This is a genomic window from Sorangiineae bacterium MSr11367 (genome assembly GCA_037157805.1).
In the GTDB taxonomy this organism is placed as follows: domain Bacteria; phylum Myxococcota_A; class Polyangia; order Polyangiales; family Polyangiaceae; genus Pendulispora; species Pendulispora rubella.
In genome coordinates this window covers 10,605,415-10,663,085 of sequence record CP089983.1, presented here as the reverse complement: position 1 = coordinate 10,663,085, position 57,671 = coordinate 10,605,415, and the positions used below count along the sequence as shown (strand labels likewise).

Annotated in this window: 49 protein-coding genes and 1 tRNA gene (2 of these 50 only partly in view); 20 read left to right on the top strand and 30 right to left on the bottom strand. The window is 63.8% G+C overall.

Annotated features, from left to right (window positions below; genetic code table 11):
- The 3 genes in view from LVJ94_41190 to LVJ94_41180 are tightly spaced (at most 29 nt apart) and all read left to right on the top strand, a layout consistent with a single transcriptional unit that may run on beyond the window.
- A protein-coding gene (locus tag LVJ94_41190) for a sigma-70 family RNA polymerase sigma factor (GenBank protein ID WXB03306.1) crosses the window boundary here: on the top strand, positions 1–353 show its 3' portion. Its footprint begins 169 nt before the window's first position; only the last 353 of its 522 coding nucleotides appear in the window; its start codon lies beyond the left edge, outside the window; its stop codon occupies positions 351–353.
- On the top strand, positions 340–885 hold the full coding sequence (locus LVJ94_41185) for a hypothetical protein (GenBank protein WXB03305.1): 546 nt from the start codon (positions 340–342) through the stop codon (positions 883–885). The genes LVJ94_41190 and LVJ94_41185 overlap by 14 nt, the downstream gene beginning before the upstream one ends.
- 29 nt (positions 886–914) lie before the next feature.
- Positions 915–1,562 carry a pentapeptide repeat-containing protein gene (locus tag LVJ94_41180; protein ID WXB03304.1) on the top strand — a complete coding sequence of 216 codons (648 nt, stop codon included), beginning with the start codon at positions 915–917 and terminating at the stop codon, positions 1,560–1,562.
- Between the two features lie 10 nt (positions 1,563–1,572).
- On the opposite strand, the gene LVJ94_41175 is transcribed toward LVJ94_41180, so the two are convergent.
- The 6 genes from LVJ94_41175 to LVJ94_41150 all read right to left on the bottom strand — a co-directional run bounded on the left by LVJ94_41175 (position 1,573) and on the right by LVJ94_41150 (position 9,786).
- Positions 1,573–1,914, bottom strand: coding sequence for a nuclear transport factor 2 family protein (locus LVJ94_41175; GenBank protein WXB03303.1), 342 nt, complete (start codon positions 1,912–1,914; stop codon positions 1,573–1,575).
- Positions 1,915–2,120: 206 nt separating this feature from the next.
- Positions 2,121–3,101, bottom strand: a complete 981-nt coding sequence (locus LVJ94_41170; GenBank protein ID WXB03302.1) for a hypothetical protein — start codon at positions 3,099–3,101, stop codon at positions 2,121–2,123.
- A 10-nt stretch (positions 3,102–3,111) separates the two neighbouring features.
- Positions 3,112–3,294: a hypothetical protein gene (locus tag LVJ94_41165; GenBank protein WXB03301.1), complete on the bottom strand. Its 183-nt coding sequence runs from the start codon at positions 3,292–3,294 to the stop codon at positions 3,112–3,114.
- Complete coding sequence (locus tag LVJ94_41160) at positions 3,291–4,481, bottom strand: MBOAT family protein (protein WXB03300.1); 1,191 nt, start codon at positions 4,479–4,481, stop codon at positions 3,291–3,293. Before LVJ94_41160 ends, LVJ94_41165 begins: the two co-directional genes overlap by 4 nt.
- Positions 4,482–5,269: 788 nt before the next feature.
- A complete protein-coding gene (locus LVJ94_41155; protein WXB03299.1) occupies positions 5,270–5,566 on the bottom strand; it encodes a helicase RepA family protein in 297 nt (98 codons plus the stop codon).
- Positions 5,567–5,616: 50 nt separating this feature from the next.
- A complete protein-coding gene (locus tag LVJ94_41150) occupies positions 5,617–9,786 on the bottom strand; it encodes a DUF6531 domain-containing protein (protein ID WXB03298.1) in 4,170 nt (1,389 codons plus the stop codon).
- A gap of 1,005 nt (positions 9,787–10,791) precedes the next feature.
- Between LVJ94_41150 and LVJ94_41145 the strand changes: the two genes are divergently transcribed.
- The 4 genes from LVJ94_41145 to LVJ94_41130 all read left to right on the top strand — a co-directional run bounded on the left by LVJ94_41145 (position 10,792) and on the right by LVJ94_41130 (position 14,951).
- On the top strand, positions 10,792–11,673 hold the full coding sequence (locus LVJ94_41145; GenBank protein WXB03297.1) for an ester cyclase: 882 nt from the start codon (positions 10,792–10,794) through the stop codon (positions 11,671–11,673).
- 200 nt (positions 11,674–11,873) lie between these two features.
- Complete coding sequence (locus LVJ94_41140) at positions 11,874–12,338, top strand: hypothetical protein (protein WXB03296.1); 465 nt, start codon at positions 11,874–11,876, stop codon at positions 12,336–12,338.
- 16 nt (positions 12,339–12,354) lie between these two features.
- Entirely contained in the window at positions 12,355–14,307 is a 1,953-nt protein-coding gene (locus tag LVJ94_41135) for a thioredoxin domain-containing protein (protein ID WXB03295.1), read from the top strand.
- Complete coding sequence (locus LVJ94_41130) at positions 14,304–14,951, top strand: hypothetical protein (protein WXB03294.1); 648 nt, start codon at positions 14,304–14,306, stop codon at positions 14,949–14,951. Before LVJ94_41135 ends, LVJ94_41130 begins: the two co-directional genes overlap by 4 nt.
- Before the next feature lie 122 nt (positions 14,952–15,073).
- Here the strand turns inward: LVJ94_41130 and LVJ94_41125 are convergent.
- The 3 genes from LVJ94_41125 to LVJ94_41115 all read right to left on the bottom strand — a co-directional run bounded on the left by LVJ94_41125 (position 15,074) and on the right by LVJ94_41115 (position 16,289).
- Positions 15,074–15,146, bottom strand: a tRNA-Ala gene (locus tag LVJ94_41125).
- Between the two features lie 100 nt (positions 15,147–15,246).
- Positions 15,247–15,927 carry a type III secretion system export apparatus subunit SctR gene (sctR, locus tag LVJ94_41120; protein ID WXB03293.1) on the bottom strand — a complete coding sequence of 227 codons (681 nt, stop codon included), beginning with the start codon at positions 15,925–15,927 and terminating at the stop codon, positions 15,247–15,249.
- Positions 15,924–16,289 (bottom strand): flagellar biosynthetic protein FliO, encoded by a 366-nt coding sequence (locus LVJ94_41115; GenBank protein WXB03292.1) that lies wholly within the window; start codon positions 16,287–16,289, stop codon positions 15,924–15,926. The genes sctR and LVJ94_41115 overlap by 4 nt, the downstream gene beginning before the upstream one ends.
- Before the next feature lie 128 nt (positions 16,290–16,417).
- On the opposite strand from LVJ94_41115, the gene LVJ94_41110 reads away from it, so the two are divergent.
- Positions 16,418–17,650: an aspartate kinase gene (locus LVJ94_41110; GenBank protein WXB03291.1), complete on the top strand. Its 1,233-nt coding sequence runs from the start codon at positions 16,418–16,420 to the stop codon at positions 17,648–17,650.
- A 19-nt stretch (positions 17,651–17,669) separates the two neighbouring features.
- On the opposite strand, the gene LVJ94_41105 is transcribed toward LVJ94_41110, so the two are convergent.
- The 8 genes from LVJ94_41105 to LVJ94_41070 all read right to left on the bottom strand — a co-directional run bounded on the left by LVJ94_41105 (position 17,670) and on the right by LVJ94_41070 (position 26,812).
- A complete protein-coding gene (locus tag LVJ94_41105) occupies positions 17,670–18,722 on the bottom strand; it encodes an AraC family transcriptional regulator (GenBank protein ID WXB03290.1) in 1,053 nt (350 codons plus the stop codon).
- A gap of 61 nt (positions 18,723–18,783) precedes the next feature.
- The gene (locus LVJ94_41100) at positions 18,784–19,806 is read right to left on the bottom strand and encodes an AraC family transcriptional regulator (protein ID WXB03289.1); all 1,023 of its coding nucleotides are present in this window, start codon (positions 19,804–19,806) and stop codon (positions 18,784–18,786) included.
- A 505-nt stretch (positions 19,807–20,311) separates the two neighbouring features.
- On the bottom strand, positions 20,312–20,869 hold the full coding sequence (locus tag LVJ94_41095) for a hypothetical protein (GenBank protein WXB03288.1): 558 nt from the start codon (positions 20,867–20,869) through the stop codon (positions 20,312–20,314).
- The gene (locus LVJ94_41090; protein WXB03287.1) at positions 20,866–21,426 is read right to left on the bottom strand and encodes a porin family protein; all 561 of its coding nucleotides are present in this window, start codon (positions 21,424–21,426) and stop codon (positions 20,866–20,868) included. The genes LVJ94_41095 and LVJ94_41090 overlap by 4 nt, the downstream gene beginning before the upstream one ends.
- A complete protein-coding gene (locus LVJ94_41085; protein WXB03286.1) occupies positions 21,423–23,402 on the bottom strand; it encodes a thioredoxin domain-containing protein in 1,980 nt (659 codons plus the stop codon). The genes LVJ94_41090 and LVJ94_41085 overlap by 4 nt, the downstream gene beginning before the upstream one ends.
- Before the next feature lie 118 nt (positions 23,403–23,520).
- A complete protein-coding gene (locus tag LVJ94_41080; GenBank protein ID WXB03285.1) occupies positions 23,521–25,536 on the bottom strand; it encodes a DsbA family protein in 2,016 nt (671 codons plus the stop codon).
- Between the two features lie 253 nt (positions 25,537–25,789).
- Positions 25,790–26,197, bottom strand: a complete 408-nt coding sequence (locus tag LVJ94_41075) for a hypothetical protein (GenBank protein ID WXB03284.1) — start codon at positions 26,195–26,197, stop codon at positions 25,790–25,792.
- A 30-nt stretch (positions 26,198–26,227) separates the two neighbouring features.
- Entirely contained in the window at positions 26,228–26,812 is a 585-nt protein-coding gene (locus LVJ94_41070) for a phosphatase PAP2 family protein (GenBank protein WXB03283.1), read from the bottom strand.
- A gap of 555 nt (positions 26,813–27,367) precedes the next feature.
- Between LVJ94_41070 and LVJ94_41065 the strand changes: the two genes are divergently transcribed.
- From LVJ94_41065 to LVJ94_41040, 6 genes are all read left to right on the top strand, one after another.
- A complete protein-coding gene (locus LVJ94_41065) occupies positions 27,368–27,658 on the top strand; it encodes a hypothetical protein (protein ID WXB03282.1) in 291 nt (96 codons plus the stop codon).
- 360 nt (positions 27,659–28,018) lie between these two features.
- Positions 28,019–29,413, top strand: a complete 1,395-nt coding sequence (gene fumC / locus LVJ94_41060; protein WXB03281.1) for a class II fumarate hydratase — start codon at positions 28,019–28,021, stop codon at positions 29,411–29,413.
- 121 nt (positions 29,414–29,534) lie between these two features.
- Complete coding sequence (acnA, locus tag LVJ94_41055) at positions 29,535–32,345, top strand: aconitate hydratase AcnA (GenBank protein WXB03280.1); 2,811 nt, start codon at positions 29,535–29,537, stop codon at positions 32,343–32,345.
- Positions 32,346–32,425: 80 nt separating this feature from the next.
- Positions 32,426–33,040 (top strand): hypothetical protein, encoded by a 615-nt coding sequence (locus tag LVJ94_41050; protein ID WXB03279.1) that lies wholly within the window; start codon positions 32,426–32,428, stop codon positions 33,038–33,040.
- A 138-nt stretch (positions 33,041–33,178) separates the two neighbouring features.
- Positions 33,179–33,562, top strand: coding sequence for a hypothetical protein (locus LVJ94_41045; protein WXB03278.1), 384 nt, complete (start codon positions 33,179–33,181; stop codon positions 33,560–33,562).
- Positions 33,563–33,671: 109 nt separating this feature from the next.
- Complete coding sequence (locus tag LVJ94_41040) at positions 33,672–34,157, top strand: hypothetical protein (protein WXB03277.1); 486 nt, start codon at positions 33,672–33,674, stop codon at positions 34,155–34,157.
- 175 nt (positions 34,158–34,332) lie between these two features.
- On the opposite strand, the gene LVJ94_41035 is transcribed toward LVJ94_41040, so the two are convergent.
- Entirely contained in the window at positions 34,333–35,187 is an 855-nt protein-coding gene (locus LVJ94_41035; GenBank protein WXB03276.1) for a sulfurtransferase, read from the bottom strand.
- A 66-nt stretch (positions 35,188–35,253) separates the two neighbouring features.
- On the opposite strand from LVJ94_41035, the gene LVJ94_41030 reads away from it, so the two are divergent.
- From LVJ94_41030 to LVJ94_41020, 3 genes are all read left to right on the top strand, one after another.
- Positions 35,254–36,507 (top strand): hypothetical protein, encoded by a 1,254-nt coding sequence (locus LVJ94_41030; GenBank protein ID WXB03275.1) that lies wholly within the window; start codon positions 35,254–35,256, stop codon positions 36,505–36,507.
- 111 nt (positions 36,508–36,618) lie between these two features.
- Positions 36,619–37,590, top strand: coding sequence for a fatty acid desaturase (locus LVJ94_41025; GenBank protein WXB03274.1), 972 nt, complete (start codon positions 36,619–36,621; stop codon positions 37,588–37,590).
- A gap of 67 nt (positions 37,591–37,657) precedes the next feature.
- Entirely contained in the window at positions 37,658–38,131 is a 474-nt protein-coding gene (locus LVJ94_41020) for a PA2169 family four-helix-bundle protein (GenBank protein ID WXB03273.1), read from the top strand.
- On the opposite strand, the gene LVJ94_41015 is transcribed toward LVJ94_41020, so the two are convergent.
- From LVJ94_41015 to LVJ94_40995, 5 genes are all read right to left on the bottom strand, one after another.
- The gene (locus tag LVJ94_41015) at positions 38,128–38,691 is read right to left on the bottom strand and encodes a Uma2 family endonuclease (GenBank protein ID WXB03272.1); all 564 of its coding nucleotides are present in this window, start codon (positions 38,689–38,691) and stop codon (positions 38,128–38,130) included. The two genes, LVJ94_41020 and LVJ94_41015, sit on opposite strands and share 4 nt — an antisense overlap.
- Before the next feature lie 22 nt (positions 38,692–38,713).
- Complete coding sequence (locus tag LVJ94_41010; protein ID WXB03271.1) at positions 38,714–39,997, bottom strand: MYXO-CTERM sorting domain-containing protein; 1,284 nt, start codon at positions 39,995–39,997, stop codon at positions 38,714–38,716.
- 129 nt (positions 39,998–40,126) lie between these two features.
- On the bottom strand, positions 40,127–41,977 hold the full coding sequence (locus LVJ94_41005) for an OmpA family protein (protein ID WXB03270.1): 1,851 nt from the start codon (positions 41,975–41,977) through the stop codon (positions 40,127–40,129).
- Between the two features lie 160 nt (positions 41,978–42,137).
- A complete protein-coding gene (locus LVJ94_41000; GenBank protein WXB03269.1) occupies positions 42,138–43,004 on the bottom strand; it encodes a hypothetical protein in 867 nt (288 codons plus the stop codon).
- 3 nt (positions 43,005–43,007) lie between these two features.
- The gene (locus LVJ94_40995) at positions 43,008–44,531 is read right to left on the bottom strand and encodes a VWA domain-containing protein (GenBank protein ID WXB03268.1); all 1,524 of its coding nucleotides are present in this window, start codon (positions 44,529–44,531) and stop codon (positions 43,008–43,010) included.
- 370 nt (positions 44,532–44,901) lie between these two features.
- On the opposite strand from LVJ94_40995, the gene LVJ94_40990 reads away from it, so the two are divergent.
- Both LVJ94_40990 and LVJ94_40985 read left to right on the top strand, forming a co-directional pair.
- Entirely contained in the window at positions 44,902–46,770 is a 1,869-nt protein-coding gene (locus LVJ94_40990) for a hypothetical protein (GenBank protein ID WXB03267.1), read from the top strand.
- Between the two features lie 265 nt (positions 46,771–47,035).
- On the top strand, positions 47,036–48,046 hold the full coding sequence (locus LVJ94_40985; GenBank protein WXB03266.1) for a diguanylate cyclase: 1,011 nt from the start codon (positions 47,036–47,038) through the stop codon (positions 48,044–48,046).
- Between the two features lie 7 nt (positions 48,047–48,053).
- Here the strand turns inward: LVJ94_40985 and pepQ are convergent, their stop codons facing one another.
- The 3 genes from pepQ to LVJ94_40970 all read right to left on the bottom strand — a co-directional run bounded on the left by pepQ (position 48,054) and on the right by LVJ94_40970 (position 52,218).
- The gene (gene pepQ / locus LVJ94_40980) at positions 48,054–49,418 is read right to left on the bottom strand and encodes a Xaa-Pro dipeptidase (GenBank protein WXB03265.1); all 1,365 of its coding nucleotides are present in this window, start codon (positions 49,416–49,418) and stop codon (positions 48,054–48,056) included.
- Between the two features lie 1,483 nt (positions 49,419–50,901).
- Positions 50,902–51,636: an aquaporin Z gene (gene aqpZ, locus LVJ94_40975; protein ID WXB03264.1), complete on the bottom strand. Its 735-nt coding sequence runs from the start codon at positions 51,634–51,636 to the stop codon at positions 50,902–50,904.
- Positions 51,637–51,678: 42 nt separating this feature from the next.
- The gene (locus LVJ94_40970) at positions 51,679–52,218 is read right to left on the bottom strand and encodes an AgmX/PglI C-terminal domain-containing protein (GenBank protein WXB03263.1); all 540 of its coding nucleotides are present in this window, start codon (positions 52,216–52,218) and stop codon (positions 51,679–51,681) included.
- Here LVJ94_40970 and LVJ94_40965 point away from each other — a divergent pair.
- Positions 52,217–52,936 (top strand): phospholipase, encoded by a 720-nt coding sequence (locus tag LVJ94_40965; GenBank protein ID WXB03262.1) that lies wholly within the window; start codon positions 52,217–52,219, stop codon positions 52,934–52,936. The genes LVJ94_40970 and LVJ94_40965 overlap by 2 nt on opposite strands.
- Here LVJ94_40965 and LVJ94_40960 read toward each other — a convergent pair.
- The 4 genes from LVJ94_40960 to LVJ94_40945 form a co-directional block, all read right to left on the bottom strand.
- Entirely contained in the window at positions 52,898–53,623 is a 726-nt protein-coding gene (locus tag LVJ94_40960; GenBank protein WXB03261.1) for a hypothetical protein, read from the bottom strand. The genes LVJ94_40965 and LVJ94_40960 overlap by 39 nt on opposite strands.
- A 7-nt stretch (positions 53,624–53,630) precedes the next feature.
- On the bottom strand, positions 53,631–54,656 hold the full coding sequence (locus tag LVJ94_40955; GenBank protein WXB03260.1) for a hypothetical protein: 1,026 nt from the start codon (positions 54,654–54,656) through the stop codon (positions 53,631–53,633).
- Between the two features lie 44 nt (positions 54,657–54,700).
- Positions 54,701–56,182 carry a serine/threonine protein kinase gene (locus LVJ94_40950; GenBank protein ID WXB03259.1) on the bottom strand — a complete coding sequence of 494 codons (1,482 nt, stop codon included), beginning with the start codon at positions 56,180–56,182 and terminating at the stop codon, positions 54,701–54,703.
- A gap of 168 nt (positions 56,183–56,350) precedes the next feature.
- Positions 56,351–57,671, bottom strand: partial view of an oligosaccharide flippase family protein gene (locus LVJ94_40945; protein ID WXB03258.1) — the 3' portion only. It continues 155 nt past the right edge of the window; only the last 1,321 of its 1,476 coding nucleotides appear in the window; its start codon lies off the right edge, out of view; it ends in the stop codon at positions 56,351–56,353.

Here is a 57,671-nt window from a genome sequence, read left to right as displayed (position 1 = left end):
TCCTCGAGCGCGCATCGGATTACGATCCGCACCGTCGCGCCATGACCTGGGCTTTTGCGATTGCCGCGTGGGAGTGCAGGACATTGCAACGCCGGCATTTCCGTCGCAAAGAAGTGCCGGACGTCGAGCCGGAGGTGGCGGGCGCCCACGCGGAAGAGGCGTTCGTCCAACGCGACTTGGAGCAAGCCGCCGTGGCGGCACTGGGCGAATTGTCCGACATGGATCGCGACGCCCTGGCAGCGACCTTTTGGGACGAGGCACCGGCGGTCGGGGGAAGCACGCTTCGCAAGCGACGCGAGCGCGCGCTCGACCGCCTTCGAGGCGCATTTAGGAGGCTCTATGGACTCGATTGATCTCGATCGCATTGAGCGGCGTGCCCGCATGCGCTACGAATGGGCACGCGCATGGCGCGCCATCCTCGGCTTTGCGCCCGTGTGGCTCGTCGTTGGGCTGGCGTGCGCCTTCACGCATCGGCCCTCGTGGGCGGCCGCGTTCGGCGTGGGCGCCTTCGTCATGGGGGCGGTCATGCTCTGGTACGGTCGCGACGTGAAGCGTGCCGTGCTTCCCGGGCTTGCCGCCGGCCTGGTGCCCATGCTCTTCGCGCTCTGCGCGAACCACGTGCAGCACGTATGCACCGGCGGTGCGTGCATGACCCTGTGCATGCCCGCCTGCGTCGTGGGCGGCATCGTCGCGGGCGTGGCCATCGCGGGCATCGGGCACCGGCGCCGCGCCGGCCTCGGTTTCTGGCTCGGAGCCTCGGCGATGACCGTTTTGGTCGGCGCCATGGGTTGCAGCTGCATCGGCTACTCGGGCGTCATCGGCCTCGCGCTGGGCTACACCGCGGGGATCGTGCCCGGTTCATTGCGAAGAATGTTCAGCGCCTGAGTGGACCCGCCGTGCGAAACTCGGCACCGATGGCTGCCAAAAAGAAGACGCTTCGTTCGCCCATTTTGCCGAAAGATCTCGCGTCCCAATCGCCGGACCGGCTCGACACGCTCGATCTCGATGGCTCCCTTCTCGAGAGTTGCGACCTCGCAAATCAGCGAGGTGACTACATTCGCTTCGACGGTGTTCGCGTCGTCGGCGGTGCGATGAACGACACGAAGCTCACCCGCGTCTCGTGGCTGGACGTCGTGTGCGAGCGGTGCACGCTCTCCATGATCGACTGGCCGGCGGCCAAGCTCACCCGCGTTGAATTCCAAGGATGCCGAATGACGGGCGGAAAGCTCGGCGAGGGAGAGCTCGACGACGTTCGCTTCGCCGAGTGCCATCTCGACTTTGCGTCCTTCGCGCGAGCGCGCTTTCGTCAGGTCGTCTTCGAACGGTGCCGCATCGCGGAGGCCGACTTCAACCAGGCAGACCTCACGGGCACGACGTTCATCGATTGCGAGCTGCACGGCGCGGATTTCACGCGCGCCAAGCTCGATGGCGCGGACGTGAGCCGCTCGACGCTCGGCGAACTTCGTGTCGACGCCAGGGACCTTCGCGGCCTCGTGGTGAGCCGCGAGCAAGCCGCGGCTCTTTCCCGGTCGCTTTTGGGCCTGGTCATCCAAGACGCATAACCGTCCGCGCCTACTCTGCGGAGAATCCCCAGATCGTCCGAATGGCACCGTCCTGGACCTCGAAGACGGCCATCATTTCGAACGCCGTTTCTCGGACACCCCAAATCCGCTCGTGATCGAACACCTTGTTCCCGAGCACGGTGCGGCTTATCAACTCCGCCTTCAGCGCCGGGCGGTTGAAGCGCTCGCTCGCGTAGAAGTCTGCAAGTTGGCATTTGCCGACGATCGCTGGATCGGGCGAGGGCGGACGGAAGACTTTGACGTCTTCGTGGAAATTGGCGAGAAAGTCGTCGAGGTTGCGGCGATTGTAAGCATCGAATTGTCGTTGGACGACTTCCAGGGGCGAAAGCATGGGAATGGACCTTTCTCGTGCGTCCTTCGTGTAAAGCGATTGTTTGCCAATGGCCACGGACCTTTTGGTGCCCATTGTCGGCTTGGCAAGGCAGGCAATGGCCGAGAGCATTGCGTCGGCCACTCGCGGCGACAGTTGCTTGGAAATCTTAGAAAAAAAACGCTCGCGCGGGTCGAATCTCGTACCGCTACAACGGGCGGCGAATTTTACTTGGAATCATCCGGCGGAGCGAGTTGATCGTCGAGCCATTGTGTAAAGACGCGGGCCCCTCGTTCATTCAGGTGGAGACCGTCGGCAAAGGAGCCGTCGTCGATCCCGGCGAGCTCCGAAGCATCGAGGAAGCGGTCTCCCGGAGCCGAGGCGAGTTCACGATGCGCCGCCTCGACGTAGCTTTGGTACGTGGCACTGGCTGACGCGGTGGCCCGCGCCCGGGATGCGAGCGGCATGGCCACCCAGACGATTTTCGCGCCGCGCGAATGGGCGTTATCGCGCATCGCGACGACGAAGCGCGAGAACGAGAAGGTCGATCCAGTGCGGCGTTTCTCCAGCCGAGAATCGATATCGTTCCACGAGGCATCGGCCATGCGCCGGAAATCGGCGTCGGCGCCGAAGGGATTCGCGGAGGCGGCATTCTTGTCCGCGGCCAACCCACGCCGGGATATCTCCAAGCGACCTTGAACCAACGGTGCATATGCCGCGAGGGGAACGTGCTTCATCAGGAGAAAGCGCGCCACGTCGATGGGCTGCTCCTGGGGGCGCGGAAAGAAGAACGACAGATCGCTGGTGTTCGCCCATAGAACCGACACCAAGCGATTTCCCTGGATATCGTCGATCTTCACGGCATCGTCGACGAGCTGGGTCGAATACCAGCCGTAAACCACCGTCTTCGGTTCCGTCTGCGCGAGGACGCGCCGAAGCGTCACGAAATTTTCCAGAGGCGTCGTGGCGCCAATCGCAGCGTTGAAAACGGAAGGTCGTGACCGCGTTCGAACGCCGTTCCGATACCCGGCCGCGAGAAGGGAATTGCCAATCAGCACGACCTCGGGCCGAGCCGCCCCGAGCGAATGCATCATCTGTTCCGGAATGAAGTGACTCCGGGCGTAGCGAGGAACGGTCACATCGAGCGCAAGCAACCCGAACGCAAAGATGGCGTAGGGAGCGAATCGGGCGAGTGTGGGAGGAGCCATGTCGACCTTGCTAGAAATCGATGTAGATGAATTTCGCGTTGCTGCCGCCGAACAAGTAAATCAGCCCGAACAAGAAGGCCCATAGAAGGCCGAGTGCGATTCCGCCAGGCGCAGTGGCGGCGTTGGGCGCAGCAGGTGCAGCGCCGAAAAGTACGTCCAATCGCTCTTTGGCCGCAGTGAGGATGTTCGTCATTTCAACCCCGTAATGCGCCCCAGCGCAAAGAAGGCCCGGGAGGAGTCCATGCAGAAGAATGCCCACCCTAGATTGACGAGAACGAAGGTCAGCGCCCAGCTAAACAACGTCCAGCCGGTATTCCCTTCCAGCTCCGCAGGCCGGACCTTCCGCCAAAATCGATGACCGACGAGAAGCACGCCGTGCCAGAGGCCCCATAGGAGAAAATTGAGGCCGGCGCCGTGCCATAGGCCGGAAACGGCAAACGCGATCAGCGTATTGACCGCGGTGCGCCTTTCCGTCCCCCGTGAACCGCCGAGCGGGATGAAGATGTAGTCGACGATCCAACGGTACAAAGATATGTGCCAGTGACGCCAAAAAGAGGTTATCGACGTTCGGAAATAGGGGTAGTCGAAATTCTCCGGAACCTCGATACCGAAGATGTAGCTCGAGCCAATGGCCACGTCGGAATATCCGCTGAAGTCGAAATATATCTTGCCGCCATAGCAAAATATCCACGCGGCAATCTGCCAGGGCGGTGCGCTGAACAACGCTTCGGTGTTGAGTTTCGACGAAAAGACCGAAAAAGTGTCGGCGACCGCGTGCTTCTTGGCGAGACCGACCAGAATGCGGGTCACGCCACGGGCCATGAGGTCGGGATCGAATCGGGCGGTTTCGATCTTTCGTCCGAAATCTTGATAGCGCTTGATGGGCCCGGCCACCATCGTCGGAAAAAAGAGGATGAATGCGGCATACCGCGAGGCGCGCGCCGGCTGCAGTTTGCCCGTATGGATATCGGCCGCGTAGTGAATGAACTCGAACGTGAAGAAGCTGATGCCTAGCGGAAGAAACAATCCCTTCACCGGTGACCACGGCGATTCCCCGAATGGTCCGGCCAAGGTGTTCCGCACGCTGATGAAGAAATTCGTATATTTGAAAACGAATAGAATGATGATGGCTTGGGCGATCCCCCAAATGCACCACCACGACCGCGCGCGATAGAATCGCGACGTCACCATCTCCAGGGCGAACAAGCCGAGGCACGCGGCGGGAATCCAGCCACCGAAGTACTGATACGAATAATAAATGAAGAACGAAGCTCCCGCGAAGGCGATGGCCCATTCGCGGACCACCCCCGATGCGCGGTGAAAGACGAGCGCGGCCGGCAAAAGGAAGAGAATGAAGTAACTGAGGTCGTTGTAAATCACGCTATCTCGTCTGCATGGCGGGCCGCGGTGTCGCGTCCGTCATCTTGCGTTCCGTAACTCCAACCCGGCGCGAAGTACAGGACTAACTGGCACGGCTCTTTCCCCAGCCCGTGCGCTCGACGTGCGCACATTCAGGCGCTGGATGCTGCGCGGTGCACAGGATGCCATTTCGGAAACATGTCGGTCATGTGTGGTCAGATCCTTGAGCTCGCGGGTTGGTGGTCCACTTCGCTCCTACCACGGGTCGTGAAGCGCCGCATCACCGTGGGAGGTGGCGAGGTCGTTCTGCGCGACGCATGAGGCCTCGCCATCGACCTCGACGCGCGTCTGGAACCGGGAACTTGAATGCAGCGGACCCCCGGATCAACGAAAGCGCCTTCGACCCTCCATGACCACCCGAGGGCACCACCCGCTTGGCGCGCTCAGGACGCGCGGCCGGCCCCTTCGGGAGTGCGATGCGTGTGGAGTGCATCGAATTTGGCGTCGAGGCGATGCCAGAGGAGCATAGCCACTACGAGCTGGACGCACGATGTCGAGAGTGCGATGCCTTCGCGGCCAATCGTCTCGAGAATCGACGTGATGCGCGCACCGCGTAAAGAAGCGCACTGAGGGCCGCCAGTAGCGTGCAAACGGCCCCGAGCGGACCACGGTGCGTCTCGCCGTCTTCGACGAGCGACCACCCGCGTCGCGCTGGGCTCGTCGGTTGGAGATGCGGGTACCAACTCAGGCAACCGCGATTCGGGCCAATGACGGTCGTCTCGTGTACTGCCGATGTCGTTTCCGAATTTCTACGACTTGCCTTCGAGCTCCTGCTCCTTGGCGAGAAAATCGTCCTGCAAATTGCCGTTGAGTTTCTCGCCTTCGTACATGACGGAGAATTCTTCTCCGAAGTCTCTCATCCGTGATGAGCCATCGAGGATACCGAATAGACTCGAGATCGTGTCCACGAGAACCAGTCTGGCGAAAGCGTGCATGGCAGCCTGCTGCTCCGCGTTCATTTGCTGGAACGCGGTCACGATCGGACGATAGATCGGATCGCGGACGCGCTCGAGCGGCATGTTGAGGTTCTCGGCGTAGTCCTTCAAGTTGAGCTCGAGTACTTCTTCTCGGATACCATCGACGAATTGTTCATCCTTCATGATCCACCCGTTGCGCAGCCACTACCTTGGGGTTTCTCTTCCGAGTTGGGCGGTGGCTTCATGTGAGCAGGGTACATCCTCTCGTTCATCTCGATCAACTCTTGGATCTTTGCTTCCGGTATCTCCGGATAGACACGACGCAATTCCGCGATATCTCTGTCGAGCAGCTCACGCGCGGAACTCACTCCCGGATTTTTTCGGGTGGTACGCTTGACGATGCCAACATCCGGAGCGCGCGTCCTGTGTCCCCGAACCGGCACCAGAATCGATGGTGCTGTCGCGGGATCATATCCCGGTATGAACTCTTTCATCAGTACTTGTTGACCGACGTGGTGCGCATCGAGCCCGGTCCCCTTGGCAGCCTTTGCCATCGGCTCGTACGGCCCCACGTCCCCGATCGCCACGAGGCCGAATGGGTCGAGCCAGACCAGCGGATCAATTGGATATCCATAGGCGCGAAGCCCTCCGGCGAGACCGATCGGGTCTTGAGATATGTAATCGCCGCGAGAAGGGTCATAATATCGAAACCGATTGTAGTAGAGGCCGGTCTCCGTATCTTCATATTGTCCGCCACGTCGCCAAGGACACCTACCTCTTTCCTCCTCGATGGCTCGCGACAACCCATAAATGTCGAGTTGCGCCTGCCATGCAATCTGGCCTGCTTCGTCGATCATCTCCTCGGGCGTTCCCAGATAGTCCGAGATAATCCCGAATTTTTTCGTTTGTTCTCCGCGAGCCCGCTCCACCTTGGCCACGGGGGTGAAGGTTTGAGGCTCGAATATCCACGTGGTCATCCCTTCGACGCCATCGCGTGCCTGCTTCCACTCATGGATGGGCACGTTGCCATCCCAACGCCACTCGGTCGTTGATTCGTGGCTCTCCGCGCGCACGGTCTTCTTTATTCGCCGTCCTAGAGCGTCGTACGCGAAATGCACGTCGACCCCCGCGGGCGTCTTGACCGCAATGAGCCTATTTGCGCCGTCCCATGTGTAATTCCATTCGTCACCGTCGGCCTCGCGCCTTACGGTGAGATTCCCGTTTTGGTCGTAATAAAATTGCGCGCCATCCGCCGTATGCAGAACCCCTCCGGGTAGATATTGGCGATCCTTGCGATCTGGATCCTTGTGCAGGTCCCCCGAGGGCGTGGGGGCACGATACTGGATGGTTCCGTCCGGATATCGTGCGGCGGAAAGTCGTCCACGCCCGTCGTGCGCATAATCCGTTACGCCGACGCCGTGATCAACGCGACGGCGAAGCCGATCGTCCCCCTCCCAGGCGTATTCGGTTCGCGCGCGCAGCTCCGCACCGCGTGCGATCTCGCGCAGCACGGGCAAACCCCGCTCGTCATAGTCGCGTCTTGCGACCACCCCCCCGGACATGGCTCGTTTGGTTTCCCGACCTAGAGCGTCTCGCTCGAAGGTGATACCCCACGTCGCTTTTGCTACCCCCTGCGGGTCCCTTTCGAAGATGCCGATGCTCTGCACGCTGCCCATCGGCATGTGCGTCATTTTCTCGCGCATCCCCCGGGAGCTGGCTACCTCGAGGCGTTGGCCGAGAAGGTCGTAACGACTTGCGACCCAGTCATCGTCGAAGGACTCTTTGATGCAGCGGCCGCGCGCATCTCGTTCCAGTGTAACCGTTCCAATGGAATTGGTCGCCCGAAGCATATTGCCGATGTCATCGTACGAAAAAAGCGCCTCTTCTCCGTCGGGGTACTTGACCGACACCACATTGCCCATGACGTCGTAGGCAAATGTCTCCATCTGCCCATCGGGCCGAAACTTGGCAGAGACGCGCCCCATCGGATCGCGCAAGAACGTTCGTGTCCGGCCGTCGAACCCTTTCTCTTCGATGACGCGACCGCACGGATCTCGGATCAGCGAATGAGCCTCACCGGCCTCGTTGATCACGGAAATGAGCTGTCCTTCCGAGGAGTAGCCGTACTCTGTTCTCTCGCCCGATTCCGATCCCCACGCGAGCCAATGATATCCCGAATATCCAAATATGGATTGGCTCATATTGTCTCGATATTCGAGAACGTCCCCTTCGGGCGAGTAGCTCACCTGGCGCCAGAGCCCGCCCGTCTCCTCGATACGGAAAAGGCGTGACTCCCAATCGTAGAAGCGGCGCCGCACACGACCCGCCGCGTCTCGGGTCTTGATGACGTTCCCTTGCCGATCGTAGCAGAATTCGTGTGTCGTTCCGTCGGGGAAGGTGATGCGCGAGAGATTCTCCGACGCATCGTAGTCGAAGAGATAGCGGCCGCCGTCGGCACGGACCACGCTGCGCAGAACCCGCCCCTCGTACTCACGTGCAAAACCTTCACCGAGATTGTTCCAACGACCGAGCAGCCGCCCCCATCGATCATACTGCCAGCGCCATTCGACACCGAGGGGATCCATCGTTCGCACCGGCTGATCGAGGTGGTCGTATTCTACGCGAAGCTGGGCGCCGTTCGGCAACACGCGGCTGATTTCGTTTCCCCTGGCATCATATTCATAGCGCGTCGTATTGCCCAATGCATCGATCTGCGCCGTCTTCCAGAGAAACTCGTTGTATTCGAACTTCGTCGCTGCCCCGTGAGGGTCGATGACTTCCTCGACTCCGTTGAGCACGTTCATCTTGTACGCGGTCACATGGCCTAGCGAATCCTCGACGAGGGTGACCATGTTTTTCTTGTCGTAGTTGAGCTCTCGAAAAAATAGTCGATCTTGTCCCTTTCCGTCGTTTCCCCACGTGCGAACGCAATTGGCGTGGGCATCACGGCCATCGTATTCGAACCAGAACGTGACCCCGTCGCGGTCGGTCTCTTGAATGAGTAAATGGTTCTCGTAGCGATAGACCCTTGCGTTACTTTGTGAGTCGAACGCCTTGACGAGATCGCCGTCAGCCGAATATTCGAAACTAACCTGATTGTACCAGCCGTCGTCTCGTTCGGCGATGGGCACCGCAATCCGGCGCAACAGGCCATCGCGGTGCTCGAGACGAATCCATCGACCTTCGCTTGTGGTCACCGTCTCCAGGAGACAATCGCGATCGTAGGCCAGATTGACGAAGTGACCGATACCATCGCGGATTTTCGTGAGAAAGGAGACTCGCGTGTTGCCCGGAAGGACCGAGAATTCGCGGACCAACCCGTCCACCGTCCGTACTTCGTAATACCCCTCCGCATGACGGCGGAGGGTGAGCCGCTCGAGAGGATTGAAGATTTCGCCACCATCGGGCAAGTAGCGACCGGGCAAATGCCGGCATTGAAATTCGACTTCGCGCCCGTCGCCCATTTTGTAGACGACCTTGCCGCGCTCGAGCCAAATCGCTTCGTGCAGGGTGTGGCTCCAACCGTAGCCAAGCGGCGACGCACGTTCACTCCACGCCGACGAATAGTTGCGCTCGAACTGAATCGGGATGGGGCCGCGCAGGACGAAGTCTTCCGCGCTCGTGAGAAGACGCCCCGTTGCGATGTCTACGGGGTGGCCGGTAAGCCAGCAGGCAGCCTTCGATGCCAGATTGCGAAGCCGCTGTGTCGGAAACAGACTAGCCACCTGCTGCAGCAGGCCCGCGGTCCATTTGTTTCGAAGAAAGAAGGACTTTGCGGCGGCCGCGAGATCGAGTGCGGGCGGCCCCATGGCAAGAACGGGCAAACCTTTGGGTATCGCGAGCAATACGGAACTCGGCAAGCGCACCGGATCGCTGCAGCTCATCGCGAGATCGGGCAAGCGGCACGCGTTAGAGCCTTCGAAGTATACCGTCTTCGAGCCGGTAATCAGAACGGCGTCACCCGGTGGGGCCGCCGGCGGATCAGGCCCTGGTGGCGGTGGCCTTATCTTGAGCTTCAGCGGCTTGGGGAGCGGAGTCCACATGAAGCCTGGTGGAATGACGACGTGGGGCATCGTCATCTTGTTCGTCGCGTCGTCCCCCGTTTTGGCGGCTTGAAAGATGCCATTGATGACGACGGGGCCCTGGATGGGCCCTCCGAAGATCGCCGCCATGCCGAGACCCATTCCCATTCCCAAAAGAAGCCCGCCGGGGCTGAACTCGATCATGCCGATGAAGGGCATGGGGAAAGGCGTCGGTATTCCGGCCGGCGGCGGCGCCGGCGGCGCCGGGACCATCTCCATGTGGATGTCCAAGCCGACGACGAGATCCGTCTGCTTACCCGCGAACATCGGTTATCCTACTGGCTGGCAAAAAAGCGCCGGCCCACGCGGCTATCTCTCCGCACGAGAGGCCGCTCGTTTCGTGGGCAGCTCCGAAAAGCGAGTCCGCAACGTCGAGTATGGACGTCATGTGCTCCGCGTATGCTCATCGCTTTCGGGGAGGCTGGCAACTGTTCGGCGCGGGTGCGACATGGCACCCTTCGCGGTCTCGTATCAAGAGAAACGGCTTCTTCCAAACGGTTGAGCCAACGCATGTCTTGTTCCTACTCACTGGGACATCGTGGCACCAGCTCGCGCGTTAGCTCGGGGCGCGAAGGTCGGCGGGTACTGAGATGTTGCTGCGGTTGCAAGCGATAACGAACTTGCGGAACGATGGGCAGGTACGAGAAACGGATCGCCGTCGATTCTCTCCACGTCGCGAAATTCTTACCCGACGTCCGCTTCCGTTGGAATTCGGGTGCCACCGCGGTTGCTCGATGTTGAATGATGTTGACTCGGACGACCCTCCTTCGGCAGACCTCTTGAGAAGTGACCGGATATTTGCATATCTCGACGACAACGATTTGACGTTAATATAGTCGATGTGTTGCCCATGTTCGATGCCGTTCTATCGATTCGATACGCAATGTCATCGCACCGATATGTTCATTGCTCGGAGCACGATGACGGAGTCTTTCAAAGACGCAGGCGCAGCCTGTGCTCATGATTCGTGCCCTCCGTGAAGCGATGAGCTCGTCGCCCCGAGCGCAAAGCACGAGCTTATGCAGCATAGCGCGCCATTTATGATGCGTGCGATGTGGCGGCCCGGACACAATCTGCAGTTGCATATCGGGGGCGCGATGCATTTGGCGACCGATGGAACTCGCCGTTCCCTTGTGCAAGGCGGAGAACAATGTCAATCCATGGCGCGTTCGAGACGTTTCGATGCGTCTCTATCCGTGCGAGCGCGTGCACTGCGAATCCGCTGCGGTAGCGCTGAGTGTTGGGGTTACGGGAGTGAGTGAAGAGGAGTCCTTGTCACCGAAGCATGTCCACAGGCGACTCGTAGCTCGATATTTCGAAGACGTTTGGAATCAAGGTCGCGTCGAACTTCTCGACGAGCTCGTCCACTCGGACCACGTCAGCTACCAGGCGGGACGCACCGGCCAGCGTCTTGGACCCAGCGCCTTGGCGCGCGTCGTGCGCGCGACGCGGAGCGTCTTTCCGGATTTGCGTTATGAGATCTCGGACGAGGTTCACGATGTCGATCGCGCGGCCATTCGCTGCACGAAGCACGTAAAGTCCGTAGGGCTGCTCGATGGCAGCGCCTTCGACGATGGGCGCATCGAGATCGAGCAGATGCTGCTCATCCGTTTTCACGATGAGCGAATCATCGAGCAGTGGTCGACCGTGTTCTTCTCGAGTTACGAAGGAGAGCTTGCGCTTACACGAATGGTCGAACGGGTACTCGAGCGGTCCGAGCCGGACTCTTCGCGCGACGACGAATGTCCGCAGGTGCCGGTGCCGGCGACGTTTCTGTCCTCGCTCCGAAGGTCCATTCGCGAGGCATTCGAATGCCAGCTGGCGGGCGGGCCGGAGATAAAAGACGTGGCGCGAAGAATGGGCGTGAGCCGGCGCACCCTTCAGCGACGGCTGCAGCAAACGGGAACCACCTTCAAGCAAGAGGTCGACGGCATCCGTCAGGCGCTGGCCTGCGAGTACCTCACGAACACCGCGCGCCCGCTGAAGGAGATTGCGCTTCAACTCGGCTTCGAGTCGACCTCGTTCTTTCGTTCGTTCCGTCGCTGGACTCGGATGTCGCCACTCCAATTTCGTCTCGCGCGACCAAGTAGTCATGCCGCTCGCCACGCGTGCCTGTCTCCGCGTGCCAATGGAATGACGGGGCGCGCCACATAGGCATGAAGCCACGGCACGAGGTTGATTAACTCCAAACCTTGAGCCATTCCTCTTCGCTCTCGAGAGAGTGTGTTGGATGGCGACGAGCACGAAGTTGGTGTCTCGGTTCGAATCATTCAGCGTGTGTGTAGCTTTGGTATGCACGTTTCAAATGTGCAAAAGGAGATCACGAGATGACTGGGTACAGTAGATCCTTGGCGATGGCGATTGCCGCGGTGTGTCTTGGACTAACGGGTTGCGCAGCGGACGGCGGCGCGGTGGACGAGAACGAAAGCGAACCGAACGAAGGCGAGAATGCCGCGGCCTTGGCCGCACCGGCCGCCGCGGCGGTGGCGAAGACACTTTATTACGAGGGTTCCTGCGCGTGGCTCAAATGCGCCAATGGTAACGATGCACGGGGCGCCTGCGGGATGGGTTGCAGCGATTCGGCATCGCGATTCGCCCGGGACGTGGCGTCACGCGCGAGCTGTGGGGCCACCGTGAAAGTGACAAGGGGCAACAAGAGCTCGAACGCCAAAGTGTGGGACCAGTCGTGCTGCGGGCGAATGGAAGGTACCAAAGGCCTGCTGGATGCACTCGGAATCGGGCATTCCGATGGCACGTGCAGGCGGCGGGGCGACTTCACCTACGGGTCGGGGCAGGGAACGGCAACCTTTCACTTCTAATAACGGCTGATCCCACATGACCATCGCACGGTTCGCGCGAGTCGCGTCGCTTGCGCTTCTTTTCGGAATTCTCGGATGCAAATCGAAGCCGCCCATGGGCGCCTCCGCGCCTGCGCACGCAGGTGAAGTCGGTGAAGCCGCTGGAGCGGCCGAGGCTCGTATCTGGATTCCGCTCGACGAGACGACGCCACTCCGCGGACCGGCGACGGCGGCGGTCACCTTGGTGGTTTTTTGCGACTTTCAATCTCCCTATTGCGCACGCATCACCGAGCATCTTCAGGGGCTGCGCCGTGAGTATGGGGCCGCGCTTCGCATTCAGTATCGACACAACCCGTTGCCGATTTATCCTGATTCACAACTCGCCGGCGAGGCCTCGGCGGCCGCGGCCGAACAGGGTAAATTCTGGGCATATCACGATACCCTGTTCAAACACCAAAATGCGTTGGATCGCGCATCGCTCGAGCGATATGGCCAAGAGCTCGGGCTCGACATGGATCGCTTTCGCGACGCCATTGCGTCTGAGCGAGCTCGATTGAAGGTCGACGGCGATTCGATTTTGGCTGCCAATATTCAAGTTCGAGGCGCCCCGGTCCTGTTCGTCAATGGTCGCCCGGTTCGCGGGCTGCGGGACCACGCGACGTACAAGAGAGTCATCGACGAAGAGCTCGTCGTTGCGAATGCCCTTCTGAAGGAGGGCACGCCTCCGAAGTCGCTCTATCAGCGGATTGCGCACGTGCCTCCGTCCGATTCGACGCTGCAGCACGACAAGCACGAGGGCATACCGCCCGCGAATCCGAACACCGTTTACAAAGTCGATCTTGGCGAATCGCCCACACGAGGGCCCGCCGACGCCAAAGTGACCGTCGTTCTCTGGTCCGACTTCGAGTGCGAGCGGTGCGGATCCTTCGAGAAGGAGCTCGACGCCGTCGCTGCCGCATATCCTCGTGACGTTCGCATCGTGTGGAAGTTCCGCCCGATCCCCGACCATCCGGCGGTCATGCTCGCTTCCGAAGCCGCATTGGCCGCCGGCCGCGAGGGAAAATTCTGGCCGATGCACGATTTGCTGTTCGCGAACCCGGCGTTCGACCGCGATCGGCTCGAGGGGTACGCGCGAAAGCTGAAACTCGACATGGCCCGTTTTCGAGAGGCACTCGATGACCGACCCTATACCGAACACGTGAGTCGCGATCTCGAGCTTTCGGAGAATCTCGCGATTCGCAATCTTCCGGCACTCTTCATCAATGGTCGGCGTCTGGCGCACGGAGAGGGAAAGTTCACGGCGGCCGAAGTCCGAATCCTGGTCGCGGAAGAGATGAAGCACGCCGAGCGGCTCCTCGATCAGGGGATTTCCTCGGCCCGGCTCTACGAGCATATCATCGCGGGCGGCGATCCCGGGGCGGGGTTTCGGCCCGAAGAGCGCCCGCCCTTGCCGAAAGGAAGCTATCCGGTGGACGTTGGCTCATCGCCGATTCGCGGTCCGCAGAACGCACCGGTCACCATCGTGACGTTTTCGGATTTCCAATGTCCGTATTGTTCGAGGCTTGAACGAACGCTCGACCAATTGCGCAATCAATACGGCGATGCGATTCGCGTCGTGTGGAAGGACGCACCGAGCACGGATATCCACCCCGACGCCATGGGCGCGCACGTGGCGGCTCGCGCCGCGGCCGAGCAGGGGCGCTTTTGGGAAATGCACGACAAGATCTTCAGCCGGCCTTACGTGCTTGGTCGTGGGATGCTCGAGCGCCACGCTGCGAGCCTCGGTCTCGATATGGACCGATTTCGCAGCGCATTGGACAGCGGGAAATTCGAGCCGGCGGTCCGCGAGGATACGGACTACGGCGTCAGCTTGGCGGGGCCGGTCGGTACGCCCGCGGTCTTCGTCAACGGGCAATTGGTCCCAGGCGCTTTGCCAATTGAGACATTTCGTCGCGTGATCGACGAAGCGCTGCAGCGTGAGGCGCGATGAACGGGACGAATCGATGGCGGACCCTTCTTTGCGTGGCGGCCGCCCTTTCCGCGCTCGCGGCCGTTGGATCATGGTTGGTCGCCCGGCCGGGCCCTTCGCATGCATCGCGGCACGTGAGCTCGGAGCCCAGCGCACTGCACGAAGAGGACTCGTGGCCACCGGTGCCGAGGTTACGCGAACCCGAGCCCGCTCCGCAGCCAGCTCCGCAAACCGCGCCGCGGTCGAGACTCGCAGGGCGGCCCGCACCAGCGGCACCGCACGCGTCGCCCCCGTCCGAGGTCGCGGAGCCGGCACCGTTCCCTCGCGGCGAAACGGCGTCGGAGTTGGACGACCCCCCGATCCGCGATTTGGTCACGGTGGGCGATATCGCACTCGGAGTACGCGACGACCCGCGGCGGTTGGTGATTCACGACGAGCCCAAGTTGAAAGAGGCTCTCACTCGAATCGGGCACGAACTCGAGGAGCGCGCGCGCCAGCACCCGGAGGAGGGCGCCGCCGAGTTGGTGGAACGACTTGCCGACTACCGCGACGAACTCGGCGACTGCATGAGCGGCGACGTCCAAATTCGCGGTCCCCATTGGACGATCGAGACCGAGGCCGGCCCGGCACTCCCTCCGGAAAAATGGTGGAGGCCGAAACCGTAAAAGACGGCCCACGGCCGCTCAAGGTCCTGTTTCCCATCGCGGCGCCCACCCCGATGCGCCAGGAGAGTAGACCCATGGTCTCGAGCCCGCTTCTACCTGCCCGAAACCATTCCACTAAACAGTGGAGCAAAGGGGGATCGAACCCCTGACCTCCGCATTGCGAACGCGGCGCTCTCCCAGCTGAGCTATTGCCCCAACAACTGCGACGGGCGCGGACTCTACGCGCGGCGGTTTAGAAGTCAAGCACCTCGTTGTTTAGCTGCGCGAGATCCGTCGCTTTCCCGGTCTCTCGCCCTTACCGGTACCCCGCGACGAGCGACTGCGCCAGCAGCCCCCAGCCGTCGATGGCCACGAAGAGCAGCAGCTTGAACGGCAGGCTCACCTGCGTCGGACTCAACATTTGCATGCCCAACGCCAGGAGCACGTTGGAGACGACCAGGTCGATGACCAGAAAGGGCAAGAACAAGAGGAAGCCGATGGCGAAGGCCTCGGTCAGCTCCGTCACCACGAACGCCGGAATCAGAATCGGCAGGTCCTTGTCCGTCACCGCGGCCCGATCCGGCTCGGGCCGCGTCTTGCGGGCGACGTCCAGGAAGCGCGCCTTCTCACGTTCCGAGGCGTTCGCCGCCAAAAAATCGCGCATCGGCTCCCGCACGGCCTCGAGGCCCTGGGAAACCAAGGACATCGTGTCCTTCGGCCCCTTGCCCGACCAGAGAGGCTCGGCGCGGTCCAAAATCCGCTGCCCCACCGGGGCCATGGCCAGCAACGTCAGCGCGCTCGCCAGCGCCAGGATGACCGTGTTCGACGGCACCGAGGCGGCGCCGATGGCGCTTCGCACGATCTGCAGCACCGTGGAGATCTTCACGAACGCGGTCACGCTCATGAAGGCGAACGGGATCAACGATACGAGCGCGAGCGCCACGACCAACGCGAGCGGCCGGCCAAGCGTATCGTCTACCCCAACGGCGGGATTCACGACCCCTCCTCCTTCTTCGCGCCGCCGTCGTTGGGGCGGCGCGCCAGCCGAGCTAGTACGTCCGCAAAGCCGCCGGGCGCCGCCGCCCCCGCTTCGGGCAAGTCGGGGAACGCGCTTTCAGGCATCTCGGCCAGCTTGGTGAATCCGCCTTCGCCCACACCGACCACGAGCACCTGCCCGCCGACCTTCACCAGGTAAATGCAGCGCCGGGCGTCGAGTGGAAGTTGCCCCACGAGCTGGATGGCGCCGCTGGACCTCCCCATGCCCAACCGCTTGGCTCCGTAGAGGACGACGAAGGCAATGGCGCACACGGCCACCAATGTGACGAACGTTTCGACGATGTAGCTGCCATAAGCGCTCAATGTCTTGTCATCCGTCCGTTGCCTGTTTGCGTCATTTAACCTAAACAAGGTGCCGCTTTCCAAGGGTCGCGGCCCCGCGAGAGTACCTGTTTTTCAACCTACATGTGACACTCAAGTAAGGGGACAACGTGGCGCTCATCGTGCAGAAGTTCGGTGGCACTTCGGTCGGCTCGATCGACCGGATTCGCAACGTGGCCCGGCGCTGTTTGGCAACCGCTGCCCAGGGCCATCAGGTCGTGGTCATCGTGAGTGCGATGAGTGGCGAAACCAATCGCCTGCTCAAGCTCGCCCACGAAGTGACCGAAATTCCCGATGCGCGCGAGATGGACGTCATCGCGGCCACCGGCGAGCAGGTCTCGGCGGCGCTCACCGCGCTGGCCATCCAGCAGGAGGGCGGCAAGGCCCGTTCGCTGCTCGGCCACCAGGTGAAGATCCTGACGGACGGCGCCTACAGCAAGGCGCGCATCAAGGCCATCGAAGGCTCGAAGATCTTCTCCACCCATAAAAAGGGTGCCATCGCGGTCGTGGCCGGCTTCCAGGGTGTCGACGAGAACGGCGACATCACCACGTTGGGACGCGGCGGTTCGGACACCACCGCCGTCGCCGTGGCCGCGGCCATCGGGGCCGACGTCTGCGAGATCTACACGGACGTCGACGGCGTCTACACGACGGATCCGAGCGTGTGCCCCGAGGCCCGCAAAATCCCGAAAATCTCGTTCGAAGAAATGCTGGAGCTGGCCTCGCTCGGCGCCAAAGTTCTCCAGATCCGGAGCGTGGAAATCGCCATGAAGTATGGCGTACCGATCCACGTTCGAAGTTCGTTTTCCGACGCGGAGGGTACCTGGGTGACCAAAGAAGACAAATCGCTGGAAGAGGTGGTCGTCACCGGCGTGGCGTACGACAAGAACGAAGCGCGCGTGGTGGTTGCGGGCGTCGAAGACAAGCCGGGCGTCGTGGCCGAGCTTTTCGGCACCATCGCGGAGAAGAACATCTCCGTCGACATGATCATCCAGAGCCCCGCCGTCGGAAACAACGGCGAGAGCCGCACGGACGTGGCCTTCACCGTCCTCAAGACCGACTTGCCCCGCGCGAAGCCGTTCATCGAGGAAGTCGCCAAGTCACTGAAGGCCCAGTCGGTTCGCTACGACGAGGGCATCGTCAAGGTCTCCATCGTCGGCTTGGGCATGCGCTCGCACGCTGGCGTCGCGGCCAAGATGTTCCGCATCCTCGCGCAGGAGGGCATCAACATCTCGGCCATCTCGACCAGCGAGATCAAGGTCTCCTGTCTCGTTGCCGACAAGTACACCGAGCTCGCCGTCCGCGCCTTGCACGCGGGGTTCGGCCTCTCCGACAAGGCCTGACGAGGCTCGTCCCAGGTCTTCAGGCGACCTGGGACGACGGCTCCGGGGCCGTCGCAACCTGCGCCATCTTTCGGCGGAATCCGCCGGGGGTGGCGCCGCGCCATTTCATGAAGGCGCGCTCGAAGCCGCTGCGGTCCGAATAGCCGAGGAGCAGCGCAATCTCGTAGATCGTCAGCTTCGGGTCGCGCAGGTAGGTCTCGGCCAAGTCGCGGCGCACCTCGTCGAGCTCCTCTTGGAACGAGGTGTGCGCCTCTTGGAGGCGCCGCTGCAAGGTGCGCCCGCTGAACTGGAGCCGCTTCGCGATTTCGGCCAAGGTCGGCGTGATGCGCGCCTGCAGGCATTGCCGGATCTGCTCGTGCAGGCCAGGAATGCGCTGGATGATGCCCGACTCCGGCACCATCAGCGAGTCCGCGTACTTCTCGAGCCAGGGAAGAAGCTTCGGATCGCCCGCGACCATGGGGTAGGAGAGCACCTCGCGATCGAAGGTGAGCTCGTTGCGCCCGGCCTGGAAGTGAAGCTGCGTCGTCCCGAAGTATTGCTCGAGCGGCGTCACATCGGCCGGCGCCGGGTGCGCGAACTCCACGCGGAGCAGTTTGATCGGCCGGGCCGTGCTCTCTTGCATGACGCTCAAGCAAACGGCCAGCACGAACTCGCTCGCATGGCGTCCCATGCACTCGGGATCGCCGGGAATGCGGTGCACGACGGACGCCTCGTTCGGGCCCTTGCGCAGCTCGATGCGCGCCGAGTCCGAGAGAAGCGTCATGTATTGCGAGACGCGGTTCACCGCATCCTCGATGTCGGCCGCGTTGCGTGCGGCGTATTCGACGAGCCCGTAGCTGCCGGGCTGCCGCTCCATGGCCATGTGCAGACCCAGGTAGTCATCGCCCGTGGCCGCGGCGGCGCGTGCGATCGCTTCGCGAAACACCTCCATCGGGATGGTCATGACCTTGAGAACGTCGCCCGTGGGCTCGGGGAGTTCGAGCTCGCGCCGGATGGTGGCCACGGCGTCGGCCGCGCCCTTCGTCACGAGCCAGTCGAGGAGAGTCGGGAGGAACGAAGATCGAAAAAGCATGTTTTTGAACCTGATGAAATCGGTGTGGGCCTAACGAGCGAGCGCGCACGAGGCGCGAGAATCATGATGCGCGTGCGCGGCGGAGTCGGAATTCGCGCGGGGTCGTTCCGCACCATTTCATGAAGGCGCGTTCGAACCCGCTGCGGTGCGAATAACCGAGCAGCAATGCAATTTCGTAAACGGTCAACTTCGGGTCGGACAGGTACGACTCGGCCAGCTCACGCCGGACGGCGTCCAGTACGTCCTGAAACGAGGTGCGCGCATCTTGAAGACGGCGCTGCAAGGTGCGTCCGCTGAGTTGCATGCGGCGCGCGACCTCGGCCAGGGTAGGGGCCTCTTTCGTCTGCAGGCAGAGGCGAATCTGCTCGTGCAGACCGGGGATACGTGCAGCCAGCGCCGACTCGTGCGGAAGCATCGTGGCGGCGTAGCTGTCGAGCCAAGGGAGCAGTGCGAGGTCGCTCCCGTTGATGGGAAGCGCGATCGTGCGCTCCTCGAAGGCGAGGAGGTTGTGGGCGGCATCGAACGCGATGTTCGACGTGCCGAAGAAGCGCTCCAGCTCCGCGGTGTCGGCTGGGGCGCCATGCGCGAACTCCACGCGGCGCGCGGAGACGGCGACCTGACTCGCCTCGCGGACGACGCGCAGGACCATGGCGAGGCTGAATTCGTTGGCGTGCCGACCTATAGCTCCAGGCTCCTCGGGCACGTAGTGCACCAGGGAGCATTCTTGCTCGAGTTTTCGCAACTCGATGCGGGTGGTGTCCGAGACCAACGGAAGGTAGCGCGCGATGCGGTTCAGGACTTCCCCGACGTCTGGCGCATTGCGCGCCGCGTACTCGAGGAGGCCGTAGCTACCGTGCGGCACGCGCATGGCGAGGTGAAGGCCGAGGTAATCATCTCCGAGCCGCTCGGCCGCGAGGGCGGTTGCTGCGCGGAACGTCGGAAGCGGGACGGTCATCTCGCTCACGAGCCCCGCCGTCGGCGCAGGGAGTTCGAGCTCGCGTTGGATGCCGTCGGCCGTCGCTTCATGACCATTGGCGCGCATGGATTCGAAGAGGAGAGGAAGGAAGGGTGACCGAATCAACATGGTACCGATACCATGCCCTAAAGAATGCATGTATCTGGGTACGTTCGCCACCACATGGAGCTTCCCTCCCCCATGCGCCCAGGGCGCCAAAGCGGCAGGAGCTCTAGCTTGCGCGGGAACTTGCCCCCACGTCAGCGCCGCAATTGATCGGACGTGAACATCACAGGTCTGGACCTGGGAAGCACCGGAGGGTGGAGTCGAAATGTCATCGTAGATATTCGACCAATCCCGGTGCCCGATCGGATGATGGTGATGATTTCCTCTCTATTCGTCACCGCCGTGCGCTCGCACGTGGCGCGCGCCTGCACATCGGCCAATGTTTCCCGCACAGGAGATCCGACCACGACACTCGTGGCGGTGAACGTCCTGCAGGTTCGAAATCAAGGACGACGTATTAATATCGAACTGGCGGCCGGGAAAAAAGTGATCACGCCCCCCGAAATTTCTCGCCGGACGGAGCAGTACGACGCGCCAACGCTGCACAGCGTCAAGCTCCCCGCGCGGGTTACCAGCCCCACACGTATTCGGCGCGCAAGAATGCGGTCGTGTAGCTCGGGTACGTGGTGATCTTCGACAGGAGAACGTGCTGCCGCAGCGCCAATCCGACGGAAAAGCTGCGCGACACTTGGTAATCGATGCCCAACGCGGCCTGCACCCCCGCGGCCCCTACTGCACCGTCGCTGGCCGGTCCGTACGCGAGGTATCCGCTGCCGAGGATGCCGACGTAGGGAACCCACTGCACGACGTCGAAGCTGTAGCCGATGCCCGCGCCCAAGGACGAGAGCAGCAGCGTGCGGCTCCCGGACGCCCCAGCGAAGCCCTCCGGCGCCGGAATGGACAGCACCGACGTTCCGCCCTCGACGAGCAAGTTGAGGCTGTCGCTCAGCCCATAGCTGTAGTGGATGGCGCCCCCACCGCCCGGTGCGAGCGACGTATTCTCCGCCTTGAGCAGGCTGAAACCGCCGCCGAACCCCAGGTGATGCTGCCGCTCGAAGGCCTGGGCCTCCCGCGCGCCTGCGAGTGCGAGCAGCGCCGCGGTGAGCATGACGAAGCGCGGTTTCATCGGCCCCACACGATTTCGGCTCGGAGAAAGCCCGAATAATAAGAGGGATACTGCTTCATTTCGGTGAGCAACAGGTGCTGCCGGACGGCAGCGCCGAGCGCAAAATGGGGAGTAACCATGTAATCGACTCCTACGGCCAACTGGATCCCGAAGGTGAAAAGCGTCTTGTCCAACGTACCGCCGGTGAGCGCCGATCCGCTGGCCATCACGCCACCGTATGGGGCCCACTTTTGCAGCACGTCGAGCACATAACCCACGCCCGCCCCCAGCGTATCGACCCCCGTGGGTCGCGTGTGCGGCACGTCCTGCCCGGGCGTCTCCTCTTTGGCCACGATGGCCGACGAGGCCTCGCTGAGGAAGCGAAACGCGTCGGTGATTTGATACGCGTAATGCAGCGTGAAAATCGGCCCGATGGAGTGCGTGCTCTTATCGTCGACCTTGAGGATGGAGAGCCCGCCGCCCAGCCCCAAATGGTGCTTTCGCTCCTGCGCGCCCGCATCGCGCGGGGCGATGGCGAGCGCCAAGGCGGCGCACGAGGCACCGAGCCAACGCTTCAACGCGCTTTTCCAGCGGCCGGTTTCGCCGTCTCCGCAAGCGCGCGCTCCACGAGGCGCTTGAAGCTCCGATACGGTTGGGCGCCCGAGAGGTAATACCCATTGATGAGGAACGACGGCGTCCCATTGATGCCCGAATCGGTCGCCACCTTGGCGTCGGCATCGATGTCCGCGCTGTGGGTGTGCGCATCCAGCGATTGTCCGAACTTGGTGACGTCCAATCCCACCTGCCCGGCATAGCCTTGGAGCGAATCGCGGTCGAGCTGCGCCTGATTGGCAAATAGCAAATCATGCATCTTGAAGAAGCCCGCGCTCCCTTTTTGCCGATAGGCCTCCGTCGCCGCCTCCGCCGCGATGTGCGCATTCGGATGGAAGGGAAGGGGCAGGTGACGGAACACGAGCTTCACGCGCCCGTCGTACTCCTTCATGAGCTGCTCGATGGTGCCGTTCACGCGCTGGCAGAAGGGGCACTGGAAGTCCGAGAACTCCACGATGGTGACCTTCGCCGCCGCCTGTCCACGGGTCGGCGCATCCTTCGCCGGCGGCACGGTCTTGCGCTCGGGCTCCGGCGCACTCTTCCCATCTTTGACCAAGGCTTCGTAGAGCTTCGTCGGCGCCGTTCCCTTCGCGAGAAGGTCTCGCGCCCGCTGAAGCTCCTGCTCGATGACCTTGTCGAACACCTCGATGGGCTGCGCACCGACGACGCGCCGTCCATTGACGAAGAACGTCGGCGTTCCGGTTGCGCCCAAATCGTCGGCCAAGAATTGGTCCGCTTCGATCTTCACCTTGTGCCGGTGCGACGAAAAGGCCGTCTTCACCTTGGCGGCATCGAGCTTCACGTCACCCGCGATGGCCAGCAAATCCGCTTCGTCCAGCGCCGGTGACTTTTCGAACAGCTTGTCGTGCGCCGCCCAGAACCCGCGCACTCCCTTTTGGGTCTGCGCCTCCACCGCGAGCTCCGCCGCCGGCATGGCCCGCTTGTGGAAGGGCAGCGGATTGTTCTTCCAAACGATGCGCACGTCCTTCGGGTACTTCTCGGTCAGCGTCTTGACCGTGTCCTCGGCGCGCTTGCAGAAGGGGCACTCGAAGTCGCTGAACTCGACGATGGTCACCGGTGCATTCGCCGGCCCCAAGATCGGACTCGCGCCCAGCGGCACCTTGTAAATCGTCTTGTCGGCCGACGGGTCGTCCTTCTCGTCGTCATCCGCGTCCTTCGCGTTCTTGCGATTGGTCGCGGTCATCTCCAGGTAAATGCGATCGCGCACCGTGCCGGCCTTCGCCTGGGCCGCCGCCTTGATCATCTCCTCGTCGATGACCCGCGTGAACGACTCCTTCGGCTGCGCGCCCGAAATCAGAACACCGTTGATGAAGAAGGCCGGTGTGCCATTGACCTTGAGCTCCGCGAGCACGTCCATGTCGCGGCGGACCTTCTCGCCCCACGTATGCTTGTCGAGCCCGAGCAGGATCTTCTTACCGTCGACACCCGCCTCTTGAGCCCACGACGAGAGCTCGGCCGAAGTCGCACGCACGTCCGGGTTGCGCTCTTTCATCCGCGCGAACGCCACCGCGTGGAACTTCCAAAACGCGGCATTCCCGCCCAACGCGAACACGCCTTGCCCCGCCTCCGCGAGCACCTGCGCATCGGCGTGGAAGGGGAGTGGAAAATTCTTCCAGACCACCCGGAGCTTGTCCTTGCCGTAATCGGCCTTCAACTGCTCGACGGTGTGCTCGGCCCGCTCACAAAACGGGCACTGAAAATCGCCAATCTCGACGATGGTGACCGGCGCCCAACGGCTGCCCCACACCGGATCGTCCGGCCCAATCGGAACGGGGCCCTCGTTCTCGCTGACCTGCGACGTAGCCTCCACGTCGGTCGCCTTTTTGGCGTCGGTTTTCGCCGGTGCAGGCTGCGAAGTTTGATACGGCGCGCTCCCGCATCCGAGCAACAGAGCCGCGCAAAGTCCAAGCCAAGCTTTCATCGTCGTCTTTCTAACCTAAGCCCCCGTAAACGTGCCCGTGCCCATGCCCGTACCCGAGCTCCCTGCCGACGGGTATCGGGCAGGGGCAGGGGAACGGGCACGTTTACGGACGTTGCGACTACTTCGCCTCGGCGAGGGCGCGGTCGATCACCTTACGGAACTTCGCGTACGGCTGCGCGCCGTTCACGTAGTAGCCGTTGATGAGGAAGGCCGGCGTGCCGTTGATGCCGGCGTCGTTGGCGACCTTCGCGTCCGCGTCGACCTCGGCCTTGTGGACCTGATTGTCGAGCGCCAACTTGAACTTCGCCATGTCGAGCCCAATCTGCTGGGCGTACTTGTCGAGCGCCTCGCGCTTCAGGCCACCTTCGGTGCCCTGGTTGTCGAAGAGCAGGTCGTGCATCTTCCAGAACGCCTCCGAGCCCTTCTGCTTGAAGGCCTCTTGGGCAGCCTGCGCCGCGAGCGGTGCATCGGGGTGCATCGGCAGCGGCAGGTGACGCCAGGTGATCTTCACCTTGTCGCCGTAGTTCTTCATCACTTCCTTCACCGAGTCGTTCACGCGCTTGCAGAACGGGCACTGGAAGTCGCTGATCTCGAGGATCGTCACCTTCGCGCTCGGATTGCCCTTCACCGGGGCGTTGGTCGGGAGCGCGACGTTCTTCTTCTCCGGTTCGGGGACGCCTTTGCCGTCCTTCACCAGCGTGTCGTAGACCTCGTTCGGCTTCGTGCCCTTGCCGAGCAGCGCGTTCGCCTTGGTGATCTCCTCGTCGATCACGCCCTTGAACTTCTCGAAGGGCTGCGCACCCACGAGGCGGCGGCCGTTGATGAAGAAGTGCGGCGTGCCCGAGGCCTGGAAGTCGTCGGCCTGGTCCTGATCGGCGTCGATTTCCTTCTTGTACTTGTGCTCCTTGATCGCAGCCTTGGCCTTCTCGACGTTGATGCCGAGATCCTTGGCCACCGCCTCGAGGTCGCCGTCTTCGAGCTTCGGCGCCGACTCGAACAGCTTGTCGTGCGCATCCCAGAAGCCTTTGTCGCCCTTCTGGGCGCGGGCCTCGAGCGCGAGCTCGGCGGCCGGCTCGGCGCGCGGGTGCATCGGAAGCGGCTCGTGCTTCCACACGATGCGAACCTTGTCGCCGTAGGTCTCGCGAACCTTCTTCAGGCTCTCCTCGCCGCGCTTGCAGTACGGGCACTGGAAGTCCGAAAACTCCACGATCGTGACGAGTGCCTTGTCGCTGCCGAGCACCGGGCTCTTGCCGACGGGCACCTTCCAGATCGACTTGTCTTCCTTCTCGTCCTCGTCGTCGGCCGGCGGGGGCGCGGCCTTCTTGTTCTCCTGCGACATCGCGACGTAGACCTTGTCCTTGGACGTGCCGGACGCGATCTTCGCCTGTGCCTTCTGGAGCTCCTGATCGATGACCGTCTTGAACTTCTCGAACGGCTGCGCGCCCGAGAGCGAGACGCCGTTGATCATGAAGCCCGGCGTTCCGTTGATGCCCACCTGCTTGGCGAGCGCGTGGTCCTTCTCGATCTTGTCGGCCCACTTGTGCGACGAGAGACCGGCCTTGAACTTGGCCATGTCCGTCACGCCAGCCTGCTGGGCCCACTTCTCGTAGTTCTCCGGAGTGAGCTGCTGCTGGTTCTTGAATGCCAGGTCGTGGAACTTCCAGAACCCGTCGCTGCCCTTGGCCTGGAACACGCCCTCCGCGGCCTCGGCCGACGGCTTCGCATTCTGGTGGAAGGGAAGCGGCTCGTGCTTCCAGACGATGCGGACCTTGTCCGGGCCGTACGTCGTCTTGATCTGCTCGATCGTCGGCTCCACGCGCGAGCAATACGGGCACTGGAAGTCCGAGAACTCCACGATGGTGACCGGCGCCGCACGATTGCCCCAAACCGGATCCTTGCTGTCGACCGGCACCGGAGAATCGGAATCGCTCCACGCTCCACCGGCCGACGAGTTGTCCGCGGTGATCTCGCCGCTCTTGAAGCGGTGCGTGTCGTAGCCCCACATGAGGGCCGCTCCCGCCAAGAAGCACAGGACGAAGCCAATGACGGCCACCCCCGTGTTCATGCCGCCGCCTTCGGGGGCAGCCGGCTGCGCCTTGCTCTCCGGCGCTTTATCCTTGCTCTCTTTTGCCATGATTCATTCCTTTTCCAAGTTGCAACAAAGTCTGTAACGGGCGGCGATTCGCCCGGTTTGCGCTGGGGCGCTTCGTGCACGAGCGCGTGCACGGGGCACGACCACGATCACGGGACACGATCTCGATCTCGATCTCGGGATACGATCACGGACACGCCGCACGAACATGAGGCACGCGAGCGTGATCGTTCACGTGATCGTGGTCGTTTTCGTGATCGTCTTCGTGCACGCGCACGCGCTCGTGCACGAAGGGCTACCGAGGCGGTCGCTCGACCTGCGCGCGCACTCCGCGATGCTCGGTCTCCTCGACCGCCGGCACCACCGCCGCACGAACGAAGGCTGCCTTCTTCACGCGCGCCACGCGCGCCAGCACCGCCTCCGACATCGCCGCCCCCGACTGGGGCATCGGCGCCCGCCCTTGCTCGTATGCGCTCCACCCGAGCATGCGCAGGCAATCGCAGTCGTCGGCATCCCCCAAATCGATCGACGCATTGGGCGCGTCCAACGTCGGCGTCGGCGCGAACGTCGTCGCTCCGCGCTGGTCGCACTGCGGGGCCGATCGCGAGGGCACGGCCGGGGCCTCGCCCGGGCCGGATTGAATCGTCGCTGCGAACACCGGGGCGGCCACCAGCCACGTCGCAAGCGCGACGACGACGGCCATGACGGTTCTCAACCCCGGGTGCATCGCCTCCTAATCTGCACCGGGCACGTCATCACGCGCAAGCTTCGTCGCGTAGACGTACCCCCCTGCGCCACCCAGGCTACCGCCCAATACCGCGCCCATCAGCACATCCCCAGGAAAGTGCACCCCCAGGTAGACCCGCGAATAGCCGATCACGATGGCCAACATCACCATCACCGCAGAAATCCCGTACATCGCCATCGCCACCGCGGGCTCCCGCCGCGCCCGGAACCACGCCACCGTCGAGACGAACGCGGCCGTAGAAAACGACCCCGCCGAGTGCCCGCTCGGAAACGAGAAGTCGGTCGGCGCCCCGTACAGCGGGTGCACTCCAGCCAGTACCGCGATCGGCCGAGGCCGCCCCACGGCCATCTTCAGCGAAAACACCATCACCGCGGTGGCCAGCAAGGTGACCGTCAGCGCCATCGCCCACTTTCGCGTGTCCACCCGCGCAAGCAGCGGCACCAGCGCAAACATCGTCCAGCCGCTTCCGAGAATCGATGCCGCGATCATCACGGGAAGCAGCTGTCCCGCTCCGCTCGCGTCGTAGCAGAAGCGGAAGATTCGTTCGTCGAGGGTCAGAATTGGAAGCATGGCGCGACACTCCTACGGTGCACCCCACGCCATCCCCCCTGCAACTCCCTCAACCTTACAATTCCCCAAGCTTGACCTGGTCGCTCGGGCTGGTCACTCGACCCACCGCTGCCGACCATAAAGCTGAAGGGGGTGGGTCAGCCGTTACCCAGCTCATGGGCATATTGTGGCCATTTGCCACAACCGTTAGTAACTCTACGGAAACACTCGTTTTCCCCGAGTGGTCTGCCAAAGTCGACTTTTAGCCTTCGGCTGTGTGCGTCATTTTCCCACTCGCTGTCGCACACGCTCGAACTGCATGCAGTTTCCAGCATTTAGTGACCCCGTTCAATCGGTTGGGATCGTACGCCGCATTGGGGCAATCGAAGCTGACGCATTTTGACCCGTGGGGCGAAACGCTACACATCAGCTCCGGGACGGTTACGCTCCAGAATCGGCCTAAAGCAGGGGTATCCCGGCGTTCTTCTGCTCCCGAACGGACCTGGCGCGGTCTCTGCTTACGGTCGAGCATCCCCTGCAAAGGGGGGGACGCCATCTTCAGGAGGAGCATTGCCCATGATTCACGACGACGACAACGCCACTCGCGAAACCACGACCACCACGACGGAAGCCGCCGTCGCACCGTCTTCCGAGGTGCAGACGAACGGCGAGCCGCCGCGTCGTCGTCGGGGGTTTGCCGCGATGGATCCGAAACTCGTGAGCGAGCTTGCGAGTCGCGGGGGAAAAGCCGCACAGCGCGCAGGGACCGCCCATCGTTTCAACAGTGAAGAAGCACGTGTTGCTGGTCGCAAAGGGGGACAGGCTACGGGAGCAAAGCGCCGCGCCAAGGCGGCGGGGAGCAACTAACTCGTAAGCCATAAAATCTTCCTCGCGGGTCTCCGCTGCCCGCCCGCTCTCCAAGTAAGTGAGCGAGCGGCGGAACGTGCGAAAACGTCGCGGGGCGTGGTGCAAGCCATCACGCCCCGCTGGCATTTAAGGTGGTCGAAAGCGCCCACCCGTCTCGTGACCCGCGGGGTCCGAAGACGATCCTCACGCCAAGGTCGGTGCGTGTGCGAAGCGGCCGAGACGCCGCGGCTAAGGCGGCCCCGACGCCGCTATGCGGACCCATGTCATCGCCCGGCCGCTGCACGTACCACCCCTCGTACTAGCCGGGATGCGCGCACGCGTCATCGGTGGTATGTCCGGGGCGCCAAGCGGAGGAAAAGCATGCAAGACAGCGGTGTTCGCGTCGAAACCGACAGCATGGGGCCCATCGAAGTGCAGGCCGATCGTTACTGGGGCGCGCAGACCCAACGATCGTTGCAAAACTTCAAGATCGGCGGACACAGATTCCCGCGCGCGGTCATTCGCGCCTTCGGGATCGTGAAGAAAGGTGCCGCGCTCGCCAATCGAAAGCTGAAAAAGCTCGATGACGAGAAAACATCCCTGATCGTGCGCGCGTGCGATGAAGTGATCGACGGCAAATTCGACGAGCATTTCCCCCTGGTCGTCTGGCAGACCGGCAGTGGCACGCAGTCGAACATGAACGCCAACGAGGTGATCTCCAACCGCGCCATCGAGTTGGCGGGGGGCGTCATCGGCTCGAAAAAGCCGATTCACCCGAACGATGATGTCAACAAGTCGCAGTCGTCGAACGATGTCTTTCCGACGGTGATGCACGTTGCCGCCGCGTGGGAGGTCCGCAACACACTTCTACCGGCCGTGCAGAAGCTGCGCGCCACGTTGGAAGAGAAGTCGCGCGCCTTTTCGGACATCGTCAAGATCGGCCGCACGCACTTGATGGATGCCACGCCGCTCACCCTGGGGCAGGAGCTCTCGGGCTACGCCGCGCAACTCGCATATGCCGAAAAGGTCATCACGCTTGCCGAAGATGGACTCTTCGAGCTGGCGCTCGGAGGCAGTGCCGTAGGCACGGGGCTCAACACGCACCCGGATTACGCTGTCACTGTCGCCGACGAAATCGCGAAGCTTACCGGCCTTCCGTTCCGTACGGCGCCGAACAAGTTCGCCGGCCTGGCCGCCCACGATGCCATCGTCGCCGCCAGTGCGGCCACCCGCAACCTCTCCGTGGCGTGCTTCAAGATTGCCAACGACATCCGCCTCCTCGCGAGCGGCCCGCGCTGTGGCATCGGTGAGATCCGCATCCCGGAGAACGAGCCGGGGAGCAGCATCATGCCGGGCAAGGTGAACCCGACGCAGGCCGAGGCCATGACCATGGTGTGCACGCAGGTCTTCGGCAACGACGCCGCGGTGGCCTTCGCGGGCAGCCAGGGCCACTTCGAGCTGAACGTCTTCAAGCCGGTGATGATTCACAACTTGCTCGAGTCGGTTCGATTGATCTCCGACGCGCTCCACAGCTTCAACGACAATTGCGCGATTGGTATCGAACCGAACCGCGAGGCGATTGCGCGCCATCTGTCCAATTCGCTCATGCTGGTGACCGCGCTCAACCAGCATATCGGCTACGACAATGCCGCCAAGGTGGCGAAGCTGGCGCACCAAAAGGGAACCACCCTGCGCGAGGCGGTGGTCGAGTTGAAATTGCTCACGGCCGCCGAGTTCGACGAAAAGGTGCGCCCGGAGAAGATGGTTTCTCCGTAATCGCGCAGCGTTCATTTTCGCGGGCCACAACCCGACCGCTCCCTCAAAAAGAGCAAGACGTGGCCCTAAGAACGAATCACGGGAGCGTACCTTACAAATTACGGATTTGAAGGAGCAGGCGATGTCAGCGAACAGCTTTGGCAGTCAATCGATACTCAAGGTCCACGACGAGGAATTCACGATTTACCGTTTGAGCGCACTCGACGCGAAATACCCGTCGTGGAAAAAGCTCCCCTACGCGCTCAAGATCCTCCTCGAGAACCTGCTCCGCACCGAAGATGGAACCGCCGTGCGCGCCGAGGACATCGAGGCGCTGGCCAATTGGCAGGCGAAGGCCGAGCCGAATCGGGAGATCGCCTTCACCCCGAGCCGCGTGCTCCTTCAGGACTTCACCGGCGTTCCCGCCATCGTCGACCTCGCGGCCATGCGCGATGCCATGCGCAAGATGGGCGGCGACCCCAAGAAGATCAACCCGCTTCAGGCCGTCGAGTTGGTCATCGACCACTCCGTGCAGGTCGACTCGTTCGGGACGAACCTCGCGCTCAAGCAGAATGCGGACTTGGAGTTCGATCGCAACCACGAGCGTTACCAGTTCTTGCGTTGGGGCCAGACGGCGTTCTCGAACTTCCGCGTGGTGCCGCCGGATACCGGCATCGTGCACCAAGTGAACCTCGAGTACCTCGCCCGCGTGGTGTTCACCACGAAGGACGTCGGCAAGAACGGCAAGCGCGCCGAGGCCTATCCGGACACCTTGGTCGGAACCGACTCGCACACCACGATGATCAACGGCCTCGGCGTCCTCGGGTGGGGTGTCGGCGGTATCGAGGCCGAGGCCGCGATGCTTGGCCAGCCCGTGTCGATGCTCATTCCGCAGGTCATCGGCTTCCGCCTTCACGGCCAGCTGCCCGAGGGCACCACGGCGACCGATCTCGTGCTTACCGTCACGCAGATGCTCCGCCGCAAGGGTGTCGTCGGTAAGTTCGTCGAGTTCTACGGCGAAGGCCTCGCCGCGCTGCCGCTCGCCGATCGCGCGACCATCGCGAACATGGCGCCCGAGTACGGCGCCACCTGCGGCATCTTCCCCGTCGACGAAGAGACGCTGCGCTACCTGCGCCTCTCCGGCCGCCCCGAGTCGCTGATTGCGCTCGTCGAGGCGTACGCCAAGGAGCAGGGCATCTTCCACACGAAGGACACGCCTGCCGCGAACTACACCGACACGTTGGAGCTCGACCTGCGCACAGTGGAAGCCAGCCTCGCCGGCCCCACGCGTCCGCAAGACCGCGTACGTCTGAGCGACGCGAAGAAGTCGTTCGACGACGCACTCAAGGTCATGCTCGCCCGCACGCAGCCCACGGTGCCGGACAAGCAGATGGCCGCGCTCAAGACGGAGGGCGGTGGTGGTGCGGCCGTCGGTGCGAAAGCCTCGGCCACCGAGCCGGCCATTCCCTTGCCGCCCGAGAGCAAGACGGCCATCGAGGAGGCGGTGCAAGAACTCCAACATGGCGCGGTGGTCATCGCGGCCATCACGAGCTGCACGAACACGTCGAACCCGTCGGTGCTCATGGCCGCGGGCTTGCTCGCCAAGAAGGCCGTCGAGCGCGGCCTCACCGTGCAGCCGTGGGTCAAGTCGAGCCTGGCCCCAGGATCGAAAGTCGTCACCGAGTACCTGACCCAGGCCGGTCTGCTCCCGTACCTGGAGAAGCTGCACTTCAACGTCGTCGGCTACGGTTGCACCACCTGCATTGGCAACAGCGGCCCACTCCCGCCCCCGGTCTCGAAGGCCATCGAGGAGGGGAACCTCATGGTGGCGGCGGTCCTCAGCGGCAACCGCAACTTCGAGGGCCGCGTGCACCCGGAGGTTCGCGCGAACTACCTCGCCTCGCCGCCGCTCGTCGTGGCCTACGCCCTGGCGGGCCGCATGGACATCGACCTGACGCACGAGCCCATCGGCGAGGACGTGCAAGGCAAGCCGGTGTTCTTGGCGGACATCTGGCCGTCGCAGAAGGAGATCCAGGACACGGTGCTCGAGGCCGTGAAATCCGGATCGTTCCAGAAGGTGTACGCGGAGGTCTTCGCCGGCGACGAAGCCTGGCAGGGCCTGAAGATCCCCGAGGGCGATCTCTATGGCTGGGACGACAAATCGACGTACGTGAAGCACCCGCCGTACTTCGTCGATCTGCCCGAGAAGCCGGCGCCGGTCATCGACATTCGCGGGGCGCGCGTGCTGGCGCTGCTCGGCGACAGCATCACGACGGACCACATCTCCCCGGCGGGCAGCATCCGCAAGGATGGTCCCGCGGGCAGGTACCTCATCGAGCACGGCGTCGCACCGAAGGACTTCAACTCGTACGGAGCCCGCCGCGGCAACCACGAGGTCATGGTGCGCGGCACCTTCGCCAACATCCGCCTGCGCAACCAGCTGGCCCCCGGCACCGAAGGCGGCGTCACCCGCCATCTGCCCGACGGCGAGCAGATGAGCATCTTCGACGCGTCGGTGCGCTACCAGAACGAAGGCGTTCCGCTGGTCGTTCTCGCCGGCAAGGAATACGGGTCGGGCTCCTCGCGCGACTGGGCGGCAAAGGGGCCGAAGCTCCTCGGCGTGCGCGCGGTCATCGCGGAGAGCTACGAGCGCATCCACCGCAGCAACCTGGTGGGCATGGGCATCCTGCCGCTGCAGTTCGGCGCAGGCGATAGCGCGCAGTCGCTCGGCCTCACCGGCGAAGAGGTCTTCGACATCGACGGCCTCCCCGCCCTCCTGGCCACCGGCCTCACGCACGGCCGCGAGCTCACCGTGAAGGCAAAGCGTGCCGACGGCATCGTGCGCGAGTTCGTCGCCACGGTCCGCATCGATACGCCGCAAGAGATCCACTACTACCAACACGGCGGTATCCTCCCGTTCGTGTTGCGCCAGCTCCTCGCGACGAAAAACTAGCTCCGCGCGCCAATCGGCGGTCCCGGTGATGGACGTGACCTCCTTGCCCCAATTCGAAGTGGGCAAGGAGGTCGTCCGCGATGAAGCGAATACGCAGGTGGGCCCTGGTGTGGATGGTGGTGGGGGGCGGCGCCATCGCGTGCGGTACCCAAGAGACAACGCATCGGAGCCCGTCCGAGCTTGGCCATGACCCGAGCGATGGCTCCGTCAAGCAAGGGTCGCAGGGGGAGGACGATGCAGCCGCGGATGCAACGGTTGCGTCGGACGCTGCGGCCGAAACGGATGCACGTGCCGCGGATGCGGGAACCGACGGCAATGGGCCGATCGACAGCGGCATCGAGCAAGATGCACAGGTCGTGGACGCGGCGGCGGGCGATGCAGGCGCGTGCGGCGGTAGTTGGGAACCTTGCTGCGTCACGAGCGATGGAGGCTTCGCGTGCGACGGCGATTTGGGCTGCGTGACGGACCTCGCCCAAGATTCGTACTGCTCGCCATATTGCGGTGCGCCCGGGGAACGGTGCTGCTCGACCGGCGAGGCTTGCTATGGCGGCATCTGCAGCGAGGGCAAGTGCTTTGCATGCGGGGGCGACCTGCAACCCTGCTGCGACGGCATGCGATGCAACGACGAGCCACTCTATCGTTGCTCCGGCAACCACTGTACGTGCATCGGAACCCCGGGCTGCCCGCGTTGGTGAGTCGACTCCACTGGCATGGGCTGGATCCGTCACTGATTGCAGCTTAGGACGACGAAAAACGAGCCTGAGGCGCCAATCGGCCGCACCGGTGATGGAAGAAACCTCCTCGCTCCAATTCGAATGAGCAAGGAGGTCGAAATGCAATTTGGATTCAAATGGACCGCGCTGCTGGTCCTGGTTGGCGTCGCGGGGAGCATGGCGTGTGGTTCGAGCGAGTCGGGTGCGGCACCGGATCGCGTCAGTGATTCGCTTGGCCAAAGCGAGCAGGCATCGCACGAGGCGTTGGCGTCAGGTGCGCGTGCGGCCACGACGGACGACGCAGACCCGACCTGCGGAGAGCTTGGCCAGCCCTGCTGCGACGGTTGGTCTTGCACCATCGGTGCGCGGTGCAATGCATCGGGCGTCTGCGATACACCGTGTGGACTCCGAGGGGAAAGCTGCTGCCGCGATGCCACCGGCGTGGGCCACTGCTACGACGGCAGCACCTGCGCCCCGTTCCCTCCTCCCGCGCACTGCCAGTGATTCGCGGATTTTCCGCCAATCGATGGCGCGTGGTGACAGAAGCCCATGTCAGCCGCCAAACCAAGAGAGAGCATCGGCTGTGCGCGACGCTCTCTCTTGGAGGTGAACGATGAAACGAGGATTGAAATGGACCGCGGCGCTCATCGTGGCGGGCGTCGCAGGGAGCATCGCATGCAATTCCAGCGAGCCGTCGGATGCGACGCCCGAGCGCGCCAACGACTCGCTTGGCAAAGGAGGGCCATCGCACGAGACCCCGGTACGTCGCGATCCGACTGCGTCGGGGGACGATGCGGACGCATCGACGAACGACGCGTCGTCGTGCGGAGGTGAGGGGCAAGCTTGCTGCGATAGCCCGTCGTGCAACGAGGGCTACCAATGCGAGAATGGCTACTGCAGCGCGTGTGGGCAGCTGGGCCAGCCCTGCTGCGGTGGCGTCTGGGGATCATGTGCTACCGGTGCGCGGTGCAATGGATACACCTGCGATGTTCCATGTGGAGCGCGCGGAGAACGCTGTTGCTTCGATATGAGCACCGGCAATCGCTACTGCTACGAGGGCTACTGCGGGATGGCGTCCCCCGTCAGGTACTGCGAATGAGCGGGTTTTCCACTCCCGTTGCGATTTTCGTTGATTTGTACGCTTCAAGTAAGTCCATGCGTGGCAATTCTCCACACTAGTTATCCACAGGATATGCGCTTCCTGTGGAGAAACCCGATGTGGATATGTCACTTGCAGTGTGCAAGTGACATATCCCACCGGGCTCGACCATGGCTCACTCGTCGCCTTTCTGAGCGGGCAGGCTCGGGTCGCGGGCCCAGTCGCTCCAGCTTCCCTCGTAGAGCTTCACCCGATCGAAGCCGGCCAACTCGAGCGCGAGCCAATCGTGGCACGCGGTCACGCCGGAGCCGCAGTACACGATGATCTCCTTGGCGCGGCCCGCCCCCAATGCCTCGTAGTGCGAGCGCAGGTCCGCATTGCTGCGGAAGCGCCCCTCGCGCATGTTGAGTGACCACGGCGCGCTCTTCGCACCCGGAATGTGCCCGGGGCGCGCATCGATCGGCTCGAGGTCACCGCGGTAACGCTCGGCTGCGCGCGCATCTAGGACGAGCGAGTCCCCGCGCGCGCGGGCTGCATCCACGTGCGCCTTGTCCACGGACACGATGCGCGGATCGGCGTTCGGCTCGAAGGTGCCGCGCGCGATGGCCGGCACCTCCGTCGTCAGAGGATGTCCCGCCGCCGTCCACGCGGCGAGGCCGCCATCGAGCACGGCCGCCTTCGCGTGACCGAATCGCCGCAAAAGCCACAAGAGACGCGCGGCAATCGAACCGCCGGCATCGTCGTACGCGATGACCTGCGTCTCCTTCGATACGCCGGCCGCGCGCATCGCCTCGGCGAATTTCTCTGCGCTCGGAATGGGATGGCGCCCCGGCCCTTCGTCCGCGGTGATGTCTTCGAGCGCCACGAACACGGCGCCGGGAATGTGCCCGCGCGCGTATTCCTCGCGCCCGTCTTTGCCCTGGAGGTACCAACGCGCATCGATGATGCGAACGGAAGAATCCTTTGCTCCTTCATTGGAGAGCCAACGAACATCGGTCAGGTATTCCGCGCGAACGTCTTTCATTTTCATGGCCTCGAGCTCGACATGGTTAGCCGCAACGCGGCGGCATGATACGGTCTCTCGTAGGGGCAATTCATGAGGTATCTCTACGGCGATTCGGCTCCGTTCCCCCACACGTTCAACTTTCTCGCCACGCTCGAGAGGTTCATGGCGGCGGCCACCAAGGTGGTCAAGCTCGAATCCGAGGCGCGCAGCCTGGAGAGCACCACAGCCAGTGCGGCTGCGGCGCGCGTGAAATCGCTCGACGAGCTCGAGACCTTTCATGAATCGGTCATCGCGGGCATTCAGGAGAGTGCGCGTCGCGCGACCCAACGGCAGACCGCGGACTACGCACTTCAAGTCGTCGAGCACGCCGTTCGGCTTCTCGAAGATGCGCGCCGTACCACCACCGCGACCAATGAGCGTGAGCAGGCTCAAGTGCGTGCCGAGGTCGAGCGGCGTCGCGGCGAAATCCGGCTCGCGCTCGAAGGCTTCCTCACCACCGGACCTCTGCCCATCCTCGACGCGGTCATCAAGTCGCGGTGGGATGGCCGCTACGTCATGTCGTGCGTGCTGACCAACCCGGACGGCATCGTCTCCTTTTACGAGCTGGGCGCGTCCAAAGCCGACGCCAAATGGCAGCAGCCCCGGCGCGTGGGCGATTTCGCCCAAGGCGTGAACCTCATGGTCGGTGTACGAAAGAGCCTCTTTCGCCGATCGTCCCAACCCGAGCTCGTCCAGGTCGACGACCACCTGGTGAGCAGCTTCGACCTTACCGATTCGACGGCGGAGATCCGTCTGCGCCGCAGGATTCACGAGCGCGACGCACTCATCTTCACCATGCGGCGTGATGGCAGCGAGCTCGCCGCCGAGGTGAGCCACCCCTCCGAGGAGGGCCCCGAGGCACTGCCCGCACCCGTCGATACGGGCGACAAGATGCACCTGTCGCGTCTCTGGCAAAGCCTCCGCGCGGCGGTGGATCCGATGTTGGAGCAGCGCGAGAAACTCTTGGGGCTCAAGCTGGAAGGCGAAGACGTCTTCGAGAATGATCTCGCCATCATGTTGGTTGAACGCGTCGTGCGTTTCCTCGGCCCGATGGTGGCGGAGATCTCGCGTCGCAGTCCCAACCCGCGCGAGCTCTCGCTCAAAATGGAAAACGACGCCGGCCGGCGCGAGGAGGTCTACGTGAAGAAGGAAGACCTCATCGCACATCTTTCCGGCATGGGGGAGCGCGAGCTGTCCATCTTCGCGCCCCTCGGCTTTTCGCCGCCGCCGAGTGCCATCGCCGGTGGTGTGAGCTCGAACAACGCGAACGCCGTCGAAATTCACTTCGACGACTGGGAAAAGTAGATCGCTGCGAAAATCATTTCGCTCTCGCGCATGATGATCTCGTGACGCTCGCGTCCTCGCCATGCGTGGCCGGAGAGGCTATGCTCCCGCGCGAACTTAACCGAGGTTTGGATGCTACCGCGTAACGCCGCCGACTATCGCACGATTCTCTGGGTTTTGGTCATGCCCGTGGTGGCACTGGTCCAATATCGAAACCCCGAGCTGATTCCCAAAATGTGGTGGGTCAGCGTTTACTTCGCCGTGGCGGCAGGCGTGATCGCGCACAACCACAACCACGTGCCGACGTTCTCGAGCAAGCGGGCCAATTCGATCTTCTCGAATTGGATCTCGTTCTTCTACGGCTACCCCACCTTCGTGTGGATCCCCACGCACAACTTGAATCACCACAAGTACGTGAACAAAGTGGGCGATGCGACCATTACTTGGCGCCACACGAACCGCAACAACGCCCTGGTCGCCATCACGTACTTCTTCGTGACGTCGTATTATCAATCGTTCCCGATTGGTGAGTTCATCAAGAAGGCCAAGAAGAACAACCCGAAGCTGTATCGACAGATTGTCACGCAGTACGTCGTCTTCTTCGGCGGCCATGTCACTGCAATCAGCATTGCATGCATGATGCACGGGTTGAAGACGGGCCTCTTCGTGTGGTTCTGCACGCTGGGTGGTCCTGCGTTGTTCTCGCTCTGGACGCTGACGTTCTTCAACTATGGTCAGCACGTCCACACCGATCCTTGGTCGGCGCACAACCACTCGCGCACCTTCGATGGGCGTCTTCTGAACTTCCTCCTCTTCAACAACGGCCTCCACACCGCGCACCACGAGAGTGCGAGCACGCATTGGAGCGAGCTGCCGGCCGCGTACGCGAAGATCAAGGAGCAGATTCACCCCGAGCTGCGTGAATCGAATTTCTGGTGGTGGGTTTTCCGTCAGTATTTCCTTTCGGTCGTCGTTCCCAGCCTCGGCAGCAAGCAGATCGGCCGTGCGCCGTTCGACCCGCCGACGGGGGAGAAGGTTCGCAAGGTTCGGTCGGAGTCCGTAGGTGAAGCGGTCGAAGCCGGCATCAATGCGCAGATGATCTGAATGGATCTTTCTGGCTGAGCTACGGCTTAGCTTGCGCGAGCGTCTGGGCGGCACCAGGGTGCTGCACATGGTCGTACCCACCATCGACAGTGAGCTCGTCGTCACGCTCAATCGACTGATCGTGGCCGACTACGACGCGATCGAAGCGTACGAGGCGGCCATTCCCCGCCTGTCCGTGGACGAGGACCAGCGGACGTTGCGGCGTTTCGTCGAGGATCACCAGCGCCACATCGAGAAGCTCGCCTTCTTCGTGCGGCAGAACGGCGGCCGGCCGGTGGACCATGCCGATCTGCGCCGCATCGTGGCCAAGGGCAAGGTCGTCATCGGCGGCTTCATGGGGGACGATGCCGTGCTCGGCGCCATGTGCAGCAACGAGCAGGAGACGAACGATGTTTACGCGCGGGCCGGCACGGGCTCCTACGCGCAGCCGCTGCGCCTGCTCCTCGCACGCTACCTCGACGACGAGCGCCAACACCGCGAGTGGCTCGAGCGCCGCATCACCATGACGCCCAAAGGCGAAACGATTCTGCCCTGCCTCTAGCGCTGCCAGAGGAGGCCGAGCTCGAGCTCGATGGCGTCGAACGGCTCCGCGCGCAGCACATCGTTTTCGGACCAGGTGCCGAGAAGCATCCAGCGCTCATGCTCCGCGCGGTAGATTTCCAAGGTGTGGAGGGCAGGGTCGACGAGCCAGAGATGCCGTACGCCCCACTGCAGGTAAAAGGGCATCTTTTCTCGTCGGTCCAGCACGGCGGTGGAAGGGGAGAGGATCTCGCAGACCCAGTCAGGGCAAAGCTCGATGTACAGGACGTCCGGAAGCTCCGGCATGCGTTCCCGACGCCATCCGGCGAGATCCGGGACCGCAATATCGCCGGCGGGGGCGTGCAGTTCGGGCTCGTCCAGGATGACCCAGCCGCCAGGACCACCGCGGCCAAATTTGAAGGGGCCCATAATGAGAGCCCCCAACGCCGAGCCCGCGTTTGCGTGCTTCACCCGTGGCCGAGGTCGCGTATGCAGCACGCCCCCGAGGATTTCGCCCGTGATCCCTTCCGGGAGCGCGAGGATATCCTCGTAGGTCGCTTTCTTTCGCGCCGGGTCGCCCATTCGCCCAGTATAGCGCGCCGAGCTACGGCTGGTCGGTGCCCTCGTCCTTCTTCGGGCTCCGCGCGCGTCGCCGCGTGAAGAACGCGAAGAACCCGCCCACGGCGAGCAGCCCGCCAATTGGCAGCGAGTCTTCCGACGGCACCACCGAGCAATCGCAGCCGCCTCCCTCGAGCGACGTCATGTAATTGCCATTGTTGTCGCCTGCATCGTTGCCACTGCCGCCGTCTCCTGCATCGGACCGGCCTGCGTCGGCGGCATCGCCACCGCCATCGGCGCCGCCATCGCCGGTGCTGCCATCGCCCGTGCTGCCATCCTCCACGCTGCCATCGCCGGTGCTGCCATCGGCGCTTGCGTCTTCCTCTCCGCCGTCTTCCTCTCCGCCGTCTTCTTCTCCGCCATCGCCGGCGCTGCCGTCGCCCACGCTGCCATCGCCGGTGCCGCCGTCGCTTCCGGCGTCGCCCGCGTCCGTGCCGCCGTCGCTGACGGGAACGCATTGGCCCGAGCCGCCTCCGCTGGCGTTGCAGGTCGTTCCGGGCGGGCAATTGCCGCCGCCGTCGACGCCGCCGCTTCCCCGGCACCCCGCCAGGCAAACCTTGGTGGTGGCTTCGCAGATTCGGCCCGTTCCGCAATCCGTATCGACGTTGCACCCACAGCTCGAACCCGTGCGGCAGATGGGGCCGTTCGCCTTGCCGGTGCAGTCGGCGTTCGTCACGCATTGGACGCACGAGTTCGACGACACACGACAGATTTCGGCGCCCGGGCGGCCGTTGCATTCGCCGTTGGTCCGGCACTCCACGCAATCGCCAAGGTTGGGCAGCGTGATGATCTTGCACTGGTTGACCGGGTTCGACGTGGGGCACTCGTTGGCCAGGACGATGCACGCCCGCTGGCACTGCCCCACGGTCCCATTCGTCTGGCTGCACGTGTAGCCCGTCGGGCATTCGTTGCGCGGACCGGCATCGCCATCGACCGCGCAGCCCGTCACGCAATACGGGGGCGTCCCCGCGGCGGGTGACGTTCCCGTGCAAATCAATCCGGAGTTCTCGCCGCCGCAGCTCTTGTCGTCCGTGCATCCGCAGATGCCCGTGGGAAGGCACTTCGGCGTTCGCGTGCCTGCCGCCGCACAGTGGCTATCGTTGGAACACTGCGCGCACACGTTGTTGTTGCAATGGGGCGTGTTCGGGGTGGCGGCCGCGCACTCGGGATCGGACGTGCACACTGCCGCGCGGGCTGCCGTGGCCATCGTGAACGTGGCTGCCGCCATCGCAATGGCGGAAGAAAGCGCGATCCAACGAGAAGCGATCATTTGAACCTCCCTTACTTGAAGCGGTTCTGCTCCCCGCGTCGGTTCGCGAGAAGGCAAACGGGGGTTAAAGAGAAAAGTCCACTCCGGCTCCCGATGAAGCCGAAGTGGACTTTAACACAACCGCGCGAATTACTTCTTCTTCTTCGGTGCCTTCGGCGCCTTCTCAGCCTTCGCGGGTGCTTCCGGGGTCTCTTCGATGTGGAATTCGACGCGGCGATTGTTCGCGCGGCCTTCTTCCGTGTTGTTCGTGTCGATGGGCTTCTCCTGGCCCCAACCCTTCGCGATCACGCGCTTCTTGTCGATGCCGTGGTCGCTGAGCCATTTGGCTACAGAGGCCGCGCGCTTCTGACTCAGGGTCTTGTTGTAGGCAGCCTTGCCCGTGTTGTCGGAGTGGCCTTCGACGCGGATCTTCTTGATCTCCGCGTGCTCCTTCAGGACCGCCAAGACCGCGTTCAGAATCGCGTCGCTCTCGACGATCGTCGCGCTGTTGGTCTTGAACTTCACCTGCTGGATGATCTTGATCTGACCCGCTTCGATGCGTGCGGCGGGGCAACCGTTCTTCTTCGGATCGGGATCCGACGGACCGGGTTGATCCGGGCACGCGTCCAAGTTGTCGACGATGCCGTCCTTGTCACGATCGGGCGGGCAACCGTTGGTCTTGGGATCGCTGGTCTTCACGCCAGGCACGTCGACGCACGCGTCTTCCTTGTCGTAGACGCCGTCGCCGTCCTTGTCGGGCGGGCAACCGTTGGTCTTGGGATCGTTCGTCTTCACGCCCGGAACGTCGATGCACGCGTCATCGCGGTCGTAGACGCCGTCGCCGTCCTTGTCGGCCGGGCAGCCGTTGGTCTTCGGGTCGTTCGTCTTCACACCGGGAACGTCGGGGCATGCGTCTTCGCTGTCCACGATGCCGTCGGAGTCGCGATCGGCCGGGGCCACGACCGGCGGGCAGCCGTTGGTCTTCGGGTCGTTCGTCTTCACACCGGGCTGCGTCGGACATGCATCTTCGCCGTCCGGCACACCATCTCCGTCGGAGTCCTCGGTGTAGGCGGGCATCCACTCGAGGCTCAGCAACCCGCGAAACTGCGGAGAGCCCCACCCGCGAGAGCCGGCGAACACGCCGGTGCCGACGCCGGCGCCGACTCGGAAGTCACCGGCCGTGTAGTGCAGGCCGAGCATGACCTCTGCGGGCGTCGTCCGCTTCTTGAAGAACGACTTCTCGTCCGTCACCACGGTGCTGCCATAGAGCTCCGGACCGATGAGCAGCTTCTTGTTGGCCAGGCGAAGACCGGCCGACACCGCGCCGAAAATCTCGCTACCGAGCCTCTTTCCCTGGGCATACTCGTCGTCGAGCGGGCGGTAGTTGAAGCCGCCTTTCAAGGCGTACGCGAAGAGCCCGATGTCGCCGGCCACGTTCACGTGCGGCTGCACACGGGTCTTCCCGTCGCTCGTGTAGTTGTCCTGATCGCCGGTGGGCAGGTACACCGAGGCGCCGAGGGCCGCGGTGATCGGCCCGCCGTAGCGCCCGAAAAGCCGTAGGTCGGCGCTGAGGCGCAGATCGCCCAGGGCCGACTCCGGCGGGGTGAACTCACGCCCGTTCGATGTGATCTTGTCGCCGTTTTGGTACGCGGCGATGGGCAAGTTGACGCCGAGGCGAATGCGCTCGGCCAAGGCGAGTGACCCGCCGACGTGCACGAAGAACTGGTTCTCGACAATGGAGCCGAGCTCCTTGTCGTCATTGGCCTTGTCGTACACCGACAGGGGCTTGCGCCCCCATTCCCCCACGACGCCGAAGGCCGGTCGGACCTTCCCCCTCATGTCGAGGGTGTCGAGGACGAACCATTCGCTGCCACGCTCCGACGGGTCGAACCGATCGAGCGCGAAACCTTTGGCCTGTGCGGCAGCGGGCGTGGAGTAGGCGAGACCTGTTAACAGCAGCGCGAACGATGAAACAGTCGAAGCAAGGGAGCGTAGTCGCATGTTCCTCCACGAGGGGGATGATCAACCCCGAGCCTGGTATGAAACTGCTTGAGCGACCTCATGGGGAGTGTAGCTCGGGGGCGACGATATTATGCAACTACAAAAATGTCATGTTTATGGCTTTATGAAGGTGAATATCCCCTGATATCCGCTTATTTTTTCAAGATTTGGCGACGCCTTCACGCACCTCCACGAGCGCCTGACTGGCCTCCTCCAGCGACTCGCCGACGGTGTCAACCCCACGCAAGGCGGCATCGTCCAGCCCAACGGTAGCTGCATGTACGGTGTCCACGGCGGTATAGGCTCGGGTGAGCGCCGCCACGTGTTCCGAAATCCGATGATCGAGCATCTCGACCACGGCCGCCTTCGTGGTGTCTTTGTCATCCGTCGATGGCGTGTTTCGCTGAAGACGGCCGCGCGCCTCCGCCAGGCGCAACAACGAGCGCCACGTCTGCGAAACACGTTGCGCAGCATCGCGCTCGAGCGGCGCGTCGGCCGTCGTGCGCCGAAGGTCGGCGCCGCGGTGCAGGGCATCGGCCGCGGTGCCGGCGGAGAGTTCGCGCGACCACACCTCGAGTGCGTGCGCGGTCGGATCGTCGGCCTCGATGAGCAATGGCAACAGGACGAGAACCGCGGCGACGACGATGGCCACCGCCCGCACCTCGAGGTGCGCCGTGGCATACGCCGCCGACACGGTCCCAGCGAGCGCACCGCCGAGCAGCGCGCCTCCGACGTGGATGACGCGCGCCCCGGATTCGCGCACGCGCGTCGTCCGCTCCGCGTACACGAGCGCGGTGAGGACCGCGGCACCGATGGCCGGCGAGACGGTGCCGAGCACGGAGCCTCCGAAGGCTCCGAGGGCACCGAAGCCCGCAGCCATCGCGTTCGTGCTCTCGCTGGCGGCCCACGCGAGAAGCACCCCCATGGCCACCAACAAGAGCGAGCCTCCCACGTGGCCGAATCGTTCCGCGAGCGGCGCGGACGCGAAGGTGATCGCGGCCACGCCGAGAAAGAGAGCCTTCTTCATGGCTCAATAGGCCTTTCGTGCCATGTTGCGGGCCTCGTCCTGCACGACGCTCTTGGACAGCTCCTTCGCCTCGACGCTCGACGGCGCAAAGCTGTGGAAGCCCTTTTTGGCGCGGGTGTACGAGCCCGCCTGGTTGACCAATGACGCCGCGACGGGGGCCGGTGCTGCGGTGGCCGCTGCCTGCAGATCGACGATGCTCTGCTCGGCCAAGGCCTCGGCCTTGCGCACGTCGCCGCGGTTGTACGCCTCGGCGGCCTCCATCTGACGGCGCGAGGCCGTCACGCTGGCCGCGCTCGCAAGCACCGTGGGATCGCGCCCTTTCTCCACCTCGGCGGGATCGTTCGTGGCCACCACGGTGAGCGGTGCCACGTCGACGTCGGCGTGCTGGCCGCCGACGCGATCCCAGGCCGCGTGGGCGAGGAACTTCATCGTGTCGCGTCCGGAGGTGCCGTTGCTCTCCATTTCGAGCAGGACGCGCCGCTCGTCGCCCGCGAACAGCGAACCCAGTTTGAGCTCGACTTCACCGTTGCCGAGCGCGCGTGCGTCGGCACCGGAGGCACGCTGGAAGTTGACGCCCTGGGGAAGGGTGACCCGCACCGTGGCATTTTCGACCACGGTTTTCGCCGTCTCGTCGAGCTCACGTTTCAAGAACGTCGCGAGTGCGGGGGCGTCTTTAACGAAGCCGAAGTTGCCGTGCCCGCGGCTGGCCACGCTCGACATGTAGCCCTCGTCGAAGTCCAGGCCGATGCCCAAGGACGAAACCACGATGCCGCGCTCGAAGCTGTTCGCCGCGAGTCGCTCGGCTTGCGCGCGCGTCGAATCGAGGCCGTCGCTCACCAGGATGACGCGCCGCACCCGTTCACTCGAGCGAGCGCTCACCTGGTTGAGGCCGAGCGCGAGGCCGCGCGGGATGGCCGTACCGCCGTCGGCATCGAGGTTCTTCACGCGCGCGATGGCTTGCGTGCGCACCTCGCTCACCCGTCCGAGCGGCACCACCGTCGAGGCTTCGTCCGAATAGCGGATGACCGCGAGTTCGTCGGCGTCATCCATCTGGCGAATCAACTTGATGACCGACTCCTTCGCCTGCTCGATCTTGTCCCCGCTCATCGAGCCCGACGTGTCGAGCACCACCGCGATCGACAGCGGTGCGTGCACGCCCTTTCGGTCCTCCTTGTCGGCTTGGACCTGCAGCTCGGCGTAGAGCGTTTGCCGCGCATCCGCGAGCACCTTCGAATGGCTCAACGCGATGGATCCATGCGCACCGGGCCCCGAAAAGGTCGACGCGTTGCTTCCTGTCGCGGGCGGGGTGAGGGGAAGCTTCGGAAGCTCGGGCTCCGCGATGAGCGGCGGACTGACATAGGGGATACCCGGGGTCGCACCCACGCCATGGGGCGCGCGGAAGAGCACCAATCCGCCGGCGGCAAGCACGACCGCGCAGGCGGCCAATCCGCGGCGGGCCCGCGTCGAGCGCCCGAACGTACTTTTGGCAAAAGACGACCCTCTCCGTAACCACTGGGGCACAGGCATGACACGCTCCTTCGACTTTCCGCTTTGAAACGTGCGGCCGCGAAAAAGGATCTAGAGGTAACGTTCGATTGAACGCGCGCGTTTACGCGTGATGCTCGTGCGAGCACCGCGGCAGCGAGATAAAGCCGGCGAGCCCGGCGCGATGTGTGGTTCAGAGAGAAAGGATCGCGACCACGTCGGGCGATCCACGCGCGAGATATGGGCAAACGCGCCGGCCTCGCCGGGCATATTCACGAAGGCCTGGTGGCCTTCGTAGGCCTCATCTGCCATCGACTCCTCAGTCCAGAGCCGGTTCCGCTGCCGCTGCTCGACCGTAACGCAGTTTCGGACCAGGACGGGCCATAGAATGTTGCGTTAGCGTGGACGGCCGATGCGTTTCTGGACCGTGCTTCTCTGTCTTTCTGCCCTGGGCGGGGTGGCCTCCACCACGTGCCGGCCGTCCTCGGAATCGCGGGCGCCTGCACCGGTGGCGGCGGGCGGGCATTCCGTCGTGAGCAATGTGACGCGCGACGATTACGCGGGGAGTGCCGCCTGCGAACCCTGCCATGCGGACATCCACGCAGCGTGGCAGGCCTCGGCGATGCATCAGATGACCCGCCCGGCCAAGGACGCGCGCATCCTGGCGCCCTTCGATGGCACCGTGTTTCGGTTCAAAGAGGATACGGCGCGTCTCGATCGCGTTGGGGTCGAGCGCTTCGTGTCGATCACGTCGCCGCGCTACGGAGACCATAAATACCGCGTGACCAAGGTCATCGGCGGGCACTACCGGGAGGACTTCGCCGGCGTCGATGTGAGCCGCCCCTCTGCGTTGAAAGTCGGGCCCGGCGAGCCGGGCACCTCCGGCGACGAGCTGGTGCTTCCCGTGTCGTACGTCTACAAGCGCAAAGAGCTTCGCTACAAAGGTTATTCCGTGATGCTGCCCGAGCGCGATGGCCTGCGCGCGGGACCGGTCTGGCAAAAGACCTGCATCTTCTGCCACAACACAGCGCCGTACCTCTCGAGCTTCCTCGGTGCGATCGCGGGGCCGGCGGCGCGCGGCTACCAGGGCGAGGTCGTCGACCCCTTGCTCCCCAAAGAGAAGCGCTGGAACTTCGTGGTCACCGACGACGCGGCGTTTCGCCGTGTGCTGGCCAAGGAAGTCGATGTTCTCCACGGCAGTGCGTCCGGCGAGTCGTGGGACGATCTCGCGCCGCCGCAGGCCGCGGCCCGCGCCGTCGTGGCCACGCGGGAGAACTTCGGCGAGCGCCACTTGATCGAAGTCGGCATCGGCTGCGAGTCGTGCCATGGCGGCTCCAAGGAGCACGTGTCCAACCCGCGCGTGCACCCCACCTTCGAGCCGCGTGCACCGTTTCTTCGCATGGCCAAACAGGGCGAGCCGCCGAGCCGCGAGGAGCTCGTCAACCGCACCTGCGCGCGGTGCCATCAGGTGCTCTTTTCTGGCTACGGGCACACGTGGGAGGGGGGGACGCGCCAGCGCGGGGCGGTGAATGGGCCGGGCGGCAGCAACATCAACAGCGGCGAGGCGCGCGACATGCTCCTCGGGGCCTGCCGCATCTCCTGCGTTCCATGCCATGAGCCGCACACGCGCGAAAGCGGCGGTCGCACGCGCGATCTCGACAGCGGGCACGCGGGCAACGCCATGTGCACCTCGTGCCATGCCAAATTGGAATCACGTGAAGCCTTGCGCGCGCACGCAAAGCACGATCCCAACGGCGAGGGAGGACGCTGCATCGCCTGCCACATGCCCAAGAAGAACATGTCGCTCGATGGCACGCTCACCCGCTATCACCGCATCGGCTCCCCGCTCGATCCCGTGCGCGTCGAGCGCGATCGCCCGCTGGAATGTGCGCTATGCCACACCAACAAAAGCGTGGCGACGTTGCTTTCAGACGTCCAGCGCCTCTACGGAAAGCGCTACGACGAGGCGCGCCTTCACGCTCTGTATCCCGATTGGACGCAGAATGCCCTCGTCGCAACTTTGGAATCGGGCAAGCCGCACGAGCAAGCCGTGGCCATGCACCTCCTCGGCGAAATGCACTTCCGAGATGCCGCGCAATCGATTGCGCGCCAGATGGTTCACCCGGTCCCCATCGTGCGCGGATATGCCGAGCGGGCTCTCGAGTCGATTTTGGGGTCGAGCTCGCCGGTCGACCTGCACTCGGACAATCTCACCATCGAGGCGGCTACGCGCGCGTGGTTGGCTGCACCGCCAAAATCGGGGGCCACGACGGGGCGCTAATTCCATATTCCCTGGTGAAACGGAAAACGGAATTGGTGGCCATTTTGCCACGTGAGTACGGGACCGGGTCCGCATTTTGCCACGGTGGGATTACGTGTGGAGAGGTCGTGGAATTCGTACATGCCCTCGGGAACCCCGTAAATTGACAATGTTTTTCCCGGCCCAGCCTGGCCGGCGCCGCGCGGACTCCGAGTTCTGAGTGCGCATACCGTTTGCAAAGGGTAGCGGCCAAGTCGGGGGGGGAAATCCGGCGGTATTTCCACCTATGCTTTCATCAACACTCCAACGAGCGGACGCCGAGCGCATCCTCTCGAGCGACGACGCAACCCAACGGCGCGTTCAACTGTCGGTGCCTCCGGTAGGTGCCGTACTCGTCGTCGATGACGACGACGCTGCGCGTTGGCTTGTCGTTCGTGCGCTCGCGCGCAGCGGCATTCAAACCTTCGAGGCCGTCGATGGGCGGGAGGCCGTCGAGCATGTTCTAGCCAAGCCAGAGCTGATCGACGCCATCATCCTCGACGTCATGATGCCGGGGCTGAATGGCTTCGACGTCATTCGTCACATCAAACGGATTCCCGCGGCGGCCACGACGCCCATCATCCTCGTCACGGCAAGTGCGACCGAGGAAGATGACATCGTACGCGGTGTGGAATACGGGGCGATCGACTACATCATGAAGCCGGTCTCCACCGCGGTGCTCACCGCGAAGGTGCGCGCGGCCTGCGAGCGCTCACGGGCCGAACGGCGTCTGCGCTACGACCTGCGCTTCGCCGAGCTTCACGCGATGATCGATCCGCTCACGGGTCTGTTCAACCGACGGCACTTCGAAGCGCGCATCCGTGAAGCGGCGGCGTATTCGAAGCGGCATGATCAACCGTTCTCGATTGTCATGGTCGACCTGGATCATTTCAAATCGGTCAACGATACCTATGGGCACGAGACAGGTGATCACGTGCTCACGCAGTTCGCAGCCGCCGTGCGCTCCGTGCTGCGGGGCGAAGATGTGGCCTTTCGCTACGGTGGTGAGGAGTTCGTGCTCTTGTTGCGTGCCTGCGACGCGGAGCGCGCGGCCGACGTGGCCGAACGACTGCAGAAAAGGCTTCGGCAGCGGCCGTACCTCTTTCGCGATGGTACGTCGCGCGTCATTACATTCAGCGCCGGTGTCGCCGCGGCACTTCCAAGCGAAGGCTATGGAAGCGCCGAGCTCGTGAGCCGCGCGGACGCCGCCCTTTACCGCGCCAAGGCCGCGGGTCGGGACCGCATCGCCTACTGGTGAACCTCGCTTACGAAAGCGCCTCCGCGTAACCCCCCCCCAGCGGAAGGTGTTCTCGAGTGAGGTTGAGCACGGGCTGCTTGGCGTCTTTGCCGAGGACGACGACGTTGTCCTCGATGCGCACGCCACCGAGCGGTGCCAATTCGTCCACGAGGCGGAAGTCGACGAGGGACGCGTCCGCGCTTTGGCGCAGCTTCTCCACCAGGGCCGCGATGAAGTAGATGCCCGGCTCCACGGTGAAGACCTGGCGTTCGCCGATGGTCGAGGTGTTGCGGAGGAACGGGTTTTCCGCCTTCGGCTTCACGGTGGCGCAACCCACGTCGTGAACTTGCAGCCCGAGCGAATGGCCCAGGCCGTGCGGGTAGAACGCGCGCGTGATGCCCTTCGACACGAGGGCGTCGACGCTGCCGCGTCCGATCCCGACGTCGCGCAGAATGCCGGCGACCTGCTGATGCGACTCGTCGTGCAACCCCTCGTAGCCGGTGCCGAGCTTGACGGCGTCGCAGAGCCGCTTCTGCATCGCCTCCACGCCCTCGATGAGGCCGCGGTAGGCCGACGACGTGGCGCCGGTACCCTTCACCCAGGTGCGGGTGATGTCCGAGCAGTAGCCCTGGTAGCTTGCGCCCGCATCGAGCAAGAGCGACTCGACGTTGCGCGAGACGGCCCACTTGTCGTAGGCGATGTGGTGCAGCACGGCGGCGTGAGGGCCGAGGGCCACGATGTTCTTGTAGGGCGTCTCGGGATCGTCCTGGCCCGTTGAGGCGAGGTAGAGCAGGTGCAGATCGAGCTCCGAGCGATCCGAGCTGCGGAAGGCCTGAAACACTGCGCGGTGGCCGACGGCGGCGCGCCGGTTCGCTTCGCCGACGCACGCGATCTCGTAGTCGGTCTTCGTGGTGCGGAGCTCGTCGAGTGCGTCGACGAGCTTCTTCGGGTTGGTCCGCTCGTCGTCGAAGCCCCACGCCGCAGCTCGCGCGCGGTCGTCCCCGACGAAGGCGATTTTGCCCGACGTAGGGAGCAGCGCTTTGACGCCATCCGCACCTTCGGGCTCGACGATGTCGATGACGTGCGTGAAGTGGTCCGTCTCGGGGCGCGGGGCGATTTCCCACATGCTCGTGGACCGCGTCCAGATGAAGACCGGCGCCTTCCCGACTTGCAACACGATGGCGCAATCCGGCTGGCACACGGGCACCCAGTGCTGGAAATGCGGGGTCGGGCGGAGCGGCCAATATTGGTCGTCCACCAGGCTTTTGAGCTGGAGCGTTCCCGAGTGAATGACAATGCCATCGAATCCCGCCGCCGCGAGCGCTCTCCCATAGCGCTGGCTCAGGTCTTCGATGTGTTGACGATAAAGGCTGGTCAGGGAAGAGGAGTCCACGCCTCCAGCTTACCGTAAGAATCCGCGGCGCGCGCAGCTCGAGCACCTGCGGAAAACGGCACAAAAAAAATACACGGGGGCGGTCCGGTGGCCGAGGTCCCTTTCGGGTCGTGCCTGCCGGATCGCCCTCCGAGGAAGCGCGCGGGTTGGTCGATCGACGATGATGGCCAACATGGCAGCAACATGCTTCCACGTGGCGAATTTGGGGGACGCCAGGGGATCGCTCGTGGGAGCCATCCGTCGATCCGACCGTCTTGCCTGCTGCGAGCGCGCCCGTGCTCGTCGTTTTCGAATCGTGCGATTCGAAGGGGCCGGACGCTTCACGGCGCGTCCGGAACCCGCCTCGGCGGTTCGTGGAGCGATCACGATGGTTGTTCGCCATCGAGGCTCGCCCATTCACGACTTCGGCGAGGGCACCCCGTCATCCTCGGGCACGCGTCTCCGGCCAAGAGAAGACACGTGGCTTGATGAGCGTCCCACGACACGTCCATGGGTCGCCGTTTTTCCAGAGGATCGAGGTCGGTCGCTGGAAGCTCGTGAAAGCCTCCACCGTGGACGACCCAAGGTGCCTTCCCTCGGCCGATATGGAATTTGCCCTTTGGGAAAGGGACTTCCTGTTCCGCCGAGTTCTGCAACGCGAGCGTTCGTCGAAAACCACGAGACGAACGCTCAGCGACGCACGGGACGACCATGTGAGCGGCTGCACCTGTCTTCTGCGCGACCACTCAATGTTACGAAAACATTGCCCAAGCGGGTCGCGGAGCCAAGAGTCGTTGTTCGTAATAGGTATTACGAATGGTCAGGCCCGGCGGGTGGTAGCCCTCCAAACCTGAAGCCTCTTGGCGACGTAGGATGGATAACGCATTCGAAACGAAGGACGAATACTCGTTCCCCTCGTTGCCAATGCACGCGCAGCTTTGATTGAGCACCGACGTCGAGCATCGTGAAACTTCGGAAACGAATCCGAAACAATGGTCCAAATCGATGCGCTGCTTGCAGCCGAGCCGGAGATCGCCTGTATGACCCGATGGTTTCGCGCCGTCCATCCAATGCAACGATGGACGGCGCCATTCCATGCGTAGCCCAATGGCTCGGTCCCGCGCCGGGATTCCCTTCAGGAATAACGGTTTGGAGAATGCGAACCATCGCAGCGCCCGAAACAGCCACTACGGACAACAGCTCACTGGTCTATGTGGTACCGCGAACTTCTGAGGGCACTTATCCAATAAGTGCCCGATTGGTGCAACCGAAAAAGTCAAGATAACGACTCTTTTTATTCCGCAAGTTCTCCACAAAGTTCTCCCCAGGCCTGGGAGAAAATACCGGGAAATGGCGAAAAAGTTCGGAAGATTCGCGGGTTTAGTACTGGCGCAACCCCCACGTAGCCTTTTCGCCATCCCCAAGAAAGTGTGTTTGAGACAATGCGAGATACTGCGTTTGTTTTGAATGTGTAGATTGCAACTCTTCGAAAAGGGCAACTCGGCTAGGTGCGCGCCGGCGAAGGTGTTTTCTCGTCCTGGGCTACGACTTTTGATTTCGGCTGTGCTTCTTCGATTGCGCGATAGGTCAGTGCTCCAAAGATGGCCCCCAAGATGGGGGCGACGATGAAAAGCCAGAGTTGTTCGAGCGCCCAGCCCCGCACGAACAGCGCCGGCCCGATGGATCGCGCCGGATTGACGGAGGTATTCGTGATCGGAATGCCCACCAGGTGAATCAGCGTTAGCGCAAGTCCGATCGGAAGGCCGGCAAAGCCGACGGCCGCGCGCTTGTCCGTCGTGCCGAGTACGACGAAGAGAAGGAGCGCCGTGAGCACGATCTCGGCGAGCAAGCCAGCCAGCAATCCATAGCCACCCGGCGAGTGATCGCCGTAACCATTGGCCGCGAGGCCGTCTTTCAGGTCGTAGCCAAGATCGTGGCCGTTCGCGATGGCGTAGAGCACCCCGGCAGCCGCGATGCCGCCCAGAACCTGCGCCACCACGTAGCCCGTGAGATCTTTCTTGTCGTGCCGGCCCGCCACGATGAGCCCCACCGTGACGGCGGGGTTGATGTGGCAACCCGAGATCGGTCCGATGGTGTACGCCATCGTCAGGAGTGTCAGACCGAATGCGATCGAGACCCCGAGAACACCGACGTTCTTCGCGTCGAGTACAGCGGTCCCGCAGCCTCCGAAAACGAGGACGAATGTTCCTATGGCCTCAGCCACATATTTTTTCTGCATAGTCCGCTTTACCGCGGACCCGCGCCAAAGCAAAAATGGTCGCTACTTTTTCCCGTAGGTCTTGCTGACGATGACCGTCTTGGACTTGCACAGGGCTCCGTCGAACGGCGTGTCACGCACCGCCTTCACCATGCATTGCACCACGCTGTCGCCCAATTCGGATGTGCCAGAGGGCTTCACCGACGTGACCTTGCCGGCGGTGTTGATCGCCACTTGCACGCGCACCGTGCCGGAAAGGTCGGGGTTCTTCTTCTTGCCCTCCTGGTAACACTTGTTGAGCAGCGGCCGGACTTTCTCCTCGTAGGGAAGGGCTGCCTTGCTGCACTCGTCGGGCACGTCGGAACCGGTGGTGACGGTTCCTGCCACGGAGGGTTCCGTTGGAGCCGGAGGTCCGTCGCTTGCGGCGGCCGACTTTCCCGTCAGCGGCTCTTCCGCCTTGGGGGCTTCCGCGGCGGCCGGCGCCGGCGGCTCGGGCGGCGCGGCGGCCGGCTCGGGGGGCGGGGGAGCTGGCGGCGGCGGGGAGCCTCCGCAGGCCGAAAGAGCTGCAACGATCAAGAACAGAGAAGGTAGTCTGCCGCTCATGAAAGAGAGCACTGTAGCAGGACTCAAGGTTCGGTGGACCGGCGGCGACGACGGTCACGGCGGCGGGGAGGGGCCGCTGGTGATCCTGCTGCACGGCTACGGTGCGCCCGGTGACGATCTGGTGCCGCTCTCGCGCGAGATCCCTGCGCCGCCGGGTACGCGTTTCGCGTTCCCCGAGGCTCCGAAGTCGCTCGGCCCGCAGTTCGACGAGGGGCGCGCATGGTGGGACATCGACATCATGGCCTACCAATTCGCCGTCCTCGCCGGACGCACCCAGGAGCTGACCGAGAGCGTTCCCGAGGGCCTCACCGAGGTGCGCGCCCGGGTGACCGAGTTGCTCACCGAGGTGTCCTCCACGGCGAAAGGCGGCCCCGTGGTGTTCGGAGGCTTTTCCCAAGGCGCGATGGTCTCGCTCGACGTGACGCTGCATTGCGACGTCCCGCTGTCGGGGCTCGCGCTTCTCTCGGGCACCATCATCGCGCGCCAGGATTGGATCCCTCGCCTGGGTTCACGCCGCGGCCTGCGCGTCCTTCAGAGCCACGGCACGCAAGATCCGATTTTGCCCTACGAGGTGGCCGAGGAGCTCCGTGGGGCCCTGCAGGCCGCGGGGCTCGAGGTCACATGGGTTCCCTTTCGCGGCGGCCATGGCATTCCGCCCGGCGCGTTCGAGGGTCTTGGCTCACTGCTCGGCGGTCATTCCGCCAAAGGGAAGGCATAGCCCTCCCACGCAGCGCGTGGCCGCGCCGCACGGGCGGCCGCACCCCCCGCAGTGTTTCCCATCCTCCCACACCGACGTCTCGCAGCCGTTTTGCATATCGCCGTCGCAGTTGGCGAAGCCGGCCGCGCAGGCAATGCCGCACGTGCCCTTGTCGCACACCGCGGAACTGTGCGGGCCCGACGCGCAAACGGTGCACGCGTTCCCGCATCCGGTCGGATCGTTGGCGCCGACGCAGCGTGTGTCGCAGGCGTGGTAGCCCACCGCGCAGGCGACCTTGCACTTGCTCTGCTCGCAGAACGCTTCACCGTTTGGCGTGCCCGGGCACGCGTGCCCGCACTCCCCGCAGTGGGAGGCGTTGGTCTTTTGGTTGACGCATTGCAAATCGCAAATGGCGGAGGCCGCGGCGGGGCAACCGCTCGCGCAGGCGAAACGGTCGTCCTCCTGGGCCACGCAGAGCGCATTGGAGGCGCCGCATTGCACGTCGCACGCGCCGCAGTGGCTCGCTTCGGAGAGGCGTGCCTCGCATCCGTCGCGCGGGTCGCCGTTGCAGTCGGCGAAGCCTTTGGCGCAGGCGCTGCCGTGCGTGTTGCCCTGGTCGGTCTCGAGAAGTTCGCCCTTCTCGTTACCGAGCACGATGTTGCAGCCGAAAACGAGGGTGAGCGAGAAGATGGCGTAGATCCCCCGCATGGTCCCTCTACCAGCGTGCCTGCACGTGGAAGCCGGTGGTGCGCGGGCCGATCATCGGTGCCGCCTGCCAGCTCACTTTGCCGACCTGGCTGGCATCTTTGGCCTTCGGCGCGGTCGCAAAAAGAACGATGCCCCCGACGAGCGCGGCCCCTCCCGCGATGAACGCGATGGTCGAGTACGTCCCGTAGTTCAGCGCATCGTCGCGCAGGCCGAGTCCCGTCTCGTCGCATTGGTTGTTGGCGTTGCAGTGCGGCTCGGAGTCGTTCTTCTTGGAGTTCGACATCAGCCCGAACATCGTGCCCACGCCGATGCCCACGATGCCCACCGCGCCGGCGACGATGCCGCCGATTCGCTGCGTGCGTCCGGGGTGCTCGTCGCTCGGTACTTGCTCCCCCTCTCCGGGGCGGCCTGGCATCAATCCGCGATCGGCGAGTGTGGCGGCGTTCGGATCGTCCTGCAGCGTGGGCACCTCCACGTTGACGGTGACGCCATCGACGGGCACCTTTACCGTCTTTTCCCACGTCTTTTTGCCCGGCGCGCTGGCCACGATGCGGTGCTCGCCCGCGTCGATCGGGATGGCCGCGCCCCATTGGCCGCGCCCCACCTCCAAGGTGTCGCGTGTCACCTTCAACTGCGACACATCGGTCGCGCGCACGGTGATGACGAGCTTCGCCAGCCGCGCCTCGAGCACCGTGGCCCGATCGCGGGCGACCTTTTCGCGCGCCGGCTGCCCGGCGGCCTTGGCCTCGCCGGCGACGTTGAGAAACACTGCCCACGCGCTCGCCGCGCGCCCGATGTGCTCGTAGCAGTTGGCCAGGTTGTACTGGGTGCCAATCCCCGGATCGAGCTTTTGGCTCTCCTCCAACTTGGGGCACGCCTCGGCCCACTTTCCATCGGCGATGAGCTTCTTCGCTTCATTGAACAGCGCCTGCGCCGCGGGGGCATCGTTCCCCGCACGCACCTCCGCCGAGGCGAGCACCAGGCTCGAGCAGAACGAGCAGAAGAGGACGGAACGAAGGAGCTTCAGCTTCATGAGTGGCTGCCAGAGCTGTTGGTGAACTGCGGCCTGTAGGCGGTTTACTTGCGCTCTTCGAACAGCGATTCGGAGCTCGTGGGTGCCGCCGTCGCGCTTCCACGTGGCGACGTCGACAAGGAGTCCGATGACGGCGACGACGGACCCGTCGGCGCAGCTGACCCTCGCGCCTTCGCCGCTCCGTGTTTCGATTTTTTCGAGTCGGCGGATGCGCTCGCACTCGCGCTTGCGCTCACGGTCTCGGACGCGGCAGGGACAGCCGGCGGTTCCGTCGAAGCCGAAGGGGCCGCGCTGCTGGGTGGAGGCGGCGCCGCCGGAGCGGCCTGATTTTCCCACGAGAGCACCGCCGACGGCGCAGGCGCCTCCGCGCTGTTCGTCGGGGTCGCATGCCGCAGGGCAAACATCGCGGTGATCGCTCCGCACGCGACGATCGCCGTCGAGCCGAGGGCGATGCCCAACGTCCGCACGAAGCTGCGGCGTTTGCGCGGTCCCGGCCTCCACGTCGGATCGGTCGAGCCCCACGCCGGCCCGCTCTCGGGCATTTGGCCCGACGTGCGCCCGTACATGGTGGCGCCCGATTGGAAGATGCCCATGATCCGGTGGGCCGAAGCCCGTCCCGCGGGGGTGCCAAATTCGCGCAGCGCGGCCGCGAGCTCGCCCAAGTTTTGGAAGCGCTTCGCCGGGTCCTTCTCGAGGCAGCGGAGCACCACGGCTTCCATGTCGGGTAGCACGTCCGGGCAGAGCGTCGTGAGCGGCGGTGCGGGGCTCTGCAGGATATTCGCGCAGATCTCGGGCATGGTCTCGCCGTCGAACGGCGGATGGCCCGCGATGAGCTCGTGCAAGATCACGCCGAGGGCCCAGATGTCCGCGCGGTGGTCGACCTCCATCGAGGAGCGCATCTGCTCGGGCGACATGTACCGCGGCGAGCCCATGATGGAGTGCGTCCCCGTAAGCGCCAGCTCGCGTCCGGTCAGCGCAAACGCCCGAGGTGCCAGCTTGGAGATGCCGAAGTCGAGCACCTTGATCCACGGCGACCCATCCGCGCGATGCGTGAGAAACAGGTTCGCCGGCTTGAGGTCGCGGTGGACGATGCCCAGCTGATGCGCCTCGCCGATGGCTTCCCCCGCCTGAAGCAGGTAATCCACGGCGGCAGGCACCGGAAGCGGCCCATTGGCCGTGAGCAGCGCATCCAGGTCGCTCCCCACGAGGTGCTCCATCACGAGGCACGGCGTGCCGTCGTCGAGGGTTCCCACGTCGAAGGTGCGCACCACGTGCTCGCTTCGAATGCGCGTGGCGGTTTTGCCCTCACGAAGAAAACGCTCCACCACCTCGGGGCGGTCGACCCACTCGGTGCGCAGCACCTTGATGGCGACCCAATCCTCGAGCTGCAGATGCTCGGCCGCGTACACGATGCACATGCCACCGTCGCCGATGACCCGATCAATTCGGTACTTGCCGATGAGAACGTCCCCTCTCTGCGGCAGTATGCGCACGGGCTCGCCCGTCTCTTGGGACGCGCTCAGCATGATGGAACGGACTCGCTTTCTGGTGCTCGTCGAAGAGCTGTCACGCCGTAGCTAAGCGAATTCTGCGCCAATAAATTCTGCCGCGAATCCCGCGGATGTGCTGGGGACCTGCGTGGTAAATTGCCCCGACGAGCGCTCCCTCCCGCGGAGCGGGGAGAACGGCAGCCATCACGCGAGCGGGGCGGGCGGGGCTTTCCTGCGTCCCAGGGCCGAGCGCACCAGGCCGAGGAAATCTGCCGCGGTTTTTCGAGCCAAGAACAAGGCGCCGGCGACGTACCCGAGGGCACCCGCGATGATCTCCACCACGAGGCCGACCCCGCGGGGCATCTCTCCAAGCCATGCCAGTCCATGTCGCGCACCGATGACGGCGAGCACCAATGGGATGCACGCGAGCAGCGGTCCCACGCACGACATGACAAGTGACCCGACCGTGATGTTGTCAGCTCGGGCGACCACCACCATGCTGGCGAGCGCGTGTGCAGCGAACGCCACGCCGACGGCGACGCAGGTCCAAAGCGGCCCGGCGCGCCCGATGGCGGCAATGCACGCGAGCAGCGAGCCCACTTGAAAGAGACCGAGCCACATCAGTGGGCGGGTCATCTCACGCGCGACCAAGTACGAGGCGATGGTCCAACCGACAGGGCGTGCCACCGACAGCGCAGCGAGCAATGTCAACATCGGCCCCACGCTGTGCCATTCCTTGCGCAGTAAGGTGGCGACCGCGGTGTTGGCCACCGCACCGAGCCCGACGGCGAGCGGAAACACGATGAGCGCGAGCAAGGCCGTGGAGCGCACCAGCGCGCGTTTTCGCTGTGCGGCCCCCATGTGCGAAAACGAGGGCAGGAGCACGTCGCCGATCTGCTCGCCCACCTGCACGGCGGGGATGTCCGCCAGGTTGTACGCGAGGTTGTACTCGCCGAGCACCGTCGGGCCGAAGAAGTTCGACACGAGCAGGTTGTCCCAACGCCGTGCCGCGAAGCTCGCCGATGCGCTGACCGAGAAGGGGAGGCCGAAGGCGAGCATCGCGCGCGTCGTCTTCTTCGACAGCGGCGACGGCGTGAGCCACTCGCGCCGGTCGACGGCCATGCAGAGCATCGCGCAGCGGAGGATGCTGCGCGCCACGTTCGCAAGCACCAAGGCCATGCCGCCGAGGCCCGCGAAGGCGAGTGCCACCGACGCGATGCTGTAGGTCACCTCACCGACGGTGCGCGAGAGGCCGATCACGCGAAACTGCATGTCGCGCGCGAGCAGCCGCTCCGGCATGAAGGCGACGCGATCGAAGACCGCGGCCAGGGCCAAGCCCGGAACGTAGCGCGCCATGGTGGGCGCGCTGAGGAAGCCGCCGAAGCGATCGCGGAACAAGGTGACGAGGCCAATGGCGAGGAGGCCCAGCGCCATGTGGAAGACCGTCGCGTGCCAGGCGACGTCGCGGCCGGAGTCGGGCTTCGCGATGACGTACTGCCCGACGCCAATCGTGGAGAGCTGCATT

Coding starts and splice junctions, on each gene's coding strand:
- LVJ94_41165 (WXB03301.1), bottom strand. CDS start 3,294: ATGACGAACATCCTCACTGCGGCCAAAGAGCGATTGGACGTACTTTTC.
- LVJ94_40955 (WXB03260.1), bottom strand. CDS start 54,656: ATGAAGCTGAAGCTCCTTCGTTCCGTCCTCTTCTGCTCGTTCTGCTCG.
- LVJ94_41075 (WXB03284.1), bottom strand. CDS start 26,197: ATGGCCGTCGTCGTCGCGCTTGCGACGTGGCTGGTGGCCGCCCCGGTG.
- LVJ94_41135 (WXB03295.1), top strand. CDS start 12,355: ATGACCATCGCACGGTTCGCGCGAGTCGCGTCGCTTGCGCTTCTTTTC.
- LVJ94_41140 (WXB03296.1), top strand. CDS start 11,874: ATGGCGATTGCCGCGGTGTGTCTTGGACTAACGGGTTGCGCAGCGGAC.
- LVJ94_41095 (WXB03288.1), bottom strand. CDS start 20,869: ATGAAACCGCGCTTCGTCATGCTCACCGCGGCGCTGCTCGCACTCGCA.
- LVJ94_41020 (WXB03273.1), top strand. CDS start 37,658: ATGGTCGTACCCACCATCGACAGTGAGCTCGTCGTCACGCTCAATCGA.
- LVJ94_41180 (WXB03304.1), top strand. CDS start 915: ATGGCTGCCAAAAAGAAGACGCTTCGTTCGCCCATTTTGCCGAAAGAT.
- LVJ94_41070 (WXB03283.1), bottom strand. CDS start 26,812: ATGCTTCCAATTCTGACCCTCGACGAACGAATCTTCCGCTTCTGCTAC.
- LVJ94_41015 (WXB03272.1), bottom strand. CDS start 38,691: ATGGGCGACCCGGCGCGAAAGAAAGCGACCTACGAGGATATCCTCGCG.
- aqpZ (WXB03264.1), bottom strand. CDS start 51,636: ATGCAGAAAAAATATGTGGCTGAGGCCATAGGAACATTCGTCCTCGTT.
- LVJ94_40970 (WXB03263.1), bottom strand. CDS start 52,218: ATGAGCGGCAGACTACCTTCTCTGTTCTTGATCGTTGCAGCTCTTTCG.
- LVJ94_40965 (WXB03262.1), top strand. CDS start 52,217: ATGAAAGAGAGCACTGTAGCAGGACTCAAGGTTCGGTGGACCGGCGGC.
- LVJ94_40950 (WXB03259.1), bottom strand. CDS start 56,182: ATGCTGAGCGCGTCCCAAGAGACGGGCGAGCCCGTGCGCATACTGCCG.
- LVJ94_41185 (WXB03305.1), top strand. CDS start 340: ATGGACTCGATTGATCTCGATCGCATTGAGCGGCGTGCCCGCATGCGC.
- LVJ94_41150 (WXB03298.1), bottom strand. CDS start 9,786: ATGTTCGCGGGTAAGCAGACGGATCTCGTCGTCGGCTTGGACATCCAC.
- LVJ94_41100 (WXB03289.1), bottom strand. CDS start 19,806: ATGTTGATTCGGTCACCCTTCCTTCCTCTCCTCTTCGAATCCATGCGC.
- LVJ94_41170 (WXB03302.1), bottom strand. CDS start 3,101: ATGGCTCCTCCCACACTCGCCCGATTCGCTCCCTACGCCATCTTTGCG.
- LVJ94_41105 (WXB03290.1), bottom strand. CDS start 18,722: ATGCTTTTTCGATCTTCGTTCCTCCCGACTCTCCTCGACTGGCTCGTG.
- acnA (WXB03280.1), top strand. CDS start 29,535: ATGTCAGCGAACAGCTTTGGCAGTCAATCGATACTCAAGGTCCACGAC.
- LVJ94_40960 (WXB03261.1), bottom strand. CDS start 53,623: ATGCGGGGGATCTACGCCATCTTCTCGCTCACCCTCGTTTTCGGCTGC.
- LVJ94_41030 (WXB03275.1), top strand. CDS start 35,254: ATGAGGTATCTCTACGGCGATTCGGCTCCGTTCCCCCACACGTTCAAC.
- LVJ94_40985 (WXB03266.1), top strand. CDS start 47,036: ATGCTTTCATCAACACTCCAACGAGCGGACGCCGAGCGCATCCTCTCG.
- LVJ94_41085 (WXB03286.1), bottom strand. CDS start 23,402: ATGAAAGCTTGGCTTGGACTTTGCGCGGCTCTGTTGCTCGGATGCGGG.
- LVJ94_41130 (WXB03294.1), top strand. CDS start 14,304: ATGAACGGGACGAATCGATGGCGGACCCTTCTTTGCGTGGCGGCCGCC.
- LVJ94_40990 (WXB03267.1), top strand. CDS start 44,902: ATGCGTTTCTGGACCGTGCTTCTCTGTCTTTCTGCCCTGGGCGGGGTG.
- LVJ94_41000 (WXB03269.1), bottom strand. CDS start 43,004: ATGAAGAAGGCTCTCTTTCTCGGCGTGGCCGCGATCACCTTCGCGTCC.
- LVJ94_41045 (WXB03278.1), top strand. CDS start 33,179: ATGCAATTTGGATTCAAATGGACCGCGCTGCTGGTCCTGGTTGGCGTC.
- LVJ94_41025 (WXB03274.1), top strand. CDS start 36,619: ATGCTACCGCGTAACGCCGCCGACTATCGCACGATTCTCTGGGTTTTG.
- LVJ94_41050 (WXB03279.1), top strand. CDS start 32,426: ATGAAGCGAATACGCAGGTGGGCCCTGGTGTGGATGGTGGTGGGGGGC.
- LVJ94_41175 (WXB03303.1), bottom strand. CDS start 1,914: ATGCTTTCGCCCCTGGAAGTCGTCCAACGACAATTCGATGCTTACAAT.
- LVJ94_40995 (WXB03268.1), bottom strand. CDS start 44,531: ATGCCTGTGCCCCAGTGGTTACGGAGAGGGTCGTCTTTTGCCAAAAGT.
- LVJ94_41035 (WXB03276.1), bottom strand. CDS start 35,187: ATGAAAATGAAAGACGTTCGCGCGGAATACCTGACCGATGTTCGTTGG.
- LVJ94_41040 (WXB03277.1), top strand. CDS start 33,672: ATGAAACGAGGATTGAAATGGACCGCGGCGCTCATCGTGGCGGGCGTC.
- LVJ94_41080 (WXB03285.1), bottom strand. CDS start 25,536: ATGGCAAAAGAGAGCAAGGATAAAGCGCCGGAGAGCAAGGCGCAGCCG.
- LVJ94_41005 (WXB03270.1), bottom strand. CDS start 41,977: ATGCGACTACGCTCCCTTGCTTCGACTGTTTCATCGTTCGCGCTGCTG.
- LVJ94_41065 (WXB03282.1), top strand. CDS start 27,368: ATGATTCACGACGACGACAACGCCACTCGCGAAACCACGACCACCACG.
- LVJ94_41010 (WXB03271.1), bottom strand. CDS start 39,997: ATGATCGCTTCTCGTTGGATCGCGCTTTCTTCCGCCATTGCGATGGCG.
- fumC (WXB03281.1), top strand. CDS start 28,019: ATGCAAGACAGCGGTGTTCGCGTCGAAACCGACAGCATGGGGCCCATC.